General features: G+C 68.2%; 34 protein-coding genes and 2 pseudogenes. 12 read left to right on the top strand and 24 right to left on the bottom strand.

All coding sequences use genetic code 11. From position 1 onward, the window contains the following. Positions 1–207: 207 nt before the first annotated feature. The 14 genes and pseudogenes from ATO4_RS28645 to ATO4_RS06185 all read right to left on the bottom strand — a co-directional run. Positions 208–861 (bottom strand): GntR family transcriptional regulator, encoded by a 654-nt coding sequence (locus ATO4_RS28645; RefSeq protein ID WP_280940482.1) that lies wholly within the window; start codon positions 859–861, stop codon positions 208–210. A 65-nt stretch (positions 862–926) separates the two neighbouring features. Continuing rightward, positions 927–2,732: an allophanate hydrolase gene (gene atzF / locus ATO4_RS06245; RefSeq protein ID WP_083590563.1), complete on the bottom strand. Its 1,806-nt coding sequence runs from the start codon at positions 2,730–2,732 to the stop codon at positions 927–929. Between the two features lie 310 nt (positions 2,733–3,042). Beyond that, positions 3,043–3,384 carry a cupin domain-containing protein gene (locus ATO4_RS06240; RefSeq protein WP_083590562.1) on the bottom strand — a complete coding sequence of 114 codons (342 nt, stop codon included), beginning with the start codon at positions 3,382–3,384 and terminating at the stop codon, positions 3,043–3,045. Between the two features lie 128 nt (positions 3,385–3,512). Further along, positions 3,513–4,136, bottom strand: a pseudogene (locus tag ATO4_RS06235) (isochorismatase family cysteine hydrolase); the annotation flags it as partial. Next, positions 4,136–5,737 (bottom strand): ABC transporter ATP-binding protein, encoded by a 1,602-nt coding sequence (locus tag ATO4_RS06230; protein WP_083590578.1) that lies wholly within the window; start codon positions 5,735–5,737, stop codon positions 4,136–4,138. The pseudogene ATO4_RS06235 and the gene ATO4_RS06230, both read right to left, overlap by 1 nt. Continuing rightward, positions 5,737–6,846, bottom strand: coding sequence for a ring-opening amidohydrolase (locus tag ATO4_RS06225; RefSeq protein ID WP_083590560.1), 1,110 nt, complete (start codon positions 6,844–6,846; stop codon positions 5,737–5,739). Before ATO4_RS06225 ends, ATO4_RS06230 begins: the two co-directional genes overlap by 1 nt. Next, positions 6,846–7,568 (bottom strand): isochorismatase family cysteine hydrolase, encoded by a 723-nt coding sequence (locus tag ATO4_RS06220; protein WP_245308593.1) that lies wholly within the window; start codon positions 7,566–7,568, stop codon positions 6,846–6,848. The genes ATO4_RS06225 and ATO4_RS06220 overlap by 1 nt, the downstream gene beginning before the upstream one ends. Before the next feature lie 271 nt (positions 7,569–7,839). Next, positions 7,840–8,856 carry a formamidase gene (locus ATO4_RS06215; protein ID WP_083590559.1) on the bottom strand — a complete coding sequence of 339 codons (1,017 nt, stop codon included), beginning with the start codon at positions 8,854–8,856 and terminating at the stop codon, positions 7,840–7,842. Between the two features lie 17 nt (positions 8,857–8,873). Further along, positions 8,874–9,797, bottom strand: a complete 924-nt coding sequence (locus ATO4_RS06210; RefSeq protein WP_083590558.1) for an ABC transporter permease — start codon at positions 9,795–9,797, stop codon at positions 8,874–8,876. Continuing rightward, complete coding sequence (locus ATO4_RS06205; RefSeq protein WP_083590557.1) at positions 9,794–10,909, bottom strand: ABC transporter permease; 1,116 nt, start codon at positions 10,907–10,909, stop codon at positions 9,794–9,796. The genes ATO4_RS06210 and ATO4_RS06205 overlap by 4 nt, the downstream gene beginning before the upstream one ends. A gap of 7 nt (positions 10,910–10,916) precedes the next feature. Beyond that, positions 10,917–12,029: a BMP family ABC transporter substrate-binding protein gene (locus tag ATO4_RS06200; RefSeq protein ID WP_083590556.1), complete on the bottom strand. Its 1,113-nt coding sequence runs from the start codon at positions 12,027–12,029 to the stop codon at positions 10,917–10,919. A 311-nt stretch (positions 12,030–12,340) separates the two neighbouring features. Then, positions 12,341–14,296 carry a patatin-like phospholipase family protein gene (locus tag ATO4_RS06195; RefSeq protein WP_083590555.1) on the bottom strand — a complete coding sequence of 652 codons (1,956 nt, stop codon included), beginning with the start codon at positions 14,294–14,296 and terminating at the stop codon, positions 12,341–12,343. A 198-nt stretch (positions 14,297–14,494) separates the two neighbouring features. Next, positions 14,495–15,583: an endonuclease/exonuclease/phosphatase family protein gene (locus tag ATO4_RS06190; RefSeq protein WP_139802280.1), complete on the bottom strand. Its 1,089-nt coding sequence runs from the start codon at positions 15,581–15,583 to the stop codon at positions 14,495–14,497. Between the two features lie 438 nt (positions 15,584–16,021). Beyond that, a pseudogene (locus tag ATO4_RS06185) lies at positions 16,022–16,563 on the bottom strand (transposase); the annotation flags it as partial. Positions 16,564–16,851: 288 nt separating this feature from the next. On the opposite strand from ATO4_RS06185, the gene ATO4_RS27635 reads away from it, so the two are divergent. The 5 genes from ATO4_RS27635 (at position 16,852) to ATO4_RS06160 (ending at position 21,146) form a co-directional block, all read left to right on the top strand. Beyond that, positions 16,852–17,499: an SH3 domain-containing protein gene (locus ATO4_RS27635; protein ID WP_083590553.1), complete on the top strand. Its 648-nt coding sequence runs from the start codon at positions 16,852–16,854 to the stop codon at positions 17,497–17,499. Between the two features lie 92 nt (positions 17,500–17,591). Further along, on the top strand, positions 17,592–17,870 hold the full coding sequence (locus tag ATO4_RS06175; RefSeq protein WP_083590552.1) for a cysteine rich repeat-containing protein: 279 nt from the start codon (positions 17,592–17,594) through the stop codon (positions 17,868–17,870). Positions 17,871–18,241: 371 nt separating this feature from the next. Further along, complete coding sequence (locus ATO4_RS06170) at positions 18,242–19,264, top strand: efflux RND transporter periplasmic adaptor subunit (RefSeq protein WP_176222877.1); 1,023 nt, start codon at positions 18,242–18,244, stop codon at positions 19,262–19,264. Next, positions 19,261–20,427 (top strand): ABC transporter permease, encoded by a 1,167-nt coding sequence (locus tag ATO4_RS06165; protein ID WP_083590550.1) that lies wholly within the window; start codon positions 19,261–19,263, stop codon positions 20,425–20,427. The genes ATO4_RS06170 and ATO4_RS06165 overlap by 4 nt, the downstream gene beginning before the upstream one ends. Beyond that, entirely contained in the window at positions 20,424–21,146 is a 723-nt protein-coding gene (locus ATO4_RS06160; protein WP_083590549.1) for an ABC transporter ATP-binding protein, read from the top strand. Before ATO4_RS06165 ends, ATO4_RS06160 begins: the two co-directional genes overlap by 4 nt. 105 nt (positions 21,147–21,251) lie before the next feature. Here ATO4_RS06160 and ATO4_RS06155 read toward each other — a convergent pair whose 3' ends face one another. The 7 genes from ATO4_RS06155 to ATO4_RS06125 all read right to left on the bottom strand — a co-directional run bounded on the left by ATO4_RS06155 (position 21,252) and on the right by ATO4_RS06125 (position 29,267). After that, on the bottom strand, positions 21,252–22,616 hold the full coding sequence (locus tag ATO4_RS06155) for a HAMP domain-containing sensor histidine kinase (RefSeq protein WP_083590548.1): 1,365 nt from the start codon (positions 22,614–22,616) through the stop codon (positions 21,252–21,254). Further along, entirely contained in the window at positions 22,616–23,335 is a 720-nt protein-coding gene (locus ATO4_RS06150; RefSeq protein WP_083590547.1) for a response regulator transcription factor, read from the bottom strand. Before ATO4_RS06150 ends, ATO4_RS06155 begins: the two co-directional genes overlap by 1 nt. A gap of 874 nt (positions 23,336–24,209) precedes the next feature. Beyond that, positions 24,210–25,499, bottom strand: a complete 1,290-nt coding sequence (locus tag ATO4_RS06145) for a sorbosone dehydrogenase family protein (protein WP_083590546.1) — start codon at positions 25,497–25,499, stop codon at positions 24,210–24,212. Positions 25,500–25,894: 395 nt separating this feature from the next. Further along, on the bottom strand, positions 25,895–26,350 hold the full coding sequence (locus ATO4_RS06140; RefSeq protein WP_083590545.1) for a cupin domain-containing protein: 456 nt from the start codon (positions 26,348–26,350) through the stop codon (positions 25,895–25,897). Beyond that, positions 26,347–26,982 carry a TetR family transcriptional regulator gene (locus tag ATO4_RS06135; RefSeq protein ID WP_083590544.1) on the bottom strand — a complete coding sequence of 212 codons (636 nt, stop codon included), beginning with the start codon at positions 26,980–26,982 and terminating at the stop codon, positions 26,347–26,349. The genes ATO4_RS06140 and ATO4_RS06135 overlap by 4 nt, the downstream gene beginning before the upstream one ends. A gap of 519 nt (positions 26,983–27,501) precedes the next feature. After that, positions 27,502–28,272: an enoyl-CoA hydratase/isomerase family protein gene (locus ATO4_RS06130; RefSeq protein ID WP_083590543.1), complete on the bottom strand. Its 771-nt coding sequence runs from the start codon at positions 28,270–28,272 to the stop codon at positions 27,502–27,504. A gap of 98 nt (positions 28,273–28,370) precedes the next feature. Continuing rightward, the gene (locus tag ATO4_RS06125) at positions 28,371–29,267 is read right to left on the bottom strand and encodes a LysR family transcriptional regulator (RefSeq protein WP_083590542.1); all 897 of its coding nucleotides are present in this window, start codon (positions 29,265–29,267) and stop codon (positions 28,371–28,373) included. Positions 29,268–29,479: 212 nt separating this feature from the next. Here ATO4_RS06125 and ATO4_RS06120 point away from each other — a divergent pair, with 212 nt between their 5' ends. The 3 genes from ATO4_RS06120 to ATO4_RS06110 all read left to right on the top strand — a co-directional run bounded on the left by ATO4_RS06120 (position 29,480) and on the right by ATO4_RS06110 (position 31,667). After that, entirely contained in the window at positions 29,480–30,100 is a 621-nt protein-coding gene (locus ATO4_RS06120) for a glutathione S-transferase N-terminal domain-containing protein (RefSeq protein ID WP_083590541.1), read from the top strand. 106 nt (positions 30,101–30,206) lie between these two features. Then, positions 30,207–30,887, top strand: a complete 681-nt coding sequence (locus tag ATO4_RS06115) for a peroxiredoxin-like family protein (RefSeq protein ID WP_083590540.1) — start codon at positions 30,207–30,209, stop codon at positions 30,885–30,887. Positions 30,888–30,950: 63 nt separating this feature from the next. Beyond that, on the top strand, positions 30,951–31,667 hold the full coding sequence (locus ATO4_RS06110; RefSeq protein WP_083590539.1) for an SDR family oxidoreductase: 717 nt from the start codon (positions 30,951–30,953) through the stop codon (positions 31,665–31,667). Between the two features lie 312 nt (positions 31,668–31,979). On the opposite strand, the gene gyrB is transcribed toward ATO4_RS06110, so the two are convergent. After that, complete coding sequence (gene gyrB / locus ATO4_RS06105) at positions 31,980–34,418, bottom strand: DNA topoisomerase (ATP-hydrolyzing) subunit B (RefSeq protein WP_083590538.1); 2,439 nt, start codon at positions 34,416–34,418, stop codon at positions 31,980–31,982. Positions 34,419–34,606: 188 nt separating this feature from the next. On the opposite strand from gyrB, the gene ATO4_RS06100 reads away from it, so the two are divergent. The 4 genes from ATO4_RS06100 to ATO4_RS06085 all read left to right on the top strand — a co-directional run bounded on the left by ATO4_RS06100 (position 34,607) and on the right by ATO4_RS06085 (position 38,252). After that, positions 34,607–35,059, top strand: a complete 453-nt coding sequence (locus tag ATO4_RS06100; protein ID WP_083590537.1) for a thioesterase family protein — start codon at positions 34,607–34,609, stop codon at positions 35,057–35,059. A gap of 196 nt (positions 35,060–35,255) precedes the next feature. Next, positions 35,256–36,656: a cytochrome P450 gene (locus tag ATO4_RS06095; protein ID WP_083590536.1), complete on the top strand. Its 1,401-nt coding sequence runs from the start codon at positions 35,256–35,258 to the stop codon at positions 36,654–36,656. 671 nt (positions 36,657–37,327) lie between these two features. Next, positions 37,328–37,579 (top strand): 30S ribosomal protein S21, encoded by a 252-nt coding sequence (gene rpsU, locus ATO4_RS06090; protein WP_083590535.1) that lies wholly within the window; start codon positions 37,328–37,330, stop codon positions 37,577–37,579. Between the two features lie 409 nt (positions 37,580–37,988). Further along, positions 37,989–38,252 carry a DUF4396 domain-containing protein gene (locus ATO4_RS06085; protein WP_210191029.1) on the top strand — a complete coding sequence of 88 codons (264 nt, stop codon included), beginning with the start codon at positions 37,989–37,991 and terminating at the stop codon, positions 38,250–38,252. A 97-nt stretch (positions 38,253–38,349) separates the two neighbouring features. Here the strand turns inward: ATO4_RS06085 and ATO4_RS06080 are convergent, their stop codons facing one another. After that, positions 38,350–39,357: an NAD(P)-dependent alcohol dehydrogenase gene (locus ATO4_RS06080; RefSeq protein ID WP_083590534.1), complete on the bottom strand. Its 1,008-nt coding sequence runs from the start codon at positions 39,355–39,357 to the stop codon at positions 38,350–38,352. A 195-nt stretch (positions 39,358–39,552) separates the two neighbouring features. Further along, on the bottom strand, positions 39,553–40,959 hold the full coding sequence (locus ATO4_RS06075) for an ammonium transporter (RefSeq protein ID WP_245308592.1): 1,407 nt from the start codon (positions 40,957–40,959) through the stop codon (positions 39,553–39,555). Positions 40,960–41,132 lie beyond the last annotated feature (173 nt).

Genomic DNA, 41,132 nt, shown 5'->3' with positions numbered 1-41,132 from the left:
GGCGCGTTGGAATCCCCAAAGGGATGCTTTTGTCTCGGTTAATCCACTAGTCCAAATCGAACATAGACTGCAGAGGGCTTCAGTTGCCATGGGTCCATTGGGTCGACGGTGGAACTCACAGAAGTACTTGGCGTTCGCAAGATACCCCCCTGACGTCGGATCGGGCGCGTTCAACAGACCGAACTGGCGCACGCCGGCGGCGCGACCCTACGGCCTCGCCTCCGCCAGTTCCACCAGATCCACCGCCTCGCGCACGATCAGAATGTGGTCTCGCATGGCAGTGGCGGCCTTGTCGCCGTCGCCCGCGATGATCGCGTCGACGATCACGGCGTGTTCGCGGTGCGACAGTTCCGGCCGCCGGAAGGCCTCGAACTGCAGGTTGCGGAAGGGTGCGAGGCGGCGGCGGACGGCGAGCGCGGTCTCTTGCAGGAAGGCGTTGCCCGAGCCGGCATAGATCGCCGCATGGAAGCGCTCGTTGTGCAGCCGGTAGGCGGCGACGTCGCCCGCCCGGGCCGCTTCCGCCCCGCCGTCGTGCAGGCTCTGCAGGCGGTGCAGCGCCTCGCCCGCCAGTGCCGTCGCGCACAGCCGCGCCGACAACGCCTCGAGTTCGGCCATGACGACGAAGGTCTCGTCGAGCTGGACCGCCGAGAGCCGGGTGACGATGGCGCCCCGATGCGGCCGCGACAGCGCCAGCCCGTTCGTCTCGAGCTGGCGCAAGGCTTCCCGGATCGGCGTGCGCGAAACGCCGAATTCGGCGGCGAGCGAGGTCTCGTCGAGGGGATCGCCGGGCTTCAGATAGCCGTGGACGATCCTGTCGGCGAGGGCCTCGCGGATCATGTCGGCCTGGGTACGCTTCTTCACAACGCTCTCGTCACCGGGGGCTCGTCACGGGCCTGGTTATAGGGGGCCGTCACGGCAGGCGGATCTCACGCGCCACTGTTGCGCGATGTCAGGTAGTTTTTCCATCCTCCGAAGGCGGTGATCTCGCTCGCGCCGGCAAGGCCCGCAGGCTCGCAGATGAAGCCGGGCAGGCTCGATCCGTCGTCGAGGGCCAGCTTGCCGATGCCGAGGGGGGCCGGAATGGCGGCGACGAAATCGCCGAAGGCCGCCGCCCCGAGCGACCAGATCTCCACGGCGATCCCCGCGCCGCCGAAGCCCGGCTCGCGGACCAGCCCGGGCTTGGGCGGCGACGTGTCGAGGGCGAAGAGCCGGTAGTCGGCCGCGGTCCTCGCCGCCCGCACGAAGCTCGCGCCGCGTCCGGTCAGTTCGTGGTTGAGGACCATCCCGGCGAGATGGGCGCCGACGACGGCGATCTGCAGCCGGTCGTCCTCTGCCTGCGAAGCCGTCGCCTGAGCCGGCGGCGCGAAGCCGCGATCGAGCCCGGCGCCGCAGCCGGCCGCCTGGTGCAGGGCGGCCGCAAAGGCGCCGAGCGCCTCGTCGGTGTCGCGCGGGGCGACAAGCTGGACGCCGAAGGGGAGCCCCGCCTCGGTGAAGCCCGCGGGCACGGCGATGGCGGCGCAGCCGAAGAAATTGGCGAAGTTGGTGAAGCGGCCGAAGCGGGCGTTCAGCGCGACCGGATCGGCCCGCATCGCCGCGACGGTCTGGATGTCCGGCGAGGTCGGCAGCATCAGGCCGTCGACCTTCGCCCATTCCGCCTCGGCTTCCCGGCGCAGCGCCTCCAGCCGGTAGGCGCCGCGAAAGGCGTCGGCGGCGGTCATGGCTCGCCCGCCCTCGATGATCCTGCGCACGGTGGGATCGAGGCTGTCCGGCCGCTCGTTCAGGAACGGCTCGATCGCGGCGAGGCGCTCGGCCACCCAGGGCCCCTCGTAGAGCAGCGCCGCCGCCTCGCGGAACGGCCGGTAGTCGAACGTGACGATCGTCGCGCCGAGGGCCTCGGCCCGCTCGATCGCGGCGTCGTAAAGCGCCCGATAGGCGTCGTTGCCGAAAAATTCCCGCTCGTCCTCGCCCGGAACGCCGATCCGCAGCGTCCGCGGCAAAGCTTCGTCGGCAAAGCGGCGGGCATAGGCGTCGGCCGGATCGAACCCTTCCGCGATCCGCCGCGCCGCCATGCCGTCGGCGACGCTCGCCGCGAAGACGGTGACGACGTCGATCGACCGGCAGGCCGGCACGACGCCGGTGGTGGACACGCGGCCCGGCGAGGGCTTGATGCCGACGATGTTGTTGAAGGCCGCCGGGACCCGGCCCGATCCGGCGGTGTCGGTGCCCAGCGCGAAGGCCGCGACGCCGGCGGCGACGACCACCGCCGATCCCGAACTCGACCCGCCGGACACGTAGGACGCGTCGAAAACGCAGCGCGGCGCGCCATAGGGCGAGCGCGTGCCGTTGAGGCCGGTGGCGAACTGGTCGAGATTGGTCTTGCCGATGAGGATCGCGCCCGCCTCGCGCAGCCGCTTGACGACGGTGGCGTCGGCCGCCGGGTGATAGGCGTAGTCCGGACAGCCGGCGGTGGTGGGAAGACCCGCGACGTCGATATTGTCCTTCACCGCGAAGGGCATCCCCCAGAGCGGCAGGCTGTTCGGTTCCGGCGCACGGGCCAGCAGCGCCTCGACGTCGGCGAGGATGTCGGCGCGGGTGCGCCTGGCGATGAAGGCGGCAGGATCGCAGCTTTCCATACGGTCCGCGACGGCGGCCATCACCTCGGCGGGCGTGGTGCCGGCGGCGTAGAGGGCGCTGAGGCTGGCGAAATCGAGAACGGTCGGCAGGTCGGTCATGTCTCCCCTCCCCGGGGATTTTCAGTTTTTTATGGTCGGTCGTGGGTTTTGGTCATGCCTGGCCGGAACCAGCTGATCTGCGGGGGGCGCAGTGCCCTCCGGCGCCCCCCTCTGCCTGCCGGCATCTCCCCCAGGAGGGGGGAGATCGGCAGCTTCGGCGCTGGCGTCGTTCCATGGCGGCGGGTGCAAGCCTTATCGACCGGAGCTAAGCCTTGGCGCTCGCGCGCGATCGATCTCCCCCCTTGTGGGGGAGATGCCCGGCAGGGCAGAGGGGCGCGCGCAGGGGCTCGGCCTGCGACGACAAGAGCGGTCATCCCTCCCCCAAGATCCGCACCGGCGCCGCCCAGGAGATCAGCACGGTGCAGCCCTCCTCGGACCACACCCGGTGGCGACTGCCGGGATGGTTCAGCACCAGGTCCCCCGCCCGATAGGTGCCGTCGTCGTCGGATTGCGAGCCGGAGAGGACGAGGATGGTCTCGAGGCCGGTGTGCTCGTGCATCGGTACCGAAGCGCCGGGGGCGTAGCGCAGCAGCGCCGTCTCGCCCTTGTCGCCCTCGCCGGACAGCCGGGCGATCTCGACGCCGTGGCGGAACGGCTCGAAGGTGACGGCGGCAAGGTCGAGAGCGCCGAGGCCGGGGAAAATCTTCGGCATCAGAACCCTGCCCCGAAACCGATCGGCGCCGGCGAGACGACTGCAGGCTCGGCAACGGAGCGACTATCTGATGCCTGCTCGCCCTCGACCGCAGTCAACCCCGCGACGATCGCCGCCACCGGCGCGGCCCAGCCGACGATGGCCCCCTGCGCCACGATCATCTCGATCGCCGCCCGCTTGAATTCGGCGAAATAGCTTTCCGTCGCGTCCTCGGCGATCAGGCATTCGAAGCCGCGGTCGTTGGCCTCGCGCATCGTCGTCTGGACGCAGACCTCCGTCGTCACGCCGGCGAAAACCAGCTGAGCGACGCCGAGCGCCTCGAGATGGGCCGAAAGGTCGGTGGCATAAAAGGCGCCCTTCCCCGGCTTGTCGATCACCAGCTCGTCCTCGGCCGGAAACAGCTCCGGCACGATCTCCGCCCCCGGCTCGCCGGCGACCAGGATGCGGCCCATCGGCCCTTCGTCGCCGATCCTCGATCCCGGCGCACCGCGCGCGAGTTTTGCCGGCGGGCAGTCGGAAAGGTCCGGCCGATGGCATTCGCGGGTGTGGATCACCGGGCGACCCGCCGCGCGAAACCCCTCGATCAGCCGGGCCGTCGCCGGCACGATCGCCTGAAGCCGGGCGACGTCGTTGCCGAGGCTTTCGCCGAAGCCGCCGGGCTCCAGGAAGTCGCGCTGCATGTCGATGACGATCAGCGCCACCCGGGCGGGATCGAGCTTGAAGTCGAACGGCCTTGCCGCAACCGTCACCATCAGTGAAGCCCTTCTGTTCCGGCGGCCGAGTGGCCGGCCATATGGGCGCCGATCTCGCGCGTGTCGGCCTTTTCGCCCCCCTCGCATTCGAAGACGATGCGGCCCTCGAACATCACGGCGATGCGGTCCGACAGGGCGACGACCTCGTCCAGATCCTCCGAGACGAGGAGGACGGCGGCGCCATCGTTGCGGGCCTTGAGGATCTGCGCCCGGATGTCGGCGACGGCGCCGAAATCGAGGCCGAAGCAGGGATTGGCCGCGACCAGCAGGTCTGTCTCGCCGGACAATTCGCGGGCGAGCACGGCGCGCTGGACGTTGCCGCCGGAGAGGGTCTCGATCCTTGCCGACGGCGACTGCGTCTTGACCGCATAGGCGGCGATCAGCCGCTCGGCCTCCCGGCGCATACCGCCCTTGTCGAGCAGGCGGCGCGGCTTGCCCTCGCCGTCGCGGTCGAAGGCGCGGAAGGCGAGGTTCTCGGCGACGCTCATCTTGCCGACGCAGGCGTTGCGCAGCGGCTCCTCCGGCAGGCAGCGGACCTTCATCGCCTGGGCCGCAGCGCGGCTGGCGTCGTAGGCCTGTCCCTTGACGCGGAGCTCGCCGGCGTCCGGCCGCGCCTGGCCCGAGATCAGTTCGACCAGCCGGGTCTGGCCGTTGCCGGAAATGCCGGCGATGCCGACGATCTCGCCGGCCCGGACTTCGAGACTGTCGATGGCGACGGAGCCTCTCGTCCCCGCATCCCCGGCGACGAGGTTGCGGGCGGAGAGCACCGGCTCGCGCTGTCCGGCATGGACCACGCGGTCCGGCACGGCGGCGAGCTCCCGCTCGCCGATCATCATGCCGGCCATGTCGGCGGTGGAAAGCTCGGCGACCTTGCCGGCGCCGACCTCGGCGCCCTTGCGCAACACCGTGACCCGGTCGCAAAAGGCCGTCACCTCGGCGAATTTGTGGGTGATCAAGAGCACCGCCATGCCGGTGCGGGACGCCAGATCGCGCAGGAAACCCAGCACCTCCCGCGCCTCGTCCGGCGTCAGCACCGAGGTCGGCTCGTCGAGGACGAGGACGCGGGAGCCGAGATAGAGCTGCTTCAGGATCTCGGTCTTCTGCCGTTCGCCGGAAGACAGCCGGTCGACCTTGGTGTCGAGCGGCACCTTCAGCGGCATCGTCTCGAGAAACGCCGACAACGCCTTGCGCTCGGACTTCCAGTCGATGACGCGCGGCACCTCGGTGCGCGACATCACGAGGTTTTCCAGCACCGTCATCGACGGCACCAGGGTGAAATGCTGGTAGACCATGCCGATGCCGAGGCGCCTGGCGTCGCGCGGGCTGGCGATCGTCTGTTCCCGCCCGTCGAGGATCACCGAGCCCTCGTCAGGGTGGTAGTAGCCGAGCATGCATTTGACGAGGGTCGACTTGCCGGCGCCGTTTTCGCCCAAAAGCGCATGAAACTCGCCGGCATGAAGCTCGATCGAGACGGCGTTGAGCGCGGTGAAGGCGCCGAAGCGCTTGGTGAGGCCGATGGCTTCCAGCAGCGGACGCACGCCGCGCCGTTCGGCGACGGGGGCCGGCTCTGCGACGTCTTCGATGATGGCGACGGCGGACATCAGCATTCTCCCTTCTGGCGCGCTGCGATGATGGCGACGGGGCCGCCGCCGTCCGGTCCTTGATGCTCGGCGCCGCCGGAGACGAAGAGCTCCGTCAGGCCGGTGAGCCCGGCCAGCGCGCCGCCGGTGAAGGCGCGGGCGTGCCGGGTGGCGGCGATGTCGCTGTCGTCGAGCATGGTGTGGCGGGCTTCCCGCAGGCGCCCGTTGGAGCTCGGCTCGGCCTTGGCGAGGAGGGCGACGAGGCGCGGGCGATCCTCCGCCGAAAGCTGGCCTTTGGCGGAAAAGCCAAGTCGCGCGAGGGCCGCGCGCACCGGCTCGACATCGATGCCGTCGGCCATCACCGCATGGTCGATGGCGAGCGGCCCGGTCCACGCACTGCTCATGCCGAGGACGACGATCTCGTGGTTCTGGAGCTCGACCCCCGCCGAGGCGCTGGCCCGGCCCGACCAGAGCGCAACATCCCTGCCGATCGCCGCGTCGCTGATGGCATGGGCCTCGATCTCGCCCAGCGCCAGGGCAACGCCGAGGGCCGAGGCGCCGCGGGAAAGCCCCATGGATTTCAGCGTGTCGCGGGTGGCCGTCGTCTCGCCGCGCGCCTCGGCGCCGGCGATGCGCCCGGCGGTCAGAAGCGGGCACTTGATCTGGACGAAATGAACGTCCTGCGGATCGTCGATTCCCGCCTGGTGCATCGCCTTGGCGACGCCCTCGGCGACCAGCCAGACCTGCCCCATGCGGCCGAGATGCTCCGGGCCGAGATCGCCGGTATGGGCGACGCCGATCGCCAGCGCCGGGCCCTCGCCCGCTTCATCCGGAACGTCGCGGCGTTCGAGAACGAGAATGTGCGGCGCAAGGGCGCCCTCGGTGCCGCCGGACATCACCATGGCGATGCCCGCCACCGTCTCGCCGGGCAGATGCTTCGCGAGGCAGGCCGTCAGCGCCGAGACGGCGAAGGCGCGGGTGAAATCGTTGACGCAGCCATTGCCCTCGGTCTTGCCGAGGATCGCGACGATCCCGGCCGGATCGATGCGCCCGGCCGCAATCGCCTCTTCCAGGCCGGAGGCGTCGTCCGGCGCGGCGGTGGCGATCCGATGGACGAGCGCCCGCCGCATCAGGCGATCGCCGCGACGAAGGCGTCGCTGGTGGCAACGGCCCCGAAGACGCCGCCCTGCATCTTCACCATGTCGAGGGCGGCGAGATGGTTTTCCAGCTTGGTCGCGCCGGTGCAGTCGGACAGGACGAGGCATTCATAGCCGCGATCATTGGCGTCGCGCATGGTGGTGTGGACGCAGACGTCGGTGGTGACGCCGGTGAGGACGATGTTGCGGATGCCCTTCGTCTGCAGCACGAGGTCGAAGTCGGTGGCGAGGAACGAGCCCTTGCCCGGCTTGTCGATGATCGGCTCGCCGGCAATCGGCTGAAGCTCCGGAATGATCTCCCAGCCGGGCTCGCCGCGCACCAGGATGCGCCCGCACGGCCCCTGATCGCCGATGCCTGCGCCGATCCGCTGCGATCGCCAGCGCTTGTTGGCGGGAAGGTCGGAGAGGTCCGGCTTGTGGCCCTCGCGGGTGTGGATGACGGTGAAGTCTTTGGCGCGGGCGACGGCGAGGAGTTTCGCGATCGGCTCGATAGGGGCCCGGGTGAGGGAGATATCGTAGCCCATGGAGTCGACGTAGCCGCCGGGGGCGCAGAAATCGACCTGCATGTCGATGACGACGATGGCGGTGTTCCGCGCCGTGAGATTGCCGTCGAAGGGCCAGGGATAGGGATCGGACGCGACGGTTCGGCCGCCGGGGACCATGGCGGCGTCGACGCGCTCGAGGGTGGTGGTCATCGGCGGGCTCCTTGTCCGGGGTTGGCGATCGGCGCGATGGTCGGGCGCCGTGCGGCGGTACCCCCCTCTGCCTGTCGGCATCTCCCCCACAAGGGGGGAGATCGGAGGCTTAGCCGTTCGCCTGCTATCCTGAAGCGTTTGCGCAGGCACCGGTCTTCGCGGCTGGCGGACGACATTCGAGCAGGGTCGATCTCCCCCCGTGTGGGGGAGATGCCCGGCAGGGCAGAGGGGGGTGCTCCAGCCTGCCGCGTGCATGAGCAAGCCGTCCCCATCACTCCGCCGCGTCCTTGAAGCGTTCGCCGAACACCCGCGTCGGCGCCGGGAAGCCGCAGGAGGTGCCGTCGGTGACCTTGACCTCGTCCTCCCACGGCACGCGGTATTTGCCGGCCACCATGTCGTGCATGAAGGTGTAGGGGCAGTCCTGCGCCCCGCCCTTCACCGCGACATAGCCGCGGTGGCCGAGCTGGTAGATGTTGTTTTCGACGCCCCAGCCGGCCCGCGCCTCGCGAACCAGATCGGGGCGGACTTCCGCCGTGATGATCTCGTCGGCCCGCCCGGTCGTGCCGTGGGCGATCACCGTGCCGTCGAAGTCGACGATCATCCCCTCGCCCATCGAGTCGAACGATCCGTCCGAGCCGCACATGCAGACGTTTGCGGTGATCATCAGGTTCTGGAAGGCATTCGCCTGATTGGTGAAGCGCCAGGAGTTTCGGATCGGCGCGGTGTAGCCCGCGGTCCGCAGCATGATCTCGGCGCCCTTATAGGCGCATTCGCGAGCCATTTCCGGGAACATGCCGTCATGGCAGATGATCAGCGCCAGCTTGCAGCCATTCGGCCCGTCGATCACCGGAATGCCCCTGTCGCCGGGCTCCCAGGGCTCGACCGGCACCCAAGGGTGGAGCTTGCGATAGTTGAGGACGATTTCGCCGGTGTCGTCAATGACGAGGCCGGTGTTGTAGGGCATGCCGCCGGGGTTGAGCTCCATGATCGAGAAGCAGCCCCAGATCCTGTTGTCGACGCAGGCTTGTCTGAACGCCGCGACCTCCGGCCCGTCCACCCGGCACATGATCTCCAGGTTGGTGTCCATCGACAGGCCATGCAGCGAGTATTCCGGGAAGACGACGAGATCCATCGTGCCGAGATTGCGCCGGGCCTTGCCGACCATAGCGACGATCTTGTCCGTCTGCGCCTTCAGATCCGCTTTCGTGACGACGGTCGGCAGTTGCAGCTGGACGCAGCCGATGACGACGCCGTTTTCGGATTTGTTGAGACCGCCCAGTCCGTTCATGGCGTGGCTCCCTGTGTTTACTTGGTGATGGACAGTTCGCGCGGCGCCCCTTCGAGCGCCCGGCGCGGCGAGGAGGTGGCGAAGAGGATGGCGAGCGTCAGGATGTAAGGCGCGGCATAGAAGAGATAGTAGCCCGAGGTGACGCCGACCGACTGGAGCGCCGGGCCGAGCGCCCCTGCCCCGCCGAAGATCAGCGCCGCGCCGAGGCAGGCGAGCGGGTTCCACCGCGCGAAGATCACCAGGGCGACGGCGATCAGGCCCTGGCCGGACGAGATGTTCTCGTTCCAGGAGCCCGGATAATAGAGCGACAGATAGGCGCCCGCGATGCCGGCCATGAAGCCGCCGAAGGCGGTCGCCGCAACGCGCACCGGGATGATCGGATAGCCCATCGCCCGTGCCGCATCGGCGCTGTCGCCGACCATGCGCAGGATCAGCCCGATCCGCGTGCGCTTGAAGACGAAGAGCAGCACGAAGGCGACGGCGATCCCGATCAGGAGCAGCGGCGAAACCTCCAGCGCCGAGCGCAGCTGCGGAACGTCCGACCAGCCGCCGAGCGACAGGCTCGGCAGCATCGGTGCGGCCGGCTGGATCAGCGGCTTGCCGAAAAAGAAGGCGAGCCCCGAGCCGAGGATCATCAGGGCAATGCCGACCGCGATGTCGTTGACCCGCGGCAGCGAGCAGAGCGCCGCGTGAAGCAGGCCGAACAGGGTTCCGGCAAGGCCGGCCAGCAGCACGCCTGCCCAGGGATTGCCGGTGAGATAGGAGCCGCCATAGCCGGCCATGGCGCCGAAGACGAGGGTCCCTTCGAGGCCGAGATTGATGCGGCCGCTCTTCTCGGTGACGCATTCGCCGAGGCTGACGAAGAGAAACGGCGTCGACACCCGCAGCATGCCGCCGAGAACGGCGATCGGCACCGCCCAGAGACCGAGATCCTCGTTCATTTCGCAGCTCCCGCCTTGGCGTTGCGGCTCGGCAGAAGCCGGCCCGACAGGGTTTCGGAGACGAGGATCGAGACGAAGAGGATCCCCTGAAGCACGAGGACGGTGGCGTCGGGCAGATCCATCCGCCGCTGGATGAAGCCGCCGGCGGCGTCGATGCCGCCGATGAGCAGCGCCATCGGGATGATGGCGATGGGGTTCTGCCTAGCGAGGAAGGCGATGAGGATGCCGGTATAGCCGTAACCCGCCGCCAGCGAGGCATTGGCCGAGCCCTGCACGGCCGCGACCTGGATCATCCCGGCAAGGCCCGCGGCGGCGCCCGCGGCCGCCGTGAAGGCGAGGATCAGCCAGCCGACGGGAAGCCCCTGCACGGCGGCCGCCCTGGCATTGCCGCCGGCGATCCGCGCGGCGAAGCCGAAGGTGGTGCGCGACAGGACGAAGCCCGCGGCAAGGCAGGCGAGAATGCCGAGCGCAAAGCCCCAGTGAACGTCCATGCCGGGGATCTCGCCGATCCGCATGTCGTCGGGCAGCGGCACGGTGGATGGCTTGTTGAGGCTCGCCGGATCCTTCAGCGGACCCTCGACGAAGTGGTTCATCAGGGCGATGGCGATATAGGCCATGAGCAGGCTGGAGATCGTCTCGTTGATGCCGCGATAGTGCCGCATCGCGCCGACGAGACCGATCCAGAGGCCCCCTGCGCAGAGGCCGGCGAGCGCCATCATCAGGATGGCGAGCGAGCCCGGCGCGAAGCCGAAGAGCGGGCCGACCACGGCCGCCGCGAGGCCGCCGAGGACGAAGGCCCCCTCCCCGCCGATGACGACGAGGCCGAGCTGGGCGGGAAGCGCCACGCAGAGCGCGGTGAGGAGCAGCGGCGCTGCCCGCGTCATGGTGTTCTGGAGCGAGAACCACGTCCCGAAGCCGCCGCGATAGACCAGCTGGTAGAACTCCGCCGGGCTCTTGCCGTTCAGGGCGATGAAGACGCCGAACAGCGCCAGCCCGGCGAGAAGGGCGATCAGCGGAATGAGAAAGCCTTCCAGCCGCCGCCTGCCCGCCTCGCCGATGAGCGGGCGGGAGAGGAGGCCGGCAAAACCCGGTCGCTCGGTGATCTCGCTCATCGCCGCCTCACGAGGTCGAGCCGACGACGCCCTCGACGAGGTAGTCCATGCTCTCGAGTTCGATGGCGGTCTCGGGATATTCGGTGCCGGCGGCGACGACTTCGTTGCCCTTGTTGTCCTTCAGCGGCCCCTTGATGACGGCAAAGCCGCCCTTCATCACCTCCGCCTTGACGGCGTCGGCCTGGGCTTTGGCCGCCTCGGTGACGGCCGGGCCGTAGTCGGAGATCTTGACGAAATTCTCGGCAAGGCCGCCGCGGACGAAATTCGGCAGCTCCTCGCCGGCCAGCGCCTTTTCGGCGAACATCTTGTAGACCGTCGCCCAGTGCCATTCGGCGCCGGTGAGGTATTTTTCGGGCGCCAGCGGCGCCTGGCTGGTGTGGTAGCCGGTGACGAAGGCGCCCCTGCCGGCAGCCGTCTGGACCATCACTTTGGGACTGTCGACATGGCAGGTCAAAACGTCGGCGCGCTGATCGATCAAAGCGTTGACGGCTTCGGCTTCCTTGACCGGCATCGCCCAGTCGCCGGTGAAGATCACCTGGGTGGTGATCTCCGGATCGACGCTTCTCGCGCCCAGCGTATAGGCGTTGATGTTGAGGAGCACCTGCGGGATGGGCTTGGCGGCGACGAAGCCGAGGCGCTTCGACTTGGTCATGTGGCCGGCGATGATGCCGCAGATATACTGCGCCGTGCCGATATAGCCGAAATAGGAGCCGGCGTTCTTCGGGTCGTTCTCGGTCCAGAGCCCGCCGCAATGGCGGAACTGGACGTCGGAATAGCTCTTCGCCGTGTCGACGACGAAGGGGTTGTAGTAGCCGAAGGAGGTCGGGAAGAGCAGGCCCGCCCCATCGAGCTGGATCATCGATTCCATGGTTTTGACGACGGCGTCGCTCTCGGCGACGTTTTCCTCCTCGATGACCGTGAGCCCCGCCATGTCCTTGATCGCCGCCGCGCCCTCGGCATGGGCCTGGTTGTAGCCATAGTCGTCCCGCGGGCCGACATAGATGAAGCCGGCGGTCAGCGAGGCGGCGAAGGCCGGGTTGATCCGGCCGATGAAGGGCGCGGCGGAAAGCGCGGCGCCCGTCATCAGGAAGCGGCGGCGGTTCATTTCAAACATGCTCATCCCTCTCGGTTCCCTGGTCCTCGGCCGGCGGCCCGCCGCCATGCGGAGAGCTGCGCGGCACCCGTTGCCCTGGCCCCCAGGGAGCCGCATACGGCGCCCCGAGGCCTCGAACGGGATTGCATGCAATCAGCGTGCCAAGCGACGGAGACTGCAATTGCGGGAGTTTGCGAGGGGGATCGGCGGAAGCGATGCGCGATTTCTGGGCAGTCTGCATGATTGCATGCAATCAGCACGATGCCATCGCGAGTTCTGCCGGACGCGCCGTAAAGTCCGCACCGCCAACTGCGCCATGTGCTTCCTGTCGCCGGCCGTCACGTGTGCGGGCGAGGATCGGGCGGCGCGCACCATGCGCCCCAGCTTCGCAAGTCGCCGGGGACACGATCCGGCGACGCGACGAGCCTGACGGTTCCATCGAACACCGGACCGCGTTCCCGATATATGCTGTTCTTGGCGTCGTAGCGCAGCCGCGCATCGAGGCCGATCTCGGCCAAGGCCTCAGCAAAGACCTTGAGGGGCGTCTCACGCCATGCCGCGGGCGGGCTGTTCGGGAGGTCGTAGTCGGTCAGGACCCAGTCATAGGACCGCGGCACGCCCGAGCCGTCCGGCAGCGGCGTCCGGTAGGCCTGGGCGAGCGATGCGAGAGCCGGCTCCAGCGCCGAGAAACTCGTCATCGCGCGCTGATAGCGGTGCTCCGTCATGTCGAACCGGTCGACGAGGAGCGCGCCGGCTTCCTTGCCAAGGTCGATCAGGCGCTGGACGGTCGGCTCCAGCATGTCGAGCTTCATCCCGCCCTCGACGCCGTCGACGAGGCGCACCGTCACGATGCGCTCGGCATAGCCCGGCAGGCGCGACTGCAGCGTGTCCTGCCAGTCCTTGGCGACGTTGACGATCCGGTAGAAGAAGTCGAAGAGCCCGCCGATCCCCTGCACCGGCAGCGTGTCGCTGCGCAGGGTGTTCTCCGGCAGGTGAACGCGCTCGGCAGACAGGCCCTCCTCTGCGCACAAAGCCGTCGCCTCCGGGTCGCCGGCTCCGTCGCAGCGCTTCGTGTGCCGCACGCAGTCGAAACTGTCGAGCGCGATCCCGAAGGTCGGGCGGGAGGGCAGCAGCGCGTCGAAGAAGTGGATCGGGAAGTTCGACGAGATCCCGCCGTCCGAAAACAGGCAGCGGCGCATCGCGTGGCGAGCGGGATCGAGATGGTCGTAGTCGACGCGCCACAGCGGCACCGCGCGGATGAGGATCGGAAAACTGAGGCTGAGCCGGGCGACGAGCAGCACCGGGAAGTCGCCTCCCACCGGCAGCTTGTGGAGATCGCGCGGCACGTCCTCGGGATCGTCGGCGAGCGGCGTCCGGCGCTCCCCCTTCGCACAGAGATAGTTGACGATCCGCGGTGGAAACAGCGCCTCGAACTCGCCGCGGCTGAACCAGTGGGTGCGGGTCTTCAGCGGCAGCTGATAGGGCCGGCCCGACGACAGATCCGTGGTCATCGCGGCGACGCGGATGCCCTTGCAGTCGCCGAAACCGTCGAGATCCCCGACCGTCAGCGGCTCGCCGAGTGTGCCGCCGGGCCCGGTCTTGCCGGCGATCTCATCGATCTTGTCGGCGATCCATTCGCAGAAGGCCTCCTCCTTCGAGCCCTTCGGGCGCAGCCCGGAGCACAGGCCGAAATCGTTCTTCGGCAATGTCTCGAACAGCAGCACCCAGATCCAGCCGATGACGGCGCCGAGGGCAAGGAGCAGCACCAGGAGGATCTGCAGCCCCATGACGCGAAGACTGCCGGTCTCGGTGGCCTGCGCGACGACGACGACCAGCAGCGCGACCATGGCGAGCCACACCGGCCAGAAGGCGCTCAGCAAAGCCCTCGCGAAGGCCGGCTTCCGGCCGAAGGTCCGATGCGGCGTCGAGATGAAGGCCTCGAGGAGGGCGAAGAGCGGGCGCAGCGCCGGCGTCGGCTGGAACAGCGATTTCAGCCGGCAGCCGAGCTCGTCGCCCGCCGAAAGGATGGCGTCGAAGCCGGCCCGGCCGCCGCCGGTCTGGCGGCGGTACTCGGCCGCGGCGGCGAAGGTCGCGGCGATCGCCCCGGCCGAGGATCCGCCGATGTCGCGCAGCCTGTAGGTCTCGGCGATCCTGGCGATGGCACCGGGATAGACCACGCCGGACGTGATCCCGCCCTTCATGATCAGATCGCATTCGAGAAGACCGGCGTCGGATCCGGCCTGACCGGCCGGCTCGGTGGGTTCTTGCGCGCCCGTGCGAGATGCCAACGCCATCGACAACCCTCCCGTTGCTGGGACCGCATCCTAGAATTGAACCGCAAAATACACAACACGACGTCTGTGAAACGCTGATCCTGCGCTCGTCTGCGATATTGCCGTGGCTCCCTGCAGTAACGCCGCAAGCGCCCTTGCGGAAGAACCGGACTCCGGTGGAGGAGCGCGCCGGGCGTCGGCGCGCCGATGGCGCCTGCGTCAGTCCGCCGTGTCGATCGCCTCGGCCGAGCGAAGGGCGGTGCGAAGTTCCTCGACATCGTCCGCCGCGGGGGTCGGCGCGCGCTGATCCTGAACCTCGCCGGGATCGAGGCAGAGGGTCGCCATGATCGGGTAATGGTCGGAGCCGATGGCAGGCAGTCGCTCGAACCCGATCAGGCCGACATCGGCCTGGAACAGGACATGATCGAGCGGCCAGGCCATGAGCGGGTTGCCGACGGCGTAGCTCGGGATCGGCCCGCGTCCGATGCGGGGATCGAGGAAGCCGCCCACCCGTGCCATCTGGCGGAAGATCCGCTCCCAGGAGACCGCGTTGAAGTCCCCCGCGACGACCACCGGGCGATCCGAGATGGCGGCGTCGAGCGCCACCTTGGCCAGATGGCCGTCGCGCAGCGTCGTCGGCTGGCTGAAGGACTGCGGCGGGCGGGGGTGGACGCCGGCGAAGGTGAACGTCGCCCCCGAGGCGAGCCGGACGCCCGTCGTCACCGTCGGGGTGTCCGCGTCGAAATAATGGACGGTCCGCGGGTCGATGAGGTCGAGTTTCGAGAAGAGGTGAAGCCCGTAATAGGTGGCGTCGCGGGGGATGTCCTGCACCACATGGGCATAGCGGTCGGACAGGGGCGCCAGCTGCCGGTCCCACCAGTCATCGGTCTCCATGGCGAAGACCATGTCCGGATCCCGCGACCGCACGAGGTCCAGGAAGGCGTCGGCGTTGCGGTTGCCGCGCCGGAGGTTGGCGCTGAGGATCTTCACCCGAGCCTCCGCCGGACAGGCGGCCCGGGTGGGCGCGACCGGCGCCACCAGAGGCGAATAGGGATGGAGCTTGGAGGCCTGGTAGCCGAGCAGCGGGAGCAACACGGCGACGGTGCCGAGCGCGACCGCGGAGCGGCGCGAGAACAGGATCCAGGCGAGTGCGCCGGCGAGGAAGGCGAGAAGGACGATGCTCACCTGGATTCGGATGAAGTCGGTGTAGCGGATCCACCATGTATTGGCCTCGATGAGCGGCAGCAGCGTCGCCGCCGCGGCAAGCAGCAGGACGACGGCGAGACAGATCTGCAGCAGCCTTTTCACGAACGCCTCGATCGGATCTGGAACGGCGGGAACGGCGGGTCGACCCCGTCCGAGACGCCGCGCGCTCACGCCGAGGAAGGGAAGGTCCCGGGAGAGACGCCCGTCGACGCCATCAGTTCCCGAACGCGGCCCCATCCGGCCGGATTCCGCCCCTCGCCTGCCGCGGGCAAGAAACGAAATCGCCCCGGACGCAGAGCCGGGGGCGATGTCGAGAGCGCCGCCGATGTCCGACGGGCGCCCGTGTCAGGCGGGAAAGCGGCGTGTCACCCCGCTTGTTGCGGCTCCCCACCCCCCCACTCCGACGATCGGCGGAACCCCTGCAAATGCTGCCGTCAGGCAACGCAATGCGACAAGGTGCCTGACTCTGGCGGCGAAGGGCCCGATCATGTCCCTTGGGATGGTGTATGAGCGCCGACCTTCGGAGAGGTCCGAGGCTGGTCAGGCGGCCACGGCGGGCAGCCTGATGGTGGATTGTCGGTGATGCGGACAAGCGCTTCAAGGCTCATGTAGCGTCGCGCGACGGCCCACTCGTCGTTCGTTTCCAGCATCAGGGCGCCGACGAGGCGGACGATGGCCTCGTCGTTGGGGAAGATTCCGATGACGTCCGACCGCCGTTTCAACTCGCGGTTTACCCGTTCCGGTGGGTTAGTCGACGCGATCCAGGCCCAGTGCTCGCGCGGAAAGGACATATAGGCCAGCACGTCGTCGCGAGAGGCATCCATCAGGGCGCCGAGTTTGGGCTGTTTCTCTCGGAGAGCGTCGGCAACGACTTCCCACTGGGTTTCGGCGTCGGCCTTGGTTTCCTGGGCGAAGATCGTCTTCAGCATCGCCGCAACCGCCATGCGCTGCTTCGTCGGCGCATGGGCGAGCGCGTTCCTCATCCAGTGAATGCGGCAGCGCTGGTGGGTGGCGTTGAACACCCGGCGCGCGGCGGCGCGCAACCCCTTGTGGTCGTCCGCAATGACCAGCTTCACGCCGCGCCGCGCTTCAATTTTCGCCGAGTCAGTTTGGCGAAGAGAACGGCGGCGATCGATCACGCGCTGTCGCATGAGCGTCTTGCGGCCCCGCGCGTCCCCCTCTCGGTTTCAGACGCGCAGTTCAGGCCGCTGCGCGGTTGTTACCGGAGGGTGACAAATCGACAAGAGCTGTTTCACAGCTCCCAAAGCCCGTTTACGCCCATCCTTCATCGATGTGACGGGACAAGAGTGGTCAACGGCATCGGGCCCCGTCGACGATGCGGTGCCCACTCATTCACATCGAGGTGCAAGATGAATCGCAATCCCCTGGCTGTGGCAGCCTTCGCCGTCGCGCTTGCGACGACCAGCGGCGCCGCATCCGCGGCAACGGGCTCGGTCGCGACCGCGGACGTCAATCTGCGCGCCGGGCCGGGCACAGCCTATCCCATCGTCAGGGTCGTGCCGCAGGGCGCGCGGGTCGCCGCCCATGGCTGTCTCGCGGACTATTCATGGTGCGACGTCGGCTATGCCGGCGCCCGCGGCTGGGTCTCGGCAAGCTACCTGACGACGGTCGTTGCCGGAACGACCGTGGTCGTCGGGCCGCGCGTCGGCCTGCCGGTGGTCACGTTCACTGCCGTCTACTGGGATCGCTACTACGCCAGCTACCCCTGGTACTACCGAGGCCCGGCCTATTACGGCCCGCCGCGCGGAAGAACGGCAAGCGCAGGGTGCGGTCCTCGCGGCTGTGCCGGCACCGTCACCGGCGCCTATGGCGGCAGCGCCTCGGGGGCGCGTGGCTGCGGCCCCCGCGGTTGTGCCGGCGCCGGCACGGTGACGGGTCCCAATGGCGGCACCGTCTCGGGCGCTCATGCGTGCGGCCCTCGCGGATGTGTCGGCGGCCGCAGGGTCGTCGGCCCGAACGGTGGCACGCGGACAAGGACCGGCGGTGTCCGCTGGTAAGCCGATTTGCGTCACCTGAAGGCACAGAAGCAGGCGGCGCACAATTCGGCACCCCTTGCTGTTCCCCCAAACGAAACAAGGATGCGACGACCATGAAAAACCTGATCCTCGCCCGGCCCATGCCGGTGGCAGCCATCATCTTCGCGCTGTTCTCTGCTGGCCTCGGGGCCGGCCTCGCCCAGGCGCAGACCCCACCCAACCTCACCCGGGCAGAGGCTCGGGAGGTCGCGCGGATCTGCCGCAGCGATGTCAGGTCGCTCTGTGACGGCATCGAACCCGGCAACGGCCGGATTGCGGCCTGCCTGCGGGCCAACAGCGAACGGCTTTCGGAGCCTTGCAAGGCAAAGCTCACCGAGATCCTGAACCGCTAGACGGCAGGGTCGAGGCAAGCCCCCGCCCCGGAAGATCCGAGCCGATCATGTCGATCCAAGCGACCAGACAGGCCGGCGTTGCGGCCGGCTCTGCGCTCTCGCCTCTGCCGCGAACCGGCACTGCCGCCGGTGGTCCGGCCACTCTGGAGGGTCATGTGGCTTCCTCGGACGACAGCTCTCATCTTCATGACCAGGACCGGGCGCGCCCTGCACGCGTTGCAAGCGCTCGCCCGGCCTCCCGGCCGCGACGGAAGGGGCGAGCATTCATCATCCTGGTGGCCGCCGGTGTGGCAATCGCCTGCGTTTTTCTCGCGCTCCGCTACGGTCTGCCGCGGCAGGTCGTGGGCCGGATTGTCGCCGGCAGCACGCTGGTGGTCGAACGCAATGGACCAGGCACGCTCGACGCGACCAACCGCAGCGCCGTCAGTGCCCGCGTGCAGGGCCGAATCGCCGCGATCGACGTCGACCTCAACGACGCGGTGAAGGCGGGGCAGGTGATCGCGGAGATCGCCTCCGAGGACCTCAGGAGCCAGCTCCAGGCGGTCGTGGCCTCGCAGGAGGCGGCCAAGGTCGCCATTCTCCAGGCGAAGGCCGAGCGCGAGCGGTCCGAGGCGGAGGTTGCGAATGCGCAGGCGACGTTCCGGCGCCAATCAATCCTGCTCGAGAAGAATTCGACCCCGCAGGGGAGCTACGACGAGGCGCAGGCCGCCCTTCGCTCTGCCGAGGCGGGCATGGCCGCGGCCGAGGCCGCCGTCGCCCAGGCCGAAGCGCAGGAGCGGTCGGCCGAGGCCACCGTGGAGTTGCACCGTGCGCAGCTCGAAGAGACGACCGTCCGTGCCCCCTTCGACGGTGTCGTCATCGCTCGCGAGCAGAATGCCGGCAACATCGCGACCCCCGGCGCGCCGATCGTCGAGATCGTCGACCCCTCCACGATCGTCCTCAAGGCCCGCTTCGACGAGAGCGCGATCGCGTCCGTCGAGCCCGGGCAGAAGGTCGATCTGCGCTTCGTCTCCCAGCCCGGGGAGATCATCCCGGGCCACGTGCTGCGGCTCAGCCGGCAGGTCGACACCGAGACGCGCGAGTTCACGGTCGACGTCGCGCCTGACGAACTGCCCCGGAACTGGGCGATCGGACAGCGCGGCACGGCGGTCATCGCGGTCGAGGTCAAGGCCGACGTCATTTCCGTGCCAAGCCGCGACATCGTGCGCCGGGACGGGCAGGCCGGCGTCTGGACGCTCTTCGAGGGCCGCGCGAGCTGGATACCCGTCGAGCTCGGCGAGATCGGCGGCAGCCTCGTCGAGATCAGGTCCGGGCTTCGGGAGGGTGACGTCGTTTTGTCGCCCGGCCGGATCTTCGAGGGCATGCGGGTGCGCGGCGCGGGCGACGCACCATGAACCTTGCCCTCAAGGACGTTCGCTTCGGCCTCGGCCGCTTCCTCCTGACGGTCATCGGCGTCGGCTTCCTGATCACGGCCTCGATCGGAATGATCGGTCTCTATCGCGGCATCGTGGAGGACGCGCTCCTGGTGATCGACAAGATCGGCGCCGACCTCTGGGTCGTGCAGGGCGGCCGCGCCGGCCCCTTCGCCGAGAGCTCGGCGATCTCCTCGAAGATGGACCGGCGCGTCTCCGGACTGCCGGGCATCGACGAGGTGCGGCGCTACGTGCAGTCGAGCCAGCAGTTCGAGTTCGAGGGCCGCATGAAGCGCGCCACCATCACCGGGCTCGACTACCCCAAGGACGTGGGCGGATGGCTGCCGCTCATCCGCGGCCGCCACCTCGCAAGCGGCCACTTCGAGGCGATCGCCGACGTCAGCCTCGGCCTCGCCCAGGGCGACAGGATCCGCCTCGGCCAGGACGACTACACGATCGTCGGCATCACGCGTGGCATGGTCGACATGCAGGGCGACAGCCTTCTTTTCGTGAGCGTCAACGATGCCATGTCGATCGCGCGCCGCAGGACGAGCGAGGAGGTGCTGCTAGCACGCGCCAGTTCCGGGAGCGCCCCGGCGGAGGCGGGAGGCGCCGGCAGCTCGGTCGAGCAGGAGAGCAAGATCGCGGCGGTCCTCGTCAGCCTTTCGCCTGCCGCCGATCCACGAGCCGTCGAGGCGACGATCGAAGGCTGGGGCGACGCGAACGTGCTGAGCCGGCAGGGTCAGCGCGACCTTCTCCTCAACCAGCGCCTCTGGCGGCTGAGGATCCAGATCCTCGCCTTCACCGTCGTGCTGCTTGTGGTGATGGCGATCGTCGTCTCGCTGATCATCTACACCATGACCATCGAGAAGCTGCACCAGATCGCCATGCTCAAGCTGATCGGTGCGCGCAACTCCGTCATCGTCGGCATGATCGCACAGCAGGCAGGCCTCGTCGGCGTTGGCGGCTTCGCCTTCGGCGTGGCGGCTTCCTTCGCCGTCTTCCCGTTCTTCCCTCGCCGGGTGGTGATCGGCACGACCGATCTCGCTCTGCTCTTCGGCGCCGTGGCCGTCATCTGCGCCTTCGCCAGCGTGGTCGGCATCAAGCGGGCGCTGAAGGTCAGGGCGCAGGAGGTGCTGTCTTGAGCGGTCACCCCGTCCTCGTCGTGCGCGATGCGGCGAAGCACTACGAAAGCGGCGACACCGTCGTGCGAGCGCTGGACGGTGTTTCTTTGCACGTGGCGCCGGGCGAGCTGATCGGCATCACAGGCCCCAGCGGCTCGGGAAAGAGCACGCTCCTGCTGATCGCGGGGCTCCTCGATCCGCCGACGCGGGGGGACGTCCACATCAACGGGACGCTCGTCTCGGAGCCGGGGGCAAAAGTCGACCGCCTGCGCGACTTCCGCCGGCGCAACATCGGCTTCGTCTTCCAGAAGGCGAACCTCATCCCGTTCCTGACCGCCGCCGAGAACGTGGCACTGGCGCTCGAAATCGACGACGTGCCGGCGGACGCGGCGCATGACTACGCTGTCGAGCTTCTCGATGGCCTGTCGCTCGGCCACCGCGTCGACAACAGGCCCTCGCGCCTGTCGGGCGGCGAGCAGCAGCGTGTGGCGATCGCCCGGGCCCTCGCCAACGACCCGCCGCTCATCCTCGCCGACGAGCCGACAGCGGCTCTCGACAGCGTGCGCGGGCGCCAGGTGATGGAGCTGTTCAGACAGATCGCGACGGCCCGGCGGGCGGGCGTCCTTGTCGTCACGCACGACCCGCGATCGCTCGACCTGTTTGACCGGACGATCGAATTCGCCGATGGACGCGTCGTCGCGGAACGTGCGCGGAATGTCGAGACCGCCCAGCCGGCGTAGCGCGCCGTGCGTCCATTCGGACGCGCAAAGGACGCTCCAACTCATTGAATCGACGGTCGTGCTTTCCGGGGGTCGATCCCGATCTTCGGGCCGATGCTGTCGGGCTCAGCGTCCCGCTGCGGCATCGAACAGCGGCAGCCGGACGGTGAAGCGTGCCCCGCCGCCCGGCGCGTCTCCGACGGACAGCTCTCCACCATGGGCCTCCACCAGGTTGCGCACGATCGTCAGGCCGAGCCCCGCGCCGCCCGTCTCCCGGCTGCGGGAGCTTTCCAGGCGCACGAACGGCTCCGTGACGATGGCCCTGATGGTTTCGGGCACGCCGTCGCCCTCGTCGTCCACCGTCAGTTTCGCCTCGCCCGGACCTGCGTCGAGCACGACATGGGCGACGTGACCGTATGTCAGCGCATTGCCCACGAGGTTGAACACGACACGCCGCAGCGCCACCCGATCGCCGAGCACTGTGACACCCCGCGCTTCGGGGAAAACGACGAGATTGGCCAGCGCGCCGGCCTCCCGACGATCCTCGACCTCCATCGCGACGAGCTCGTCGAGCTCGACGAGCTCCTCCTGAAGCTCGCCGGCGCCGGCCCGGCTCGCGAGAAGCGCGTCGTCGAGCAGGCGGGTCATGTCGGCAATGTCCTGGATCGCCCGCTGCCGATCCGGCCCGTCCGCAAGCCGGTCGAGCCGAAGCCGGAGCCGCGTCGCGACCGTCCGCACGTCGTGCGAGATACCGCCGAGCAAGGCCATTCTCGCCTTGAGGAGCTGTGACAGTCGCAATTGCAGCCTGTTGAATGCATCGACGAGCGAACGAATTTCCGGTGTGGATCGTCTGGGTGGGGAGATCAGCACCGGGTCGCTCGACAGATCGATCTGGTCGGCCGCCATCGCCAATCGCCGCAACGGCCGGATCTCACGTTGCATCACGATCAAGGCGAGGAGCGCCAGCATCGTCCCGATAAAACCCGCTCCGAACCCCACTGGTAGCCCGAGCCGCGAGCGTACGGTCGTGTTCCGGGTGTCAATGACGAGGGTGTCGCCGGTCCCCAGGGCAATGCGGAACTGCAGGCCATTGACTGCGGTCCCAAAGAGCCTGGGAAAGCTCTCCTGGATGAGCCCCCGCGGCACGGCCACAAAGACGGCGTCTCGCCCCCCGAACGCCGGCTCGTAGCGTTTCGCAAGCTCCGCAGCGACCTCCCGGCGTCCTTCCGGTCGGACCGCAAGCGCACCGGGAGCGGCCAGGCTCACCTCCAGCGTGTCCGAGCTCAAGCCTTCCAGGAGGAGTGGACGCCTGTCGGGTGGCGTCTCCTCGACCAGGCGAATGATTGTGGCCACCTTCCTGGCCGAGGGGAAGGCGCCGTCGACACCGCCCTCGAAGCCCAGATAGTAGAGCCCGAGCACAATCAACCACACCGTCAACAGCGCGGCGACGACGAGAACACTGAGGCGCGCGGCGAGGCTCAGGCGCAGCATCACGAAACCGGTCTGACCGGTGCGACGAACAGGTATCCGCCATTGCGGATCGTGGTGATGAGGTTCGAGCCCGGCTGCGCGGCGTCGAGCTTCCTGCGCAACCGGGAGACCAGCATGTCGACCGTCCGGTCGAAGGGGTCGGCCTCGCGGCCACGGGTCCAGTCGAGGATCTGGTCGCGCGTCAGCACTCGGCGGGGCCGCTGGACGAAGCAGGACAGGAGGTCGAACTCGCCTGTCGTGAGCGAGATCGCTCGACCATCCTCGGTCGTCAGTTCGCGAGCGTCGATGTCGATCACGAAGCCCGCGAAACCGAACCGGCGGGAGGGCGGCGGGAGCGAAGCGGGCGACTGCCGGCGCCGAAGGATGACCCGGACCCGGGCGACCAGCTCGCGCGGCCCGAACGGCTTCACGAGATAGTCGTCCGCCCCCATCTCGAGCCCGAGCACCCGGTCGATTTCGTCGCTCTTCGCGGTCAGCATGAGAATCGGCAGCGCGTCGCGGGCTCTCAGGCGGCGACAGAAGGACAGGCCGTCCTCTCCCGGCAGCATCAGGTCGAGGATGACGACGTCCGGCCGCTTGCGCGCGATCGACGCCTCGGCGGCCGCAACGTCCTTGGCCTGTTCGACGGCAAAACCCTCCCGTGCCATCAGGTCGGTGACGAGATGGCGGATGTCGGGATCGTCCTCGACGATCAGGATCAGGGCCGCGCGCGTGCTCATGGGTTTCTGTGTCCGCCATGGTGCCGGGATAGGCAAGCACCTATCGCGACGCTCCACGAATCCTCGCCCGTTGGCCGGGACCTGCCTCCCCGAAGAAGATCCGCAAGCCTCGGATCGACCCGATATCCGCCCGCCCTGCCCCTGCTGCGGCGGACACATGACTGTCGTCGGGATGTTCCTGCGCTGGCGACAACCACGCGGTCCGCCACCGCGCACCTCATCAGCCCGAAAGTGCTTGCCATGACCCGGCATGGCATCGTGTCGCCATCACCCCCGCATGGCGCAATCCGGGGCTCGGGCCCTCACCTGCCAGTCCTTGAAATCACCCTCGCGAGCCGCACCAGCGAGCCTTCCTTCGCATCGGTGCCGCAAAGACATCGACGGTGTCCCGAGGCAAAATCAACGACGCTTCGCCGAGGATATCATACCGTCGGCCCCGGTCTTCGACCGGTGCCAAGGGGTGCCCGCTCAAGCGCCGCGCAGGCTCGATACCAGTGGCCCGGGAGTCAGCCTCCCGGGCCACTGGTATCACTCATTCCGACACCCCCGTCAGCCGAAGATTCCATGACCCGACACCGGCATCCCGCGGGTTCGTTCTTCGGCGACTTTCGTACGCCTCGCGGCGCTCGGAACCCTTCAAGTGAGCGGAACGGCAGCTATCCGCACCCCCGGAAGCGGACCGGCCGCTTCCGGCCCGTCCCAGCCCGATCTTCACGACTGTTTCGCCGACGCAACCCGGCGCGATCGCTCGACCATCGGGTTGGCGGCTCGCGGTCGAGGCTCCCGCATGGTCGAGTTCGCCGTCAGGCGCCCGTTCCGGGTCCACAGCTTTATCTCAGCCGCCGCGGTCACCGCTACGGTGCGACCGACTGCGTCACACGGCGCTCACGCGCCAGATGACGTCTCCCACATCGTCGGCCAACAGCAGCGATCTGCCGTCAGGGCCGATCGCCACGCCGACGGGACGTCCATAGGCCAGTTTCTCGTCCTTTGACAGGAAGCCGGACAGGATATCGCGGGCCGGTCCGTTCGGCGCGCCATTGGCGAAGGGGACGAAGATCAGCTTGTAGCCGCTGAGCGTCGAGCGATTCCACGATCCGTGCTGGCCGATCACCATGCCCTCGCCGAACCCCGGCAAGGTGCCGGCCGGCATCCAGCAGAGGCCGAGCGATGCGGTGTGGCCGCCGAGAGCATAATCCGGCTGGATAGCACGGGCGACGAGGTCCGGAGCCTGCGGGACACGATCGTCGACGGTCCTGCCCCAGTAGCAGTAGGGCCAGCCGTAAAACCCACCCTCTTCGACGGACGTCAGGTAGTCGGGCGGCGTTTCGTCCCCAAGCCCGTCGCGCTCGTTGACGACGGTCCAGAGCTTTCCCGTGACCGGCTCGAAGGCCATGCCGACCGGGTTCCGCAGCCCGGAGGCAAAAATCCGCGCCTTTCCGGTGGCAACGTCCAGTTCCCAGATCGCCGCGCGCCCCTCTTCCGCCGCCATCCCCTTGTCGCCGATGTTGGACAGCGATCCGACGCCAGCGTAGATCTTCGCCCGATCCGGCGAGACGATCAGGCTGCGGGTCCAGTGCCCGTGCGGCTTGAAGTCGACGAGCGTTTCACCACCGCCCGTGAGGCTCGTATCGCCTGGCCGGTAGTCGAAGCACCGAATGCCGTCCGTGTTCCCGAGATAGAACCGGTCGCCGATCAGCGCCATGCCGAAGGGTTGGTTCTGGTTTTCCACGAAGACCTCGCGGCGCTCGGCGACACCGTCCCCATCCGCGTCACGCCAAAGGGTGACACGATTGGCGCTCTCGCCGATCGCCTTGACGCGGCGCATCGTCGCCTGCTGGGCGTGGTCCATGAGAGTGCGCGGCGTCTCCGGCTGCTCCTTCGCTTCCGCCACGAGGACGTCGCCGTTCGGCAGGACCTCGATCCAGCGGGGATGATCGAGGTTCGACGCAAAGGCATTGACCTGAAGCCCCGGCGCGCAGGTGGGCAGGCGCCCGTCCTTCCAGCCTTCTGCTGCGGGAAGTTTCAAGGTCATGATTGCCTGCTTTCGCGCCTCCGGAATCTGGGGTGTCAGCCCGACGGCTTGATGCGACGGAGAACCGAAGCGCCTGACGAGCGCGACAGCGCCACCCACGACTTCAGTCGCCTTTGCGAGAATTCCCATAGTCGACCGCCTTGTCCCGAGGAGCATGCATGGAGAGCACCAACACCTAGTGGGCATTGGCATCGCTCTGCGGTTTTCACCATGACATGAGGCACCGTCAAGGCGTCTCAGGCTGCCGCATCGGCCCCAGCCACCCGAACAGCGGGCGACCGGGTCGAAGCTCTCAGCAGGACGGTTCATAGACCGTCTTCTGCAGCTTCGCCGGGGAGTTGCCCTTCAACGGGCTCACGCGCTTGGGCAGCAACGCGTCTGCAATCCAGGCATTCGTCGTCCAGCTGGACGGTCCCGAAAGCCGTCAATATCCAGCTTTTACCTCTCACAGACCGGCAGCTTTTGGAGCGACGAGCAGGTTGCGCCGGCACCTTGGTGCCGGCGCGATCAAGAGCTTTGCGGTTTCAGGCCGCACTGGCGAGTGCTTCGATGCCATGTCTCTCCATGGCAGCGCCAATTCGCGCAAAGTCCGGCACACTGCTTGCCGGCTCGGCGGATCCGATATCGCGAAAGAAAGCCACCATGCTTGCCTCAAGCATGACCAGCATGCGAACCGGCTTGCCGCTTTCATTGACATAGTTGTGAGGCACGCGGGACGGAATCCTCACCGATGTTCCAGGGCCGGCATGGATGACCACGGGAGGAACTTCCGAGCCGAACTGCCGCAGAGTTAACTCTCCTTCCAGCACATAGAAGAGCTCCGCTGACTCGTGCGTGTGAGGCGGAGTACCGGAGCCCGCAGGCACCTCGATGTCCAGAAGCTCGATTGAAGAGCCCGGGAAGTTGCCCAGGAAGCGTATCTTGTCGGCGACCACCCAACGGCAATCGGCGTTGGAGGGAGTATTGACGTCTATGGTCATCGCGCATCTCCTTTGGCTGCGATGGTTGTGTCCGCCGCAGTTTCGCCGGAGTTGATCGCGGACAGGATCAGTTCGAGCGCCCAGGAAGCGGCCTCGCCGGCCTGGGTGCCGTCGAGACCGCCATAATCCTTGAGAACCTCCCATGCGGAGGCGGAGTAGAGCAGGTGAGCCAGTGCTTCGATCTTCTGGCGCTCCACGTGGGATAATTTGTCGAGGGCGGGAGCAAGTGCCACCGAGAAGTCCCGGCGCCGATCCGCAATGGTGCCCGCCCGCATCTCCCGCCCGGTGCGGGAGTGGAGCGCTGCCCGTATGGCGGCTTCATGCGCTTCGAAGAGGGGAAACGCCTGGCGCGGACCGCCCGAAATGTCCTCCGGGGTCATCGGCTTGACCGAGGCCCCGATGCGGGCATTGAGCCATGGCCAGAATGTCCGCAGCAATTCTTCCTTGTTTTCGAAGTGCCTGAAAATCGTCCGGCGCTGCACACCCGCTTCGGCGGCGATTGCATCCATCCCGATGTCGTCCGGGGTAGCTGCAGACTCCATCAGAGAGAACAAGGCAGACAATATGGCCTCGCGGGTTTCGCGGAACTGTGCCGCGCGTATCGGGCTGTTGTAGGCGCGGGTCAGGGACAAGGCAGAATCTCCAAATTAGCGACGCGATGTGTGTCATCAATTCAGCGATCCGTCAATTCATGTCCCGTGTTGTGCCGTCAATATTCAGCAGTGGCTGCTGGCCACGTCCAGGATTGCGAGCCCCGTCCAATGCCCGCCTCCGATAGAAGACACTCCCGCAGGCCGAAAGCAGTTCGCATCGTATAAAGAGGGCAGCCTGGGCTTACAGTGCACCTGGGCGAGAACGGCAGCTAACCATCTGGCGGGATTGGCGCCGCACAGCCCGCTTACAGTCCGCTCTGCCGTCTGCCCGGAACGACCGAAGGTTTGGGATGTCGTCGGAAACGCCGATAACGGGTCGCAAGCGGTTGCGGAGGTCACCTCAGCTCATGGCCGCTTTTTCATCTCCAGCCTCCAGGCGCGGACATTCCGGTTTCGGTCCAACCTGTCGGTCCGCACGACGAACGTCCCTCGGTCCATCAAAGTCGGCGTCCGGTCGGGGTTGCCGCCCGGCAACGCAGCCGGGCGGGGCATGCCGGGTCAGCCCTCGGCGGCCATGGAGCGGGCGACCTCGGCGGCGCTGATGCCCTCCAGAGCGAGGCCATAGCCGGTTCCCTCGTCGATCAGCCGGCGCAGTGGCTGGGTCAGCGCGATGCGGGTGTAGCGGGAGGTCAGCGGCGGCAGCGAGGCGATGCCATCGGCGATCTGGTGGGCCCGGGCGAGCAGGCGGTCGGCCGGCACGATCTCGTTGACCACGCCCCAGTCCTTCGCCGTCGCGGCATCGAGCACCTGGCGGGTGAGCAGGAAATAGCGGCCGCGGATCGAGCCGATCACATGCGGCCAGAGGAGGTGCACGCCGTCACCCGGCACGATGCCGAACTCGAAATGCGGCTTGTCCTGGAAGACCGTTTCCGGCGTCGCCAGCACGATGTCGGTCAGGAGCGCATATTCGCTGTGGAGCAGCACCGGTCCGTTCAGGGCGGCGATCATCGGCATCTCGATGTCGAGGATGTTCGACAGCACCTTGCGGCCCTCGCGCAGGATCTTGTCGTAGCCCCTCGGCGTGAAGAAGTCGAAGCCGTCGGGGTCGATCGCATCCATGAAGGCGTCGCCCGAGCCGGTCAGGATCACCGCGCGGTTGTCGCGATCCTCGCCGATCGCATGGAACAGCCCGACGAACTGCTCGTGGGTGTGGCCGTTGAAGACGAGCTTGCCGCCGTCGGTGTGGAGAGCGACCTCGAGCACGCCGTTGTCCTTGCGGGTCAGGCGGGCGTTGGGGAAGGCGTCGCGATAGGTTTCGAACGGGGCCATGATGCCGATCCTCGATCTGGAGCCTGCCGGAAGTGGCGGCGTGACGATCAGCTAGACTGTCGGTCGGCGGGACGGAGGACGGCGCGCGGCGATAAGGCTTATGCCACGCCGGAATGGCCGGCGGCCATCGTCTCTTGCACGAAGCTCGCGAACACGCGCGCCTTTGCGCTGGCCATGCGCCCGGCCGGAAACACGGCCCAGAGGTCGAGCGGCGGCAGGGCCCAGTCTTCCAGCACGCGGCGCACGGCGCCGGTCGCCAGCTCCGGCCCGAACATCCAGTCGGACGTGATCGTCAGGCCGATGTGGGCGAGCACCGCGGCGCGCAGCCCCTCGGCCGCGCTCACGCGGACGCGGCCCCGCACCGAGACCGAAGCCTCGGTCCCCTCCCGGGTGAACGACCAGACATGCGGGAGCTGGCTGTAGATCACGGCCTCATGGCCGGCGAGATCGGCCGGGCTTTGCGGCGTGCCGGCCCGCGCGAGATAGGCCGGCGTCGCGACCACCGAGCGACCGCCCGTCGCCAGCCTGCGCGCGACGGCAGAGGAATCGGGCAGAGCGCCCATGCGCAGCGACAGGTCGACGCCCTCGGCAACGAGGTCGATCAGGCGATCGTCGAGGATGACGTCGATCTCGAGCCCGGGGTGCTGTTCGAGAAAGCGCGGCAGCAGCGGCACGATGTGAAGCCGTGCGAAGGTGGTCGCCGCAGACACGCGCAGACGGCCGGTGAGGCCTGCGCCTGCGCCTCTCGCCGCAAGCTCGGCTTCGTCGGCTTCCTGGATGGCGGACTTGGCGCGCTCATGAAAGCGCAGGCCCGCCTCGGTCGGCGTCAGCCCATGGGTCGAGCGGATGAGCAACCTCACCTGCAAGTGCTCCTCCAACTGGGCGATGGTCTTGGAGACGGCAGGCTGGCCCACATCGAGCAGGCGTGCCGCGGCGGAAAACGACCCCGTCTCCACCACCCGTATGAAGGTCTTCATCGCCTGGTATCGGTCCACTCTGTCCTCACCGGCCATTCCATCTGGGAATGAGCGTTATCGCCCGGAGCCGTCTGCCCTGTCGAGCGCAAGCGCGGCATCTCTTTCCCACGCCTTCGGATCAGCCGGAGCCCAAGCGAGCGAGCCGATGCGGCCAATGCAGACCACCTGCGCACGTCGCTCGCCGGCCGCGGCGATCCTTCGGACCGGGTTGCCTCTCACAGGACACGACCATGCTTGACGTCTATGCCTTCGCCACGCCCAACAGCATCAAGGTGCCGATCGCGCTGGAAGAACTGGACCTCGACTACGCCCTTCACGGCATCAATGTGCGCAAGGGCGAACAGAAGGCGCCCGAATTCGTCGCGCTCAACCCGAACGCCAAGGTTCCGGTGCTGGTCGATGGCGATCTCGTTCTGAGCGAGTCCGCGGCGATCCTGGTGCATCTCGCCGAGAAGACCGGCCGACTGCTGCCTGCCTCCGGCGAGGACCGGGCGCGGGTGTTCGAGCAGCTCTTCTTCCACGCCTCGGGGCTCGGCCCGGCCTTCGGCCAGGCCGGCTTCTTCCAGCGCCTTGCCGCCGAGCCGCAGCCGATCGCCATCGAGCGCTTCTCCAGCGAAGCCCGGCGCACCGTGTCCGTGTTCGACGGCGTGCTGGCGGCGCGTCGCTTCGCCGCCGGCGACGCCTTCACCATCGCCGACATCGCGCATTTCGGCTGGCTCTGGCGGCGCGAATTCGCCGGTGTCGGGCTGGACGATGCGCCCAACGTCGCCCGCTGGTACGCCGAGATCGAGGCGCGGCCCGCCGTCCGGCGCGCCCTCGCCCGCGTCGACGCGCTTGTGCCAGCCGCCTGAGCCGGCGTTCCGGCGTCGCATGCCGGATCGCCGCCCGATGCTGCCGCCCGGCGGCGCCCGAGAGCTGTCCTTTTCCCCTTGCCAACCCGATTCCCGGAGACATGTCATGACCCTTCAAGCCAGGCTCGACGCCTTCAAGGCCGACTTCGAAGCGGGCAAGCCGCCCTACACCGTGCCGCCCGCCGTGATCGAGACGATGCGCCGCACGACCGCCGAACTGGTCGCCAGCGGCGCTGCCGCCCGTGCGCTCAAGGCCGGCGACGAGGCACCCGCCTTCACGCTGCAGGACCCCGACCACCAGCCGGTTTCCTCGGCCGATCTCCTGGCGAAGGGGCCGCTGGTCATCAGCTTCTATCGCGGCGTCTGGTGCCCCTACTGCAACATGGAGCTGCAGGCGCTCCAGGCGGCCCTGCCCGAGTTCGAAGCACTCGGCGCGAGCCTCGTCGCGATCTCGCCGCAGACGGCGGCGAACAGCCGCAAGTCGGTGCGCCAGAACGAACTCGGCTTCCCGATCCTGTCGGACCCGCACAACGACGTGGCCGCCGCATTCGGCCTGCGCTTCGCGCTGCCGGACTATCTCGTCGATCTCTACAAGAGCCTGAAGAACGAGCTGCCGACCTTCAACGGCGACCCGAGCTGGACGCTGCCGATGCCGGCCCGCTACGTCGTCGGCCAGGACGGCACGATCCTCTATGGCGAGGTCAACCCGGACTATACAAGGCGCCCCGAGCCCGAGGACATGCTGCCGGCCCTTCGCCGCGCCGCCGCCGCCACTGCCGCCGCCTGACCAGTTGCCCCGGCCGCTGGTCGCTGGTCGCTCCGGCGGCGGGGCTCATTTCGCGAGGCCTTCATGTCCCGGACCTTCCTTCTCACCGGCGCCGGCAAGGGCATCGGCCTGGCGCTTGCGCGCCGTCTCGATGGGGTTGGCCATCACGTCGTCGGCCTGGCGCGCGGCGCCGCGTCGAGCTTTCCCGGCACGCTCGTTGCCGTCGATCTCGCCGACCCGCATGCGACCGACCGGATCCTGGCGGATCTGACCGCGCGCTTTCGCTTCGACGGCGTCGTCAACAATGTCGGCCTCGTGCGGCCGCAACGGCTCGGCGCGGTCGAACTCGCCGCGCTCGAGGAGGTAATGCGGGTCAACCTGCATCCCGCGCTCCTGGCCGCGCAGGCGCTGCTGCCCGGCATGCGCGAGCGAGGCTGGGGACGGATCGTCAACATCTCCAGCCTGACGGTCCTCGGATCCGTCGAGCGGACCGCCTATGCCGCGGCCAAGGCCGCCCTCGTCAGCTTCTCCCGGAGCTGGGCTCTCGAACTCGCGACCACCGGCATCACCGTCAATGCCGTCTCGCCCGGACCGACCGAGACGGAGCTGTTCCGCGCCAACAACGCCCCCGGCAGCGACGGCGAGCGCCGCTATCTCGCCGGCGTCCCGATGGGCCGCTTCGGCCAGCCGGACGAGATCGCCGCCGCCATCGCCTTCCTCCTGTCCGAAGGCGCCGGCTTCATCACCGGCCAGACCCTCCATGTCGACGGCGGCGCCTCGATCGGCAAGGCCACGTTCTGAGCCTCGACACCTCGCGCTGGCTTGCCCCCTGCGAACTCACCATGATGCGGTGAGGCATGCAGGGGCCGGCGCGGCCCCTCAGATCGTCACCTCTTGGAAGATGCCGATCGCTGGCTTTCGCAAGCCGGTGAATACGAGCGTGTGAACGGACGGAAGAGCTTGCGAAAGATCCCCACCGCGCCGGGCAGAAATGCAATGGTCGACCGCGGGCTCACCCGTGACGGGCAGCTCGCGAGTCAACATTCTTCGGGATCCGAGTCAGACACCAACCCCTGTTGAGTCGGGGTTCTCAGCGTCGCCACACCGCTTGTCTCAGATGTCGAGGTTGGCCACCTGCAGGGCGTTGTCCTGGATGAATTCGCGGCGCGGCTCGACCTCGTCGCCCATCAGCCGCGAGAACAGCTGGTCGGCGTCGGTGGCGTCGTTGATCTTCACCCGGACGAGGGTGCGGGCTTCGGGGTCGAGGGTCGTCTCCCAGAGCTGCTCCGGGTTCATCTCGCCGAGCCCCTTGTAGCGCTGGGTCGAGATGCCCTTGCGGCCGACCTCGAAGACGGCGATCAGCAGCTCCAGCGGCCCGGCGATCGCCCGCTCGGTCTCCTTGCGCCGCAGCACCGGGACGCCGCCGTCATAGACCTCCTTCAGCCGCGGCGCGTGGCGCATCAGCTGCAGCGCGTCGCCGGAATTCAAAAGCGCCGGGTCGAGGATGCGCAGCTCGGTGACGCCGCGCACGGTGCGCATGAAGCGATAGCCGCCGTCCACCGCCTCGCCGCTCCAGCCGCGCTCGGTCTCGTCGGCGATGAGGTCGAGCCGCTCGGCGATCCGCTGCGCCGTCGCCGGCCCGTCCTGGGGATGATCGGCGACCTCGGGCGAAAGAGCGCCGAGGATCGAAGCCTGCTCCACCACCGAGCGATCGTAGCGCGAATGCAGCCCCGCCAGCGTCTGGCGCACGGCGAGCGCATCGTCGACGACGGCGCGCAGGTCCCGGCCGATGCGCACCTCGCCGTGGGAGAGCGTCAGCGAGGCGTCGTCGAGACCGCCCTCGATCAGGTAGTTCTCCAGCGCCTTCTCGTCCTTCAGATACTGGCTCTGCTTGCCGCGCGTCACCTTGTAGAGCGGCGGCTGGGCGATGAAGATGTGGCCGCGCTCGATCAGCTCCGGCATCTGCCGGAAGAAGAAGGTGAGGAGCAGCGTGCGGATATGGGCGCCGTCGACGTCGGCGTCCGTCATGATGATGATCTTGTGGTAGCGCAGCTTGTCGGCGTTGAACTCGTCCTTGCCGATCGAGGTGCCGAGCGCGGTGATCAGCGTGCCGATCTGGTCCGAGCCGAGCATCCGGTCGAAACGCGCCCGCTCGACATTGAGGATCTTGCCCCGGAGCGGCAGGATCGCCTGGTTCTGGCGCGAGCGTGCCCCCTTGGCCGAGCCGCCGGCGGAATCGCCCTCGACGATGAAGATCTCGGACTTGGCCGGATCGCGCTCCTGGCAGTCGGCGAGCTTGCCGGGCAAGGAGGTGATGTCGAGCGCGCCCTTGCGGCGGGTGAGGTCGCGGGCCTTGCGCGCCGCCTCCCTCGCCGAGGCTGCCTCGACGACCTTGGAGATCACCACCCGGGCTTCCTGGGGATGCTCCTCGAACCAGGTGGAGAGCGCCTCGTTGATGAGGTTCTCGACCACCGGCCGCACCTCGGAGGAGACCAGCTTGTCCTTGGTCTGGGAGGAGAACTTCGGATCCGGCACCTTGACGGAGAGGACGCAGGTCAGCCCCTCGCGGCAGTCGTCGCCGGTCAGCGACACCTTCTCCTTCTTCAGGATGCCGGAGGCCTCGGCATAGCCCGTCACCTGGCGGGTCAGCGCGCCGCGAAAGCCCGCCATGTGGGTGCCGCCGTCACGCTGCGGGATGTTGTTGGTGAAGCAGAGGACGGTCTCGTTGTACGAATCGTTCCACCACAGCGCCGCCTCGACGGTAATGCCGTCCTTCTCGCCCATGGTGACGATCGGCTCGGGGAGCAGCGGCTTGCGGGACCGGTCGATGTAGCGGGTGAAGGCTTCCAGCCCGCCCTCGTAGAACAGCTCCACCCGCTTCTCGTCGGCCGGGCGCTTGTCGGTGAGGACGATGCGCACGCCGGAATTCAGGAAGGCGAGCTCGCGCAGGCGATGCTCGAGGGTCCCGTAGTCGAAGGTGGTGACGCCCTGGAAGGTGTCGAAGGACGGCATGAAGGTGATCGCCGTGCCGGTCTCGCCGCCGGCATCCCCCGTCACCTCCAGCGGGCCGTCCGGCACGCCGTGGGTGAAGGACATCTCGTGGATCTTGCCCTTGCGCCGGATCTTCATCGACAGCTTGGAGGACAAAGCGTTGACCACCGAGACGCCGACGCCGTGGAGGCCGCCGGACACCTTGTAGGAATTCTGGTCGAACTTTCCGCCGGCATGCAGCTGGGTCATGATGACCTCGGCCGCCGAGACGCCCTCGCCGGTATGGATGTCGGTGGGGATGCCGCGGCCGTTGTCGGTCACCGTGCAGGAGCCGTTGGCGTTGAGCGTCACGGTCACATGGGTGGCGTGGCCGGCCAGCGCCTCGTCGATGGCGTTGTCGACCACCTCGTAGACCATGTGGTGCAGGCCCGAACCGTCGTCGGTGTCGCCGATATACATGCCGGGCCGCTTGCGCACCGCGTCGAGACCCTTGAGCACCTTGATCGAATCGGCGCCGTATTCGGCATTGGCAAGGGGGTCGGTCTCGGGGATCGCTGACATGATGGTCCTTGGTCTCGGGCGGGCCGCAGAGGAGGCGGCGAATCGGCCAGATTTGAAGCTTTTATATAGGTGCTCTCGCGCGTTGACGAAAGCACTGCCGCATCCTACGCCCGGCTTCGGCCCAGAGTGGGGCGGAAGGGCCTATCCTCCCGGAGATTGCGCCGCGCCAATATCGCGAAAGGATGCCGATGACGAAGGACGCGCCGAGCCTCGAGGACTTTCCCGCACGGACCACCGACAAGCTGCGTTACGGCGATACCGACCGTCAGGGCCATGTCAACAACGCCGTCTATTCGACCTTCTTCGAGACCGGCCGGGTGGAGATGCTGCATGCCGGCGACGTGCCGCCGCCGGAAGGCAAGGCCTTCGTCATCGCCAGGGTGACGATCGACTTCCGGCGCGAGGTGAACTGGCCGGGCGAGGTCGAGATCGGAACCGGAGTCGCGGCGATCGGCAACAGCTCGATCCGGCTGCGCCAGGCGCTGTTCCAGAACGGCCGGATCTGCGCCAGCGCCGAAAGCGTGATCGTGCTGATGGACGAGACGACGCGCCGCTCGACGCCGCTGCCGGAGGGGATGCGGGCAAAGCTCGCCGCCCGCATGATCGCCGGGGAACCGGCAGCGGAGGACGCGGCCGGCTGAGACGCGGACCGGCACCGCCGCACCGGCGCCCATCCCACCCGAGCGCCGCCGGTGGGACGTTTCGACCTGCGACGATCTCTTCCTCGACGCCCGTGCCCTCGCCACCCATATGAGCGGCGAGCCCGCCGGCATGGCTCGCGGCGCCCGATGCCGTGAAGACCGGCGGCACCGTCCATCACCCGCGAGGCGCAAGGCCATGTCGAACACCATTCCAGTTCCCGCGCCCGTCGCATCGGCCGGCGCCAGGCCGTTCCGTGCCCCGGCCCCGGTGCCGCATTCCAAGCCGCTCGGCTTTGCCAGCTTCATCCGCACCGCCTCGCGCAATCCCATCGAGATCTGGGGAACGCGCGCCTTCAAGGAGCCCTATATCCGCGGCGCCTGGCTCGGCGTGCCGAACATCGTCGTCAACGATCCGGCGGGCATCCGCCACTGCCTGGTGGAGAACGCCCGGAACTACGTGATGCAGCCGCTGCGCCAGCGCATCCTGCGGCCGCTGCTGCGCGACGGGCTGCTCACCGCCGAGGGCGAACTCTGGCGGCGGACCCGCAAGGCGATCGCCCCGGTGTTCACGCCCCGCCACATTTCCGGCTTCACCGAGCAGATGCAGGCCCGCTCGGCGCTGTTTGCGCAAGGGCTGGAGAAGCGCGTCGGCTCCACCGTCGATGCTTCCCACGAGATGACGCTCCTGACCTTCGACATCCTGCAGGAGACGCTGTTTTCCGGCGACATCGCCTCCGAGCCGGAAGGCTTCGCCCGCTCCACCCGCGACTTCCTCGGCTCGATGGGGCGCGTCGATCCCCTCGACCTCCTCAACGCGCCGGCCTTCCTGCCGCGGCTCAGGCGGCTTCGCGGCCGCAAGTCGATGAACTATTTCCGCGGCCTCATCGCCGAGACGATCGAGAAGCGCCGCGCCAAGATCGCCCGGGATCCGGACGGCACGCCCCACGACCTCCTGACCCTCCTGATCAGGGCCGAGGGCCTGTCGAGCGAGGAGATCGAGGACAACATCATCACCTTCATCGGCGCCGGCCACGAGACCACGGCGCGGTCGCTCGCCTGGACGCTCTATCTCCTCAGCCAGGCGCCCGAGGAGCGGGCGCTGGTGGAAAGGGAGATCGACGAGGTCCTGCCGACGCTGACCCATCCGAGCCAGTGGGCCGACAGGCTGGTCCACACCAAGGCCGCCTTCGAGGAGGCGATGCGGCTCTACCCGCCCGCCCCCTCGCTCAACCGCACGGCGCTTGCGGCCGACAAGGTGGGAGACATCGACATTCCCGCCGGCGCGACGCTCCTGGTCATGCCGTGGCTGGTGCATCGCCACGAGATGCTGTGGGACCGGCCGGACCATTTCATGCCGGCGCGCTTCCTGCCCGAGAACCGCGACAGGATCGACCGCTACCAGTACCTGCCCTTCGGCGTCGGCCCGCGGGTCTGCATCGGCGCGAGCTTCGCCATCCAGGAGGCCGTCATCGCCCTCGCGCTCCTGTTGAAGGACCTGCGCTTCGACTACACCGGCCGCGCGGCACCCGAAGTCGTGCAGCGCATCACCGTGCAGCCGGATGGCGGCCTGCCGATGCGGATCTCGCGCCGGCACTGATCGCGGCGAATCGAGCGGCGGCAAGCGCCAGCGAACGGCATCGGGCGGCATCGAATGGCGCGATTGGGGTCGCGGACGGATCCCGACCCCGCGGCCCGCGGCGCGGCCGGAACGCCGCCCCGGACGGTCATGCCGCCTGCCCTTGCGGGGATCAGCGGCCGGGGCCGCGATTGCGGATCGGCATTTGCGGTTGCCGGCGATTTGCCCTATATGGGCCACCATGGTCTTGCTTTGACACGCTCGATGCCACGCCTGCCGGCGCGACGCAGCGTGCCAGACGCTTCGATACACCGGGCATTCCCGTTCCGCCGACCTCCTGGATCAGACGACCAGGGCGGGAGGCGAACATCCGTTTCGGGAAGCTCTCGACCCGGCGACGGCGAAGGACATCCTTCGCCCGACTTGACCGGGCCGGCGGTGCGATCGACCCGCCAGCGATGGCAGGACGTCGTTGCTCCCCTGCAAGAGGCAGAGCGAGCCGAGGTACGGGCGTTCGAAAGAACGTCCAGGCAACGGGCATTGGCCGAAGGGCCGGGCACTTGCCGAGGAATGAGCGTGGCGCGGAAGCTCTGCGGTGCCGGAACCGGCATCGGCTTTCGTGTTCAATCGGAACCGGAGCCTGCCGGCAGTCGCCGCGGCGCTCCTGTCGTGGATGAAGAGAGGGAGTCGCTTTGAAAGTCGACGTTCGAGACAACAATGTAGACCAGGCCCTGCGCGCGCTGAAGAAGAAGCTGCAGCGCGAGGGTGTCTTCCGTGAGATGAAGGCGCGCCGCGCCTATGAGAAGCCCTCCGAGCGCCGCGCCCGCGAGAAGCAGCAGGCGATCCGTCGCTCGCGCAAGCTCGCCCGCAAGCAGGCGCAGCGCGAGGGCCTGCTGCCCGGCCCGAAGCGCCGCGTTCCCGCCGCTCCCGGCGCCGCCCGCTAAGACCGCTCCGTCCGCAATGCCGGGCACGGGACCGTGAACGGTCCGCCTGGCTGACGGAACCTCCGGCTGCCGCCGTGATTCGCCCTTCTGTCATTCGCCCTTGGTCTCAAGGCGGATCGGTCCGGCCGAACGAGCGGCGCCTTGACGAGACCCCAGAGGCCTCGCCGCACGAAGATCTGCCCCGCTGCCCATACGACCCTTCCCGGTCGCACTGAGCGCGGGGCTTCGTCGTTTGAAGAGGTCACAGCACCGATTCCCATCCGCCAGGATGTTCCGGAGGTGCGACGTGATTGCCGCCGGCTCCATCGTCTCGCGATCGTCTGGCTCGCCGTCGGCGCGGCCTGCCCCTCAGGGGATCATCGCGGCGCTGAAGGCGGACACGCTGTCGCTCACCGACTGACAGATCGGCATGTCCGGCTTCCTGGCGCTCGCTCATGTCTGGATCTTCGCCTCGCGGCTCGGCGCCAGCCTGGAAGTGAACAGCGCCGAGTTCCGGTTCATGATGCAGATCGCGATGGTATGCGGCTTCCTCACCGCCTATCCGGTCAACATCTGGCCGATCAACCGCGGCGTCGAGGAAGCGATGTCGGGGTGTAGGCGCTCGCCGGGCTTCCGGTTGTGGAAGAGGCCAGCCGGATGCGCAGCGCCGAGGCACCCCCCTCTGCCCTCCTGAGTATATCGAAGGGCGGGCAGAAGGGGCGAGCTGCCGCGGCGCACGCCGGGGCCGCCAATCTCCCGCCCCAACACCACCGGGCGGCGCCCCCCTTCCCTCAGACCTCCAGGCAGATCTTGCCGAAATGCTGGCCCGACTCCTCGTGCCGGAACGCGTCGGCGATCTCGGCAAGCGGGAAGGTCCGATCGATCACCGGCTTGACGCCTGTCGCCTCGAGCGCCCGGACGAAATCCGTCTGGTGCGTGCGGTTGCCGACGATGAGGCCCTGCAGCCTCTGCTGGCGCGCCATCAGCGCGGCGGTCGGCACCTCGCCGGAGCGGCCGGTGAGGACGCCGATCAGCGCGATGTGGCCGGCGATCCGGCAGGCGGTGATCGACTGGCCGAGCGTCGCCGGACCGCCGACCTCGACGACGATGTCGGCGCCGCGGCCGCCTGTCAGCTCGCGGACCGTCTTTCCCCATTCCGGGTTGCTCTTGTAGTTGATGACGTGGTCGGCGCCGAGGCGCGTCAGCGTCTCCAGCTTCGCGTCCGAGGATGAGGTCGAGATGACGCGGGCGCCCATCGCCTTGGCGAGCTGCAGCGCGAAGATCGAGACGCCGCCGGTGCCCAGCGTCAGCACTGTGTCGCCGGCCTTCAGGCCGCCGTCGACGCAGAGCGCCCGCCACGCCGTCAGCCCCGCCGTCGTCAGCGTCGCCGCCTCGGCATGGCTGTAGCCCTTCGGCGCATGGGTGAACCACGTCGCCGGCCGCACCACGAATTCGCGGGCATAGCCGTCGACACCGTCGCCCGGCGTCGTCTTGAAGTCGGCGACGGCGGCCTCGCCGTCCTGCCACAGCGGGAAGAAGCCGGAGACGACGTGGTCGCCCACCGCGAACTCGGTGACGCCCTCGCCCACCGCCTCGACCTCGCCGGCCCCGTCGGACATCGGGATGCGACCATCCTCGGTCGGCATGTTGCCGGAGACGACGCCGTAGTCGTGATAGTTCAGCGAGCTCGCCCGGATGCGCACGCGGATCTCCCCCGGTCCCGGCGCGCCGGGATCCGCCATGTCGACGAGGGACAGGCGGTCGAGACCGCCCGGCTTGGCAAGTGTGATGGCTTTCATCGCTGTCATCCTTCGATCATGTCCGGACCGCCAGCGGCGGTCCCTCGTCGATCACAGGTAGCGGCAATTCTAGCCCGGCAAGGAGACGCAGCGTTCGCGGACCGGGCACGGCAAAGCCCGCGCGCCTGTCCGGCACACGGGCTTCGTTGGTTTGCAGGAGCCGCCCCGCCGCGTTGCCGCGGCGGAGCCCGCCGCTTACGAGTGGTAGGCGACCTCGCCGTGATAGGTGAGATCGAGGCCTTCGCGCTCTTCCTCGACGCTCGGGCGCAGGCCGATGACCGCCTTGGTGATGGCGAACAGGATCGCCGAGCCGACGCCGCTCCACACGATGGTGATGAGGATGGCGACGATCTGGGCCCAGACCTGGCCGGTCATGCCGACGCCCTCCGCATAGCCGGTGCCGCCGAGAGCGGTCGAGGTGAAGACGCCGGTGCCGATGGCGCCGACGATGCCGCCGACGCCGTGGACGCCGAAGACGTCGAGGCTGTCGTCGTATTTCAGTGCGTTCTTCACCACCGAGACGAAGAAGTAGCACATGCAGCTGGCGATGGCGCCGAGGACGATGGCGCCGACCGGGCCGATCGTGCCGCAGGCCGGCGTCACGGCGACGAGGCCGGCGACGATGCCCGAGGCAGCGCCCAGCATCGAGGCCTTGCCGCGCATGATCGTCTCGACGACGCACCAAGCGACCATGGCGCCGGCCGTGGCGGTGAAGGTGTTGATCATCGCCAGCACCGCGCCGGCGTTGGATTCGAGGTTCGAGCCGGCATTGAAGCCGAACCAGCCGACCCACAGGATCGAGGCGCCGACCATGGTCAGCGTCATCGAGTGGGGTGCCATGATGTCACGGCCAAGCCCGGCGCGCTTGCCGACGAACATGCAGCCGATCAGCGCGGCGATGCCGGCATTGATATGGACGACCGTACCGCCGGCAAAATCGATGGCGGCGACGCCGTTGGACAGGACGCCGTTGAAGATCAGGCCCGAGGCGTCCCACACCATGTGCGCGACGGGGAAGTAGACGAAGGTCACCCAGAGGATGGTGAACATCACCACGGCGGAGAACTTGATCCGCTCGGCGAAGGCGCCGACGATCAGCGCCGGGGTGATCACCGCGAAGGTCATCTGGAAGGCGATGAAGAGGTATTCGGGGATCTCGACGCCGTCGGAGAAGGTCGCCGACAGGGAATCCTTGGTGACGCCGGCCAGGAAGACCTTGCCCATGCCGCCCCAGAAATAGCTGGTGCCGCCGCCGAAGGCGAAGGAATAGCCCCACAGCACCCAGACGATCATCACCACGCCGGTGATGACCGTGCACTGCATCAGCACCGACAGCATGTTCTTGGCCCGCACCAGACCGCCATAGAACAAGGCGAGGCCCGGCATCGTCATGAACAGGACGAGGAGGGTCGAGGTCATCATCCAGGCGACGTCGCCCTTGTCGACCGTCGAGGCGGCTGCCGCGGGCGCCGCGGCCTCGGTTGCCGCGCTCGCCGCGGCGGGCGCATCCTGGGCGAGGGCCGGATGGAGGGCGAGCGCGGCCGCGCATAGCCCGAGGCCCGCAGCAGCGAGCGTGCGTGCGTTGAAGACTGGTCTCATCATCTGTTTCGAACTTTCGATCGTGGACCGACCCTTGATGGCTGGCGCCTTTGAAACTCCGGGCCCGACGATCAATAATCAAGCTTCATGCCAATTCGCTGCGCCGCAGAAAACGCGCAAATGGCAACGGTTTTGCCAATCCCGTCGGCGATCTGCCCGCCCGATTGTTGTGCAGT

The sequence above is a fragment of the Aurantimonas sp. 22II-16-19i genome (assembly GCF_002088275.1).
In the GTDB taxonomy this organism is placed as follows: Bacteria; Pseudomonadota; Alphaproteobacteria; order Rhizobiales; family Rhizobiaceae; genus Jiella.
The sequence above is the reverse complement of the archived record's forward strand: the minus strand, read 5'-3'. Positions and strand labels throughout refer to the sequence as shown.

Bases quoted from the DNA above. Each gene is read 5' to 3' on its own strand.
- gyrB (WP_083590538.1), bottom strand. From the start codon at position 34,418: ATGTCAGCGATCCCCGAGACCGACCCCCTTGCCAATGCCGAATACGGC.
- ATO4_RS06150 (WP_083590547.1), bottom strand. From the start codon at position 23,335: ATGAGCACGCGCGCGGCCCTGATCCTGATCGTCGAGGACGATCCCGAC.
- ATO4_RS06205 (WP_083590557.1), bottom strand. From the start codon at position 10,909: ATGAGCGAGATCACCGAGCGACCGGGTTTTGCCGGCCTCCTCTCCCGC.
- ATO4_RS06120 (WP_083590541.1), top strand. From the start codon at position 29,480: ATGCTTGACGTCTATGCCTTCGCCACGCCCAACAGCATCAAGGTGCCG.
- ATO4_RS06115 (WP_083590540.1), top strand. From the start codon at position 30,207: ATGACCCTTCAAGCCAGGCTCGACGCCTTCAAGGCCGACTTCGAAGCG.
- ATO4_RS06075 (WP_245308592.1), bottom strand. From the start codon at position 40,959: ATGATGAGACCAGTCTTCAACGCACGCACGCTCGCTGCTGCGGGCCTC.
- ATO4_RS06085 (WP_210191029.1), top strand. From the start codon at position 37,989: ATGTCCGGCTTCCTGGCGCTCGCTCATGTCTGGATCTTCGCCTCGCGG.
- ATO4_RS06155 (WP_083590548.1), bottom strand. From the start codon at position 22,616: ATGCTGCGCCTGAGCCTCGCCGCGCGCCTCAGTGTTCTCGTCGTCGCC.
- ATO4_RS06100 (WP_083590537.1), top strand. From the start codon at position 34,607: ATGACGAAGGACGCGCCGAGCCTCGAGGACTTTCCCGCACGGACCACC.
- ATO4_RS06130 (WP_083590543.1), bottom strand. From the start codon at position 28,272: ATGGCCCCGTTCGAAACCTATCGCGACGCCTTCCCCAACGCCCGCCTG.
- ATO4_RS06145 (WP_083590546.1), bottom strand. From the start codon at position 25,499: ATGGGAATTCTCGCAAAGGCGACTGAAGTCGTGGGTGGCGCTGTCGCG.
- ATO4_RS27635 (WP_083590553.1), top strand. From the start codon at position 16,852: ATGAATCGCAATCCCCTGGCTGTGGCAGCCTTCGCCGTCGCGCTTGCG.
- ATO4_RS06095 (WP_083590536.1), top strand. From the start codon at position 35,256: ATGTCGAACACCATTCCAGTTCCCGCGCCCGTCGCATCGGCCGGCGCC.
- ATO4_RS06240 (WP_083590562.1), bottom strand. From the start codon at position 3,384: ATGCCGAAGATTTTCCCCGGCCTCGGCGCTCTCGACCTTGCCGCCGTC.
- ATO4_RS06220 (WP_245308593.1), bottom strand. From the start codon at position 7,568: ATGACCACCACCCTCGAGCGCGTCGACGCCGCCATGGTCCCCGGCGGC.
- ATO4_RS06195 (WP_083590555.1), bottom strand. From the start codon at position 14,296: ATGGCGTTGGCATCTCGCACGGGCGCGCAAGAACCCACCGAGCCGGCC.
- ATO4_RS06080 (WP_083590534.1), bottom strand. From the start codon at position 39,357: ATGAAAGCCATCACACTTGCCAAGCCGGGCGGTCTCGACCGCCTGTCC.
- ATO4_RS06210 (WP_083590558.1), bottom strand. From the start codon at position 9,797: ATGAACGAGGATCTCGGTCTCTGGGCGGTGCCGATCGCCGTTCTCGGC.
- ATO4_RS06200 (WP_083590556.1), bottom strand. From the start codon at position 12,029: ATGAGCATGTTTGAAATGAACCGCCGCCGCTTCCTGATGACGGGCGCC.
- ATO4_RS06225 (WP_083590560.1), bottom strand. From the start codon at position 6,846: ATGCGGCGGGCGCTCGTCCATCGGATCGCCACCGCCGCGCCGGACGAC.
- ATO4_RS06140 (WP_083590545.1), bottom strand. From the start codon at position 26,350: ATGACCATAGACGTCAATACTCCCTCCAACGCCGATTGCCGTTGGGTG.
- atzF (WP_083590563.1), bottom strand. From the start codon at position 2,732: ATGACCGACCTGCCGACCGTTCTCGATTTCGCCAGCCTCAGCGCCCTC.
- ATO4_RS06110 (WP_083590539.1), top strand. From the start codon at position 30,951: ATGTCCCGGACCTTCCTTCTCACCGGCGCCGGCAAGGGCATCGGCCTG.
- ATO4_RS06215 (WP_083590559.1), bottom strand. From the start codon at position 8,856: ATGAACGGACTGGGCGGTCTCAACAAATCCGAAAACGGCGTCGTCATC.
- ATO4_RS06230 (WP_083590578.1), bottom strand. From the start codon at position 5,737: ATGTCCGCCGTCGCCATCATCGAAGACGTCGCAGAGCCGGCCCCCGTC.
- ATO4_RS06165 (WP_083590550.1), top strand. From the start codon at position 19,261: ATGAACCTTGCCCTCAAGGACGTTCGCTTCGGCCTCGGCCGCTTCCTC.
- ATO4_RS06175 (WP_083590552.1), top strand. From the start codon at position 17,592: ATGAAAAACCTGATCCTCGCCCGGCCCATGCCGGTGGCAGCCATCATC.